36 protein-coding genes are annotated in these 48311 nt (G+C 68.0%); 13 read left to right on the plus strand and 23 right to left on the minus strand.

Annotated elements, in window-relative coordinates:
- Both ACFU7D_RS08470 and ACFU7D_RS08475 read left to right on the plus strand, forming a co-directional pair.
- Positions 1–804: endo alpha-1,4 polygalactosaminidase (locus ACFU7D_RS08470; RefSeq protein WP_378865710.1), on the plus strand; the 804-nt coding region annotated here is incomplete at its 5' end.
- Between the two features lie 99 nt (positions 805–903).
- Entirely contained in the window at positions 904–1446 is a 543-nt protein-coding gene (locus ACFU7D_RS08475) for a hypothetical protein (RefSeq protein WP_378865713.1), read from the plus strand.
- Between the two features lie 82 nt (positions 1447–1528).
- Here the strand turns inward: ACFU7D_RS08475 and ACFU7D_RS08480 are convergent, their stop codons facing one another.
- From ACFU7D_RS08480 to ACFU7D_RS08500, 5 genes are all read right to left on the minus strand, one after another.
- Entirely contained in the window at positions 1529–1894 is a 366-nt protein-coding gene (locus tag ACFU7D_RS08480; protein WP_378865716.1) for a hypothetical protein, read from the minus strand.
- A gap of 11 nt (positions 1895–1905) precedes the next feature.
- Positions 1906–2241 (minus strand): hypothetical protein, encoded by a 336-nt coding sequence (locus ACFU7D_RS08485; protein WP_378865719.1) that lies wholly within the window; start codon positions 2239–2241, stop codon positions 1906–1908.
- Between the two features lie 146 nt (positions 2242–2387).
- Entirely contained in the window at positions 2388–3998 is a 1611-nt protein-coding gene (locus ACFU7D_RS08490; protein WP_378865722.1) for a hypothetical protein, read from the minus strand.
- A gap of 2 nt (positions 3999–4000) precedes the next feature.
- On the minus strand, positions 4001–4450 hold the full coding sequence (locus ACFU7D_RS08495) for a hypothetical protein (RefSeq protein ID WP_378865725.1): 450 nt from the start codon (positions 4448–4450) through the stop codon (positions 4001–4003).
- 423 nt (positions 4451–4873) lie between these two features.
- Positions 4874–6232: a hypothetical protein gene (locus tag ACFU7D_RS08500; protein ID WP_378865728.1), complete on the minus strand. Its 1359-nt coding sequence runs from the start codon at positions 6230–6232 to the stop codon at positions 4874–4876.
- A gap of 112 nt (positions 6233–6344) precedes the next feature.
- On the opposite strand from ACFU7D_RS08500, the gene ACFU7D_RS08505 reads away from it, so the two are divergent.
- Complete coding sequence (locus ACFU7D_RS08505; protein ID WP_378865731.1) at positions 6345–6956, plus strand: hypothetical protein; 612 nt, start codon at positions 6345–6347, stop codon at positions 6954–6956.
- A gap of 16 nt (positions 6957–6972) precedes the next feature.
- On the opposite strand, the gene ACFU7D_RS08510 is transcribed toward ACFU7D_RS08505, so the two are convergent.
- The 3 genes from ACFU7D_RS08510 to ACFU7D_RS08520 form a co-directional block, all read right to left on the minus strand.
- Positions 6973–7356: a hypothetical protein gene (locus ACFU7D_RS08510; protein ID WP_378865734.1), complete on the minus strand. Its 384-nt coding sequence runs from the start codon at positions 7354–7356 to the stop codon at positions 6973–6975.
- A 68-nt stretch (positions 7357–7424) separates the two neighbouring features.
- Positions 7425–8699, minus strand: a complete 1275-nt coding sequence (locus ACFU7D_RS08515) for a cytochrome P450 (protein ID WP_378865737.1) — start codon at positions 8697–8699, stop codon at positions 7425–7427.
- Positions 8686–8991, minus strand: a complete 306-nt coding sequence (locus ACFU7D_RS08520; protein WP_378728712.1) for a hypothetical protein — start codon at positions 8989–8991, stop codon at positions 8686–8688. Before ACFU7D_RS08520 ends, ACFU7D_RS08515 begins: the two co-directional genes overlap by 14 nt.
- 165 nt (positions 8992–9156) lie before the next feature.
- Here ACFU7D_RS08520 and ACFU7D_RS08525 point away from each other — a divergent pair, with 165 nt between their 5' ends.
- Positions 9157–10359 (plus strand): sensor histidine kinase, encoded by a 1203-nt coding sequence (locus ACFU7D_RS08525; RefSeq protein ID WP_378865740.1) that lies wholly within the window; start codon positions 9157–9159, stop codon positions 10357–10359.
- Positions 10356–11051, plus strand: a complete 696-nt coding sequence (locus tag ACFU7D_RS08530) for a response regulator (RefSeq protein WP_378865743.1) — start codon at positions 10356–10358, stop codon at positions 11049–11051. The genes ACFU7D_RS08525 and ACFU7D_RS08530 overlap by 4 nt, the downstream gene beginning before the upstream one ends.
- Before the next feature lie 57 nt (positions 11052–11108).
- Here ACFU7D_RS08530 and ACFU7D_RS08535 read toward each other — a convergent pair whose 3' ends face one another.
- The 5 genes from ACFU7D_RS08535 to ACFU7D_RS08555 all read right to left on the minus strand — a co-directional run bounded on the left by ACFU7D_RS08535 (position 11109) and on the right by ACFU7D_RS08555 (position 22620).
- Positions 11109–14456, minus strand: coding sequence for a carboxypeptidase regulatory-like domain-containing protein (locus ACFU7D_RS08535; RefSeq protein ID WP_378865752.1), 3348 nt, complete (start codon positions 14454–14456; stop codon positions 11109–11111).
- Positions 14457–14692: 236 nt separating this feature from the next.
- The gene (locus tag ACFU7D_RS08540) at positions 14693–16777 is read right to left on the minus strand and encodes a DEAD/DEAH box helicase (protein WP_378865755.1); all 2085 of its coding nucleotides are present in this window, start codon (positions 16775–16777) and stop codon (positions 14693–14695) included.
- A 13-nt stretch (positions 16778–16790) separates the two neighbouring features.
- Positions 16791–18431 carry an ABC-F family ATP-binding cassette domain-containing protein gene (locus ACFU7D_RS08545; RefSeq protein WP_378865758.1) on the minus strand — a complete coding sequence of 547 codons (1641 nt, stop codon included), beginning with the start codon at positions 18429–18431 and terminating at the stop codon, positions 16791–16793.
- Between the two features lie 403 nt (positions 18432–18834).
- Positions 18835–20505, minus strand: a complete 1671-nt coding sequence (locus ACFU7D_RS08550) for a M4 family metallopeptidase (RefSeq protein WP_378865761.1) — start codon at positions 20503–20505, stop codon at positions 18835–18837.
- A 162-nt stretch (positions 20506–20667) separates the two neighbouring features.
- Complete coding sequence (locus tag ACFU7D_RS08555; RefSeq protein ID WP_378865764.1) at positions 20668–22620, minus strand: M13 family metallopeptidase; 1953 nt, start codon at positions 22618–22620, stop codon at positions 20668–20670.
- Positions 22621–22815: 195 nt separating this feature from the next.
- On the opposite strand from ACFU7D_RS08555, the gene ACFU7D_RS08560 reads away from it, so the two are divergent.
- The gene (locus ACFU7D_RS08560; protein WP_378865766.1) at positions 22816–23748 is read left to right on the plus strand and encodes a DUF559 domain-containing protein; all 933 of its coding nucleotides are present in this window, start codon (positions 22816–22818) and stop codon (positions 23746–23748) included.
- A 108-nt stretch (positions 23749–23856) separates the two neighbouring features.
- Here ACFU7D_RS08560 and ACFU7D_RS08565 read toward each other — a convergent pair whose 3' ends face one another.
- Positions 23857–25059 carry a M15 family metallopeptidase gene (locus ACFU7D_RS08565; RefSeq protein ID WP_378865769.1) on the minus strand — a complete coding sequence of 401 codons (1203 nt, stop codon included), beginning with the start codon at positions 25057–25059 and terminating at the stop codon, positions 23857–23859.
- 75 nt (positions 25060–25134) lie between these two features.
- Complete coding sequence (locus tag ACFU7D_RS08570; protein WP_378728721.1) at positions 25135–25707, minus strand: TetR family transcriptional regulator; 573 nt, start codon at positions 25705–25707, stop codon at positions 25135–25137.
- A 112-nt stretch (positions 25708–25819) separates the two neighbouring features.
- On the opposite strand from ACFU7D_RS08570, the gene ACFU7D_RS08575 reads away from it, so the two are divergent.
- Together ACFU7D_RS08575 and ACFU7D_RS08580 are read left to right on the plus strand one after the other, a co-directional pair.
- Entirely contained in the window at positions 25820–26383 is a 564-nt protein-coding gene (locus tag ACFU7D_RS08575) for a TetR/AcrR family transcriptional regulator (protein WP_378728722.1), read from the plus strand.
- 21 nt (positions 26384–26404) lie between these two features.
- The gene (locus tag ACFU7D_RS08580) at positions 26405–28747 is read left to right on the plus strand and encodes an MMPL family transporter (protein WP_378865772.1); all 2343 of its coding nucleotides are present in this window, start codon (positions 26405–26407) and stop codon (positions 28745–28747) included.
- 66 nt (positions 28748–28813) lie between these two features.
- Here the strand turns inward: ACFU7D_RS08580 and ACFU7D_RS08585 are convergent, their stop codons facing one another.
- On the minus strand, positions 28814–30232 hold the full coding sequence (locus ACFU7D_RS08585; protein ID WP_378865775.1) for a fatty acid desaturase: 1419 nt from the start codon (positions 30230–30232) through the stop codon (positions 28814–28816).
- Positions 30233–30309: 77 nt separating this feature from the next.
- On the opposite strand from ACFU7D_RS08585, the gene ppgK reads away from it, so the two are divergent.
- Positions 30310–31065 carry a polyphosphate--glucose phosphotransferase gene (gene ppgK / locus ACFU7D_RS08590; RefSeq protein ID WP_378728726.1) on the plus strand — a complete coding sequence of 252 codons (756 nt, stop codon included), beginning with the start codon at positions 30310–30312 and terminating at the stop codon, positions 31063–31065.
- A 2175-nt stretch (positions 31066–33240) separates the two neighbouring features.
- Here the strand turns inward: ppgK and ACFU7D_RS08595 are convergent.
- The 4 genes from ACFU7D_RS08595 to ACFU7D_RS08610 form a co-directional block, all read right to left on the minus strand.
- The gene (locus ACFU7D_RS08595; RefSeq protein WP_378865779.1) at positions 33241–33855 is read right to left on the minus strand and encodes a nitroreductase family protein; all 615 of its coding nucleotides are present in this window, start codon (positions 33853–33855) and stop codon (positions 33241–33243) included.
- 132 nt (positions 33856–33987) lie between these two features.
- Positions 33988–35388 (minus strand): Re/Si-specific NAD(P)(+) transhydrogenase subunit beta, encoded by a 1401-nt coding sequence (pntB, locus tag ACFU7D_RS08600; RefSeq protein ID WP_378865782.1) that lies wholly within the window; start codon positions 35386–35388, stop codon positions 33988–33990.
- Between the two features lie 2 nt (positions 35389–35390).
- Entirely contained in the window at positions 35391–36920 is a 1530-nt protein-coding gene (locus tag ACFU7D_RS08605; protein WP_378728729.1) for a Re/Si-specific NAD(P)(+) transhydrogenase subunit alpha, read from the minus strand.
- 338 nt (positions 36921–37258) lie between these two features.
- Complete coding sequence (locus ACFU7D_RS08610; protein ID WP_378865786.1) at positions 37259–38242, minus strand: DUF2332 domain-containing protein; 984 nt, start codon at positions 38240–38242, stop codon at positions 37259–37261.
- 117 nt (positions 38243–38359) lie between these two features.
- Here ACFU7D_RS08610 and ACFU7D_RS08615 point away from each other — a divergent pair, with 117 nt between their 5' ends.
- The gene (locus ACFU7D_RS08615) at positions 38360–39436 is read left to right on the plus strand and encodes a citrate synthase (RefSeq protein WP_378865789.1); all 1077 of its coding nucleotides are present in this window, start codon (positions 38360–38362) and stop codon (positions 39434–39436) included.
- Between the two features lie 7 nt (positions 39437–39443).
- On the opposite strand, the gene ACFU7D_RS08620 is transcribed toward ACFU7D_RS08615, so the two are convergent.
- Positions 39444–40460, minus strand: coding sequence for an aldo/keto reductase (locus tag ACFU7D_RS08620; protein ID WP_378865792.1), 1017 nt, complete (start codon positions 40458–40460; stop codon positions 39444–39446).
- A gap of 102 nt (positions 40461–40562) precedes the next feature.
- On the opposite strand from ACFU7D_RS08620, the gene ACFU7D_RS08625 reads away from it, so the two are divergent.
- Entirely contained in the window at positions 40563–41417 is an 855-nt protein-coding gene (locus tag ACFU7D_RS08625) for a helix-turn-helix transcriptional regulator (RefSeq protein WP_378865795.1), read from the plus strand.
- Here ACFU7D_RS08625 and ACFU7D_RS08630 read toward each other — a convergent pair.
- Both ACFU7D_RS08630 and ACFU7D_RS08635 read right to left on the minus strand, forming a co-directional pair.
- The gene (locus ACFU7D_RS08630) at positions 41389–42588 is read right to left on the minus strand and encodes a glycosyltransferase (RefSeq protein ID WP_378865797.1); all 1200 of its coding nucleotides are present in this window, start codon (positions 42586–42588) and stop codon (positions 41389–41391) included. The genes ACFU7D_RS08625 and ACFU7D_RS08630 overlap by 29 nt on opposite strands.
- Positions 42585–44507, minus strand: coding sequence for an ArnT family glycosyltransferase (locus ACFU7D_RS08635; RefSeq protein ID WP_378865800.1), 1923 nt, complete (start codon positions 44505–44507; stop codon positions 42585–42587). Before ACFU7D_RS08635 ends, ACFU7D_RS08630 begins: the two co-directional genes overlap by 4 nt.
- 636 nt (positions 44508–45143) lie before the next feature.
- Between ACFU7D_RS08635 and ACFU7D_RS08640 the strand changes: the two genes are divergently transcribed.
- Entirely contained in the window at positions 45144–46418 is a 1275-nt protein-coding gene (locus ACFU7D_RS08640; protein WP_378865803.1) for a DUF222 domain-containing protein, read from the plus strand.
- Between the two features lie 517 nt (positions 46419–46935).
- Entirely contained in the window at positions 46936–48279 is a 1344-nt protein-coding gene (locus tag ACFU7D_RS08645; RefSeq protein ID WP_378728737.1) for an FAD-dependent oxidoreductase, read from the plus strand.
- Positions 48280–48311: the final 32 nt, after the last annotated feature.

Genomic DNA, 48311 nt, shown 5'->3' on the forward strand with positions numbered 1-48311 from the left:
CTCATCTGCCTGTTCGCCTTGGGGGCGTGCGGTTCGTCCGCTTCGCCACCTGCCGCCGACACAGCGCCCGATCTCCCACCGACCGACGGCGTCTTCGACTACCAGCTCGGCGGCACCGCCGATGAGCTGTCCGACGGGACCCGGATCGATGTGGTCGCCCGCGACGCCACCGCCGCGCCCCTCGACGGTGCCTACAACGTCTGCTACGTCAACGGCTTCCAGACCCAGCCCGGCGCCGACTGGTCCGACCGCCCATCCGCGGTGCTGCGTGACGCCTCCGGCGACCCCGTACGCGACCCCGACTGGCCCGACGAGCTCATCCTCGACCCCTCCACCGCCTCGGCTCGTGAGGCGATCCTCGAGGTCATCGCCCCGGTCATCTCGGATTGCGCTGAGGCCGGCTTCGACGCCGTCGAGATCGACAACCTCGACACCTGGACCCGCTTCGACTCGATCTCCCAGGAGGGCGCCTTCGCCCTGGCCCAGGCATACGTCTCCACAGCCCACGATCGCGGCCTAGCGATCGCCCAGAAGAACGCCGCCGAAGCCGCCCGCCCCGCCCACGACGACCTCGGCTTCGACTTCGCCGTCGTCGAAGAGTGCGGCGCCTACTCCGAGTGCGCCGCCTACACCGACGTCTACGGCCCGCACGTACTCCAGATCGAATACCCCGACTCCCTAGCCGAAGCCGATCTCTCCTTCGAAGCCGCCTGCGCCGACCCCGCCCGCGCCCCGCTCACCATCCTCCGCGACCGCGACCTCGTCGGACAGGACGAACCGGCGTACGTCTACGACGCCTGTTGACCGCAGCGAGGATCACGCAGAGGGCGTGCCCCAAGCGCAAGTCCGCCGGACGTGAAACGATGCCCATGTTTGTTCGCGACGTTCACTCGAGGAGACGTCATGTCAGATCAGCAACGCTTCGACCAAGCCCCGTCGACAAGCGCCCAGCCGGCGGTCAATATGCCCAAGCGACCGCTGACCATCAGGCTGGCCGTCGCGGGCATGTGTATCGGCGCCGCATTGGCAGGGCTTGGCATCATCGTCGCGTACGTGGAGAAGATCGCTGCGAACCAGGTTATTTATGCGGACTACGGAGACAACGAGGCCCTCATGGACCGCCTCGTTCAGACAGGTGTCTGGCAAACCGTCGGCATTTCCGCCGCCCTTGCCATCCTCGAGGTCGCGTTGTGGCTAACAATGGCGGTTGCGAACTGGCACGGCAAGAAATGGGCAAGGGTGGTTGCTACATCCCTAGGAGTCGTTGGTCTCCTGCTCGGCGTCGGCGACCTCGTGACGTCGGTCATCTATGAACAGGTAATTGTTGCGTCGGTTGTCCACAGCATAGTCACGCAGATGGTCTCGGTAGCCGTCCTCGTACTGCTATGGCTGCCGAAATCATCTTCTTATTACCGGTCACGGGTTTCCGATACAGATCGCCCATAGCGGCGATCGCGGCATCACGTCTACACCCATGTACGACCCGCCTCCAACTGAGGTTTGAAGACACTGCGACCAGTTTGTGCCCTCAGAGCTCGGGCTTCGTCTTAAGGCCCTCGTGCGGATTCGTCGGACCATCAGACCCGCAGTTGGTCTTGGTCTGAGCGTGCTGCGCGGGATCGTCAGGGTCGACACATACGATAAAGGTGCTCCCCACATCCATGCTACGGCTCTGAATAGAAGTGCTGCTATAAAATGTCTCGCCGTCGTACACATACTTGTAAACGACGTTGTAGGCGCTTCCCGTATCCAGCAATTCGAGGACCTCTGCGCTTTGGACTTCCGTGAGATGGCTCGTGTCCGGACCCTCACGACTGAACAAGAACCAAACCACCCCGATAAAAAGCGCGACCATGGCAACAAACAACCCAACGGCGCCCAGAATCCATTTCAACACTAGCTTTCCTAACCATCAAGTCGAAGGCTCGCTGCCACCGACGAGGCTTGTTCATGGCCGATCTGCGTACCCGGCACCAGGACGTGAAGGAAATAGGTCCGCTCGTGCGTCGTGGCAACCGTCACGAGGTTGCGGACAGGCACGCCCTCGCGGATACCGTCGACGTGCGCGACAAACGCAGCCCTCGCTCCAGAGACAATAGCGATCTCGGCTCGAACAGTTTCATCCTCGCAAGTCGGCGAAATCGGCTTACTGGTCCGTTCGACCTCGGCCAGCAGTCGATGACGGGCGCCCGTAGTTGACTCTTCGCCGCCGTAGCGAGCCACGAGCAGCAGGCTGTACAAGCGGCGTCCGTCTCCAATCCACTGCCACATCTCCCCGTACGTGCCCTGGGTATGGCTCGGCGGTCCGAGCGGAGCCGTGAGGACGGCTCGTCCAACATCGACTGTTGCCGCCGACAATGGCCTTTCCGGACCCGAAGCACCCGCAGTCATCGCCTGGCCGCACTGTTGTCTGCGGCCGGACGCGTGTTATCTGGGTCGAAGCTCACAAACTCATTCGTGTTGGGCGGGCGCATCCAGGTGTGCTGCGAGGATGTTCGTTCGACACCGCCTTCGATCGAACTGATGTCCTGGTCGTTGGTCGTCACGCTGGTAGCTCGCACGACGACTGACCCGTGGTCCATGGCGATTTCTGTGGCCCGGGACATGTCACCTTTCCCCAGCGCCTCGTTCATTTCGTGCCACATGACGTTGTCGCTGTCCATCTTGAGTTCGACGTCACCGCCGCCACCGGCTCCCACCCCAGGCAGGTTAAGACCAAACTTGCTGTTCGCCATCTCACCTGTCACGGCGCCCTTCAGAGTGAGCTCTTTTGGCGTGCCCTGGCCGTCGGTCTTTACCTCACCGGAGAAGTCCATAGATCCTCCGCTCTTGACCCCCGAATCGCCGGCCGCGACGTTGGCATTCAGCGATGCCTCAACCTTGATCCCGAACTCACCACCGTTCTTCTTTCCGTCGTACCAACCCTCAGCCCGCCCGCTGCTTCCTCCGTCAGCATATGGGGTTTCGAAGCCGATCTCGCCCTTGCCATATACGCCTACCTTGGCGCTGGTCACATCGTGCTCATTGATGTACGCAAGGACTGCTGCTTGGCGGGCGCCTTGGCCGCCTAAGAGCCCGTTGATGGCAGCGTCGTCGAGACCGTCCAGGAATTTCTCTGCTTCCTCCTGAGACTTGAACGTGATCTCGTATTCGGTGAACGCACCGGCACCAAGCTTTCCCTCTACGCCCTTGCTGTCCTCCCCGAGACCGAGGCCAACCGCAGTCTTCAGTGACATCTTCACGTCGCCGTTCTGCATCACGCTGTACTGGGCCTCCCCACCGAAGTCGAGGTTGATCGCCTTGTAGATCGGGACACCAATCTCGAGTTGAGCCAGCATCGTGTCAATAGCGATCTCGTTGCCAAATTTCTCGGCGATCTCTTGCGGGGTCATGCCGTCGAGCGACGGCGGCAACTGTGATGCAGAAGCTTCTTGGAGGCTACCCGAGCCACCACGAGTCTCATTATTGGCGACATCCGCCATGGACTTTGCCAGTCCGACATCGGCGGTCTCGGCTCGCTTGAGCGCCTTCTCGATGAGGTCGACGAGCTCCGCTTTCCGGACTTGTTGCTCCGCCAGCGCCTTCTCATGGAGGCGTTGATCTTCCTCGAGTTGAGGAGACGGTCGCATCGGATCCCCTGACGGCTCGAGGTCCGGCGGTTTAACCTCGCCGGTTTGGTGATTCACCTCGTAGTCCTCCCTTGACGCCTGGTCCAGGACGGCGTGCAGATCCTTCTGCGCACCCTCAGTCTCGTTGCTCGCCTCCTTCGCAGCGAGGGCAAGATCGGAGAGTTGAGCAGCAAGGTCATTGAGGAGACGCCGCTTGTCCTCGTAGGCTTTCAACGCGTCAACACGCGCGGGCGCAACCCAGGATTCAGGCGGCTTCGCATCGTTGATCTCGTCTTGAAGCCTAACCACGATCGTCCGCTTGTCGTAGAGATACTCGGCAAGGCTGTCGATGACACTTGGCTTCCATGCCAACACTTCAGCGATAGTCACCATCAGAGGTCACGACCGCTCATACGCTTGTCTAGGTTTGCAATGCGCTCACTGGGCGCTGCGCTTGAGTCGAAAACCGCCGGGCCGCGGCTGACCGTGATCTCTGGCGGGCGATTCCCGAATCCATGACCGATAACCGACTCCTGCCTTCGGCCCTCGTCGGCGCTTTGCTGGTCCGCGGTCACGTACTCCCTTGTCACCTTCCGCAACGCCTCGCCCTGTCCGGCTGCCCCGTCGCACCAGACCTTGACGCGATCGTTGAGCGCCGTCACAAGCGCGGACACCTGCCGGGCTGCAGCCCCACCCTGCAGGGCGGTCGCAATCTCCGGAACTCGATCCGCGGGATTCGCGTTCTCAACCTGATCTCTCGCCTCGTCCCACGCCGCCGCCGCGGATCTCATGTCCGACGGCGTCACCTTGATCAACGCTGCCGGATTGCTGTCGATCAGCATGGCTTGCCCCCAGGCGCGACATCTGAGGCCTCAGCGCTGGCAACTTTCATACCGTTGCCGGCGTTCTCTAGGACCGTCGCCTCCGCGCGGACGCTCACGAGCGGCCTCCGGAATCACCAGTCGGCTCAACTAGCCCCGATACGAACGTCGTTCTGGCCTTGGTGCGCATAGAACCCCCGAGATTTAGCCGCACTTACACCTGGGTCTTACCCCGCATCCGAGAGTCTAAACGCAAAATTTCAACATCGTCAGAGTCAGACTGTCATCCGGTCGAGGGTGTGCGACCGCGGCAGGGACCTTGCAGGTGTTGCCACTTGTCACCGATATCGACATGTCACCCAGCCGTGCCGCAAAGCGGTGATGCGGCCCGCCGGGACATCCCCGATGAGATGCCCCAGCATCGGGCCAGCGAGACTCTGCGTACTAGTTGCGGCGGCTCTTGCCGTCTTCGGAATCTTCAGTCTGAGGGGAGTTCGGAGCCCAGCCTCGGGATGCGTTGGGGTCCAGGACGTCGCTTGCGGTCTCGGTCCAGTCGTCGGTGTAGTCGGCTTCCCACTCTTGGTTCTGGCTGCCGTTCTGGTCCCTCTTCTTGCCACCGCGGCCGCCAGCGCCACCGGCTCCGCCGCGGCCGGCAGCGCTACCCCGACCGGCTCCACGTCCTCCAGCACCGGTGCCGCGTGCGCCCGCTCCAGTGCCACGAGCACCAGCACCACGAGCACCTGCACCAGAACCTGCTCCGGCGCGGGCACCGGCAGTGCCGGCCTTGGCGGCTGCGGACCGGGCAGCGGCAGACCTCGGCGCAGCGCCGGCGGTTGCTGCCTTCGCGGACGCACCGGCGGAGAGCTTGCTGGCGATCGCCTTGGCCACTCCAGCACCGAGCAGGGCTCCGCCGCCGGCGATCGCCAGGGCGGACATGCCGCCGGTGCCGCCGGCGAGCGGCGCCAGGCCGTCTGTGGTCTCGACCATCGCATATGACGTCGAGGGCGCGGAGGTGCCGTCGGCGTTGATCCACTCGGTGCCGTTCCACTCAGGCCTGTTCTCGGCCTTGTGCGCCTCGATGTTGGCTTTCTCCTGAGCGATCAACTCATGGCCCCAGCCGTCGGGGTACAGGGTTCCGGAGTTGTACTTCGCTGTACGCGCCTGTGCTGCTGCAACCTGACTCGCCGAGCCCGGCTTTGACGCAGTGCCTGGGGGCAGCGCGTTGGAGTCGCTGCCGTCGTCGTACAGCGCGCGTACCTTTGGCTCGGCCTCCTCGACAGAGACATCGACGGCCTGAACCCTCTGCGCAGCTTCGCGCTCGGCATCAGCGATCGCCGCCTCATTCTTGGCGTAGTTCTGCTTCGCGTCTGCGTACTTCTGCTGGTTCGCCGTCGCTTCGGCGGCCGACGTGCCACCACCAGGTTTCGTGTTGAAGGACGACTCCGGCGCCACCGGGTTGTGAGAGGCGGGCAACGTTGCTTCGAGCGCCTTGTGGGCTTCCTGAGCGTCTTTCATCCGGTCACGGACAATCCACAGCGCCGCAGTGGCCTCCTCGAGAACCTTACGCTTCTTATTGGTTTCCTTGCCCGACGTCTCCATGTCACGTCTTGCGGCAGCGCCCGACAACGACGTGTCCGAGAACCCGTCCTCAACCCGTGGAGCGTTGCTGATCATGGCGTTGCCGGCAGCATCAAACCGGTCGGTGGCACGTTCCCAACTTCTGACCATCGCCTCGATCGCCCCCGGATCGCTCCCCCGCACGTAGTCGCCGAGGCGTTGCATCCATGGACCCTTGACCGTCATCGTCCCTCCCGAGGACTCAGTTGGAGCACCGAACGGCCCCTTTACCAAGGTAGACGATATGGGCCGCATGCGGCGCCAGTCCCACCCGTTCGGTTGCTCTAGAGTCTTCCCCATGACGACCTCTCGGACGATCGCGGTCACAGCGTTGATTCTGACCACGACCCTCACCGGAACCAGTTGCGCGTCGTCCGCCGGAAGCGGCACGGAGTCTCCGAGCGCCCCAAACGGTAGCGCCACTGCCAGCGAATCACCGACGTCTCCTTCCGTTCCCAGCGACTGGCAAGAAGTGTCGGTCGACGCCGCTCAACTCCACGTTCCGCCGGATTGGACCGTCGAGCCCGGTGGGGCTGAGACCGTCTCGATGGTCGCCCCTAAAGACGACCTCGGCTACTCGCCGGGATTCGGCAACCTTCTTGCGAGCAATCTTGGGGGTGGTGGCGACGTGGCGACCAACGTCGAGACCATCGCGGGATACGAGAAGGATCGACTGACGACAGGTGGCGCCGCACATCTCAAGCGACTCCCTGACGCCACCTTCAATGGGGCGCTCTTTTACCACTTCCAGTACGAAAAGGATCGGACCTGGAACGACAGCTACGCCACCGTGACCGAGGATGGCCAGCAGCAGATCACGATCAACTGGGACTTCAACAAGAGCGACATCGACAGGAAGGGCGCTGACGCCCTGATCGCCAAGGTGATGCCGACCTTTGAACTGCTCTGAGATCTGACAATCGCGGTCAGACTGCCAGGTACTTTCCAGGCCCTGCTTTGTCGAAGATCACGAGGGGATTGCTCATCAAGGCAACGGCCGAAGCGAACTTCTGCGCGGTGACCGCAGCATCGACGTCCGCGCCCTCGAGCGCGACCATTGCTTCGTGAATGCCGTCGCTGGTCGACTTCAGCCCTTCCGCGGTCTCGCCGAGCGATCGGTCGATGTTCTGATGGCCTTTCACAACAACACCAGCGAGCCACTCGCCGCGGGCCGACCCTCCGAACATTCCGGCAATCGGATCGATGAGCGCCTTTCGCTCTGAGATCACGAGTTCACGCTCGTCGTTCAGAGCCTTCCGTGCGTTGTCCAACCTGACTGCGTCAACGCTTACCTGACCGTTGTCACCCATGGTCCGCCCTCCCGAGGCTTCCGTACGCACCCCCGGCGGGTGCCTCAGTAGGAGTAGTACACCACGCCTCACAGAGCGACGGGCAGGGATGCGTAGCCGCGGAGGATGCGGGTGGGGCGGCGTACGGCTTCGCCTGTGACGTGCAGATCGGGATGACGCTCGAACAAGAGACGGAGGCCTACGCGGGCTTCGAGGCGGGCGAGGCTGGCGCCGAGGCAGAAGTGAGCGCCGGCGGAGAAGGAGAGGTGCTGGTCGGCGTTGGCCCGCGTGATGTCGTACGTGTCGGGGTCCTCGAACACTGAAGGATCCCGGTTGGCGCCGCCGAGGACCACGGCGACAGCAGTGCCTCTCCCGACATCCACACCACCGACGCGAGTCGCCGCGTAGGCCTCGCGGACGGTGGCCATGACGGGCGGGTCCCAACGCAGGGTCTCTTCGATGACACCGTCGACCAGGGATGGATCAGAGAGCAGGAGCGCGCGCTGGGCAGGATGCGCGTCGAGAGCGGCGACCGCGTTGCCGAGCAGGTTGACGGTGGTCTCGAAACCGGCCGCCAGCAACAACAGCCCGAGGGCGTGGAGCTCGATGTCGTCGAGGTCGCCGGCGATCACCAGGGCGCTGAGGAGGTCGTCGCCGGGGTCGGAGCGGAGGCGGCGTACGTGGTCCTCGAACCAGTGGTGCAGGGACCGCATCGCGGACTCGACCTGGGAGTAGTCCCGCCACGACAGCCCCGGATCGAGGATGGCGGCGGCCTGGTCACCCCAACGAAGGATGTCGGCACGATCCGCGGCAGGGACCCCCAACAGCTCGGCGATGACGGCGATCGGGAGCTTCGCGGCGTACTCCTCGATGATGTCGACCCGCCCCTCGCGCGGGTCGATCTCGTCGAGCAGGTCGCCGGCGACCGCGGTGACCATCTCGGCCATCGAGCTGATCCGGCGGGCGGTGAACGCCTTCGAGACGTGCTTGCGGTAGCGGGTGTGCAGGGGCGGGTCGACGGCGAGCATCGACGGCGGGTCGACCGGTCCCAGCGCGTCGGGCGCGCTCACCTTGCCGAGCAGCCAGCGCAGCAGCACGGGCAGCTCGCCCTGACCGTCACCGACGCCGAAGTCGCTGCTGCGCAGGATCTCGTTGGCGGCGGCGTACGAGACCGTGCCGGCCATGAACGGGTTCATGTGAATCGGCCCGCGCGCCCGCAGGCGCCGGTAGTCCGGCACCTCCTGCGACCACATCAGCTCGGCGAGCGGGTCGCCGCGCCTCGACGCGAAGCTCAGCACCGCACGGTTGATGCCCTGGGAGAGGGCCCAGCGGGCGTACGACCTCGGCAGCTCACGCCGACGCATCGGCCAGCTCCTCGCTGAACTCGTGGGTGCCGATCCGGCCCATGAGCGGCACGAGGTCGGCCAGCAGGTCGGCGAAGGTCGCCTCGTAGTCCTCCTGTGAGAGCGCCGGGTCGAGCTGCGCCTGGAAGCGGATCCGCCACCGGTGGCGCAGGGCCTGGGCCAGCCTCTCGGGAGTGCCGAACGCCTCGGCATAGGCCGGCGACCAAGGCAGCCGGCGGGCGAAACCGGCGCGCAGCTCGGCCTCCGCCTCGTTCAGCAGCCGGTAGCGCTCATGGGTCTGGCTCCACGTCATCGTCCTCACCGTCTCCGTTGTCGTCGGGGTGGGATCGACGCTACGGACCGACCACGCCCGGGCACATCGGACGCTGGCAGGCACCTGTGTTCCTACCCTGGTAGGAGGCCGGCCGCCTGCCACGGTCGGATGCGACCCGGGTCACGCCTTCCTAGACTGAAGGGCATGAGTGTCCAGAGCCTCGCTCGCGATGTGCGCGACTTTCTGGACCGTCGCGTACGCAGCAAGGACCTCGACATCCCCTGGTGGGCGCCGCTGCTGTCCGCCGCCGCGCTCGTCGGAGTGGTCACGGTGGCGGTGCTCCAGCGCGAGGCCTCGGGACCGATGGTCCTGGCCGGCCTGGTCATCGTGGTCCCGTCGCTGAGCATCTTCTTCGTCCCGACCTCGGGCGAGTGGCTCAAGCACAACATGTGGGTCGTCGACGCGGTGCCGACGCTGGCCGGATCCGCGTGGCTGATGTCCCAGCCGGCGAGCTCGTTCTGGCCGCAGCACGACTTCGCACCGGCCGTGCTGGTCCCGCTCACCCTCGAGATGGTCATCCGCGAAGGTCTTCGCACCGGGACCATCTACGGGATCGCCTCGGGTGTGGTGATGTGGGTCTTCGCCGCGGATACGCCGAGCGGGGTCGGCGTGCACTTCCTGCTGCTCTTCGTCGGCTGGGTGTGCGGGCTGATGATGCTCGCCCAGATGCGCGCGCTGCGCGCCGAACGGCTCGCCCGCTCGCAGGAGCACGCGCGCGCGACCGAGGCCGAGCGCACCCGGATCGCTCGCGAGATACACGACCTGGTCGGCCACTCGCTCTCGATCACACTGCTGCACCTGACCGCGGCGAGGCGTGCCGTCGCCGAGGGGGACGACCCCGACGAAGCCGTGTCCGCGCTCACCGAGGCGGAGGCGGTCGGGCGCCGGGCGATGGCCGAGATCCGTCGCACGATGGGCGTGCTGTCGACCTCCGGCGCCGGGACGGCGCCGCTCCCCGGAGCCGCGGACGTGGTCCGGCTCGTGGAGGAGGGACGCAGCGCGGGGCAGTCGATCACCTTCACGTCGTCCGGGGATCTCTCCCGCATCGACGCCGGCGTCGGGCTGGGCATCTACCGGATCCTGCAGGAGTCGCTGGCCAACGCCATCCGGCATGCTCCCGGGGCGCCGGTCTCGGTCTCGTTGGCGGTCGCCGACGGCGTACGCCTCTCCGTGCAGAACCCGCTCGTCGGCAGCCGGCGAGGGGTCGGCGAGGGGTCCGGGCTGGCCGGCATGGCGGCCCGGGCCGAGCAGCTCCGCGGCCGGCTGTCCGCGGGAGCCGAGGAGTCGATGTGGAAGGTTGACCTGGTGATCCCACCGCACTGTCTCGTACGCAGGGCCCTGGCATGACGCCGGTCAACCCCGCCGCCAGTAGCACAGCGTCGCCGATCCGGGTGATCGTGGTCGACGACCAGGAGCTCGTACGCAGCGGCCTGCGCCGCATACTGCGACGGCGCGACGGGCTGGAGATCGTCGCCGAGTGCGCCGACGGCTCCGAGGTCGTCGCGGCACTCGAGGCCAACCCGGCCGACGTCGTCGTCATGGATCTGCGGATGCGGCAGGTCGACGGGATCACCGCGACCGGTCTCCTGCGGGCACTCCCGGACGCACCGCCGGTGCTGGTGCTGACCACGTTCGACGAGGACGAGCTCGTCTCCGGCGCCCTCCGCGCCGGGGCCGCTGGCTTCATGCTCAAGGACTCGCCCGCCGAGGAGCTGGTCATGGCCGTACGCTCGGTCGCTCTCGGCGACGCCTGGCTCGACCCCGCCATCACCGGCCGCGTCCTGGCCACCTACCGCTCCGCCGTCGAGCCGTCGGCGTCGAGCACGGTCGAGGTCTCCGAGCTCACCGACCGCGAGCTCGAGGTCCTCCGCGGTCTCGCCTCTGGCTGGACCAACTCCGAGATCGCCGAACGCCTCGTCATCTCCGAGCTCACCGTCAAGTCCCACATCGGCCGGATCTTCGCCAAGCTCGACCTCCGCGACCGCGCCGCCGCCATCGTCTTCGCGTACGACCACGGCATCGTCCGGCCAGCGATCTGACGAAATGGCGTGATGCCAGGAGTGCGCGAGCGCATTCCTGGCATCACAGGACGGGCGTCAGTGCAATGGGTCCTCGACCAGCACTACATAGGTGGCCGTGGTGTAACCCGGCTTGGTGAGCGTCACCACCAGCCGAAGGGAAACGTTCTTCCACTCGCCGATCAGCTCGAGGGACTGCTCGGAGCCGACCTCCTCGTAGACCGGCGTGCTCTGGCCGGTCTCCTTCTTGCGGATCTGCCACGAGTACGACACGTTCGCGCCTGCCGGCGCCGTGAACTCAGCGTGGATGGTCTGGGTGATCCACACATTTCCGCTGATCACCGGCGCGTCGACCGTCGGGAACACCCCCTCGACGACCACACCGGACGGCTCCGAGACGGTCTTGCCCGGCTTCCAGGTGTCCTTGATTGCGGTCACTTCCACGGACATGAGCGCGCCGAGGTCGTCGGCGCCGAGGACGTACGCCTCCTCGGTCGCTCCGGCGACAGGGCTCCCGTCACGCAGCCACTGGTAGGCGAACGAGGCGCCATCGGCACTCCACACACCCGGGTAGGCGGTGAGCTGCTCGCCGACCTGCGGTGTTCCGGTCGCGATCGGCGCCTGCGCGTTCACCAGGGGGCCGTGCGACACGATGTTCGTCGGGTCGGACGTCGCGGCCGCGGAAACGTAGCCCGTCTTCTCCGCCGTCACCCGCACAGCGAGCGCCCGCCCGGCGTCCGCCTCGCCGATGGGGTACGTCGCCTCGACCGCGTCCTTGACCGGCTCGCCGTTACGCAGCCACTGATAGCTCACCGAGACATCGTCGACGTCCCACTCGCCCGGGGTGGTCGTCAACGTGTTCCCGATGAGCGCCTCGCCCGAGACCACCGGGACAGCGACGGAGGTGATTGCCGGAGGCTGCTTCTCCTCGATGACGAGATCGCGGGTCACCGTTCCCGAATCGCCCGCCGCGATGGTGAACTCTTCCGACTGGGCCGGGACGTGCACGTCGTCCCAGAGATCGATGACCACCCGATATGTCCCCGGCTCCAACGCCCGGCTGGTGTAGCGGCCGTCGCTGTCGGTGAAGGCATACGTCACCGTGGCCCACTCGCCACCGGAAGCATCATCAAGGAACTGCTGAATCTGGACCTCGCCCCACTCGATCGGGCTGCCGTCAGCAAGGGTCACCCGGCCCGCGACTGTGGCGCCCGGGGCCAACTCGGCGTCGGCCTTGGTCGTCTCACGGACGTTGACGGTGACGACATCGGCTTCCGCGAACGTCGATTTGCCCGAGAACCATTGGCTGCTGTGTCCCTCACCGCTCGTGAACCGGAGGCGGTAGTTGCCCGCGGGGACACCGCGGACCTTGTAGCTGCCATCGGCGTAGTCGGTGTATCCGCCACGAACGTAGTCCTGGGTGTCGGCCGTGTAGACCTCCACGTATCCGTCGCCGATCGGCTCCCCGTCGGCGCCGGTCATGACACCGCTGATCAGGCCGCCGGTGGATACCTGCAGATCGACCGTGGTCGGTCCATCGTCGACATCGACGTAGCGGTAACGCTCCTCGGTGTAGAGATAGTCGTCCTCGAGGTTGAAGTCGACCTCGTACTGGCCGGCCTTCAGACCGAGGAACGAGTAGGTGCCGTCCTCGCCCGAAGTGGCCGACCCGATCCAGTCCCACGGGTCCGTGCGATAGACATCGACCGACACTCCGGCGACAGGCTGCCCAGCGTCGTCAATGACCGTGCCGGCAATCGACCCGTCACCCGTGCTCGGCGTCAGGATCGCGCTGATCGGAGCCGACTCTCCGGCGACCACGTCGGTCGCGTCCTCGATCGAAGCAGCGTCGGCATAGAACTCTTTGATCCAACCCGTGCCCGTGAATGCGACCCGATAGGTCCCTCCGGGCTTCAAGCCACCGAAGGTGAAGCTCCCGCTGCTGTCGGTGGAGACATCGCTGATGGCACTCCAGTCGCCCGACGACTCGTAGAGGATCACGCGGATGTCGTCGAGCGGGTCTCCGACCTCGTTGGTCACGGTGCCGGAGATGGTCTCGCCCATGCTCATCGCGGCATCGATGCCGCTCACCGTCGCAGAGCCGACCACCACATCGGTCGCTTGCTCACGGGTGGCCGCATCGTCGTAGTACTCACCGAGGAAGCCCTGCTCCGAGGCCTCGAACCCGACCTTGTATGTCCCCTCCGAGACGTTCAGGCGATAGGTCCCGTCAGCGGCCGTGTTGGCACCGCGGGCTCGCTTCCACTCCTGCGACTCGTCGTCGAATGACCAGGCGCTGGCGTACGCGTTCTCGATCGGACTTCCGTCAGCTGCGGTGACCCTGCCGGTGATCTGACCGTAGGCCGACATCACGGCGTCGATGCCGGGCGTCTCGCTCAGTCCCACACTGACCGTTCGGCCGGCATCCACGGTGGCCGCGGCGTCGTAGAAGACCGGCGCGACCGTCGCCGGTTCGGTGCGGTCCTCGTAATCGATCTGCGAGAAACCGAAGCGGTAGTCACCCGCGGGGACATAGAGAAGGTAGTCGCCACTCTGGTCGGTGAGAACTCGATAGGCCGGCCGAGCCCACCAGTACTCGTTGTCCTGCAGGGTGTAGCTGGTCACGGTGATGCCCCCCAAAGGCCCACCGGCGGTGTTCTCGACGTGTCCTGAGACAGTGCCGTGCGGCACCTCGGCGAGCTCTCGATCGACCCCCGTCAGGTTCGAGCCTCGCTCGACGACCTGCTCGACGTACGTCTCCTTCTCCCAACGAACCGCCTCGTTACGGAGGCCGGGGCTGCCCTCTCCGCCGCTGCGGTCGCTGGTGTTGAACACGATGCGATAGGTCTGTGCGGGCACGCGGAGTTCATAGGTGCCATCGGCCCCCGTCTTGCCCACGGCGATGACGTTGTCGAGCCATCCGCCCTGCTCGGAATAGGTCCTGGCCTCGAGCCTGATCCCGGCGAGCGGGCCGACTCCTGCACCGGTCACCGTGCCGGTGATGACGCTGTTGGCCACGAGCTCGAAGTCCGCTGTGACCGCGCCGTCGCTGATGACGATGTCGGTGCCACCGTCATTGGGCCGCTCGGCGTCCGATCCGTAGACGGCTTCGGGGTACTGGCTGTTGGCCGGCCGGACCATGAGGCGGTACGTGCCCGCGTCCAGCGGAAGGTCGTACGAGCCGTCCGCAGCGGTCGTGGCAACGATGTCGTTCCAGTGGTCGTCGTAGCACGGCCCCCAGTCGTCGTCTTCAAGACAGTAGGCCGCCACGGTGGCGTCAGCGATGCCGCCGCCGGTCTCGGCATCGACGACGCGGCCCGTGATCCCAGGGCCATCGAGGGCAGCAGCCGGTGAGGCTCCGCTCACCAAGGCCATCGCGCCGGCGGCCAGCAGCACCACCAGCGCACCGGCGAATGCTCGAAGCATGGTTCTCATCTATGTCTCTCACTACCCACGTCGCGTGCGCGGACAGCAAGCCAAGCGCCGAGACTCAACGGACCTGCCCTCCCGCAGAGGCCGGCCGCGCCGACAGGGCGGGATCAGTGTCGGATAGGTAAAACCACGACAAAGTAAAAGCATCCACTCAACGAGGCAACAGTCCCGCCGGACTGGGCGCTGCGTGACCTATCGACCGGCGCTGGTGACGCCTCGGCGGGGTCGGGTCAGGTGGTGGTGGCGAGGACGAGGGGGTGGACGGTGGCGGCGCCGGCGTCGAGGAGGGCCCGGGCGGCGAGGGTGACGGTCCAGCCGGTCGCGATGCGATCGTCGATGAGGAGTACGTCGGCACCGGGCGGGACATCGGCGTGGAGCGAGAAACGGCGGCCGATGGCGGCGACGCGCTGGGCGGAGTTGGAGGCGCCCTGGCCGGGGCCGACGTCGGGGTCGACGATGGCCCACGAGCCGAGGACGGGGACGCGGAGATAGCGCGAGAGGCCTTCGGCGAAGTCGCGGGTGAGGGTGGGGCGGGTGGCGGACTCGACGTAGACGATGCCACCGACCCGGGGCTGCCAGTCACCCAGGACCTCGACCACCGCCCGCACGAGCGGCACCGGAACCGGGCCGTCCTGGGCGGGTTCGCGGAGGAGGTCGCGCAGCGCCTGGCCGTAGCCGAGGTCGGTCAGCCGCGCGACCGCGCGCCCCTCGAGCGGGCCGTCCTTGATCTTGCCCTTCAGTGAGATGCCGAGCCGGTCGAGGCCGGTGGGCCACATCTTCTTCGGCTCCACGACCACCCCGGGACGAGACAGCCGCGCCGAGGCCTCCTCGACCGCACCCTCGGAGACCGACGACGTCACCGCGAAGCCACCGCAGTTGTCGCACCGCCCGCAGTCCACGGCACCGGGGTCGTCGAGCTGCTCCCGCAGGAACCGCATCCGGCACTGGTCGGTCGAGATGTAGGCGAGCATCGCGTCCTGCTCCCGGCGCCGGGCCTCGGCGACCCGCTCATACCTCTCCGCGTCGTAGTCCCACGAGACACCGGTCGCCTCCCAGCCGCCGCCGACCCGGCGGGCGGCGCCGTCGACGTCGAGCACCTTGAGCATCTGCTCCAGGCGTGACCGCGACAGGTCGACGTACGTCTCCAACGCCTGTGTCGACAGGGCGCGGCCCGCCTCCGACAGGACCCCGAGGGTCTGGCGCACCTGCTCCTCACGCGGGAAGGCGAGGGAGGCGAAGTAGGCCCAGATGTCGCGGTCCTCGATGCCGGGAAGCAGCACGACGGAGGCGTCGGAGGTGCCACGCCCGGCGCGCCCGACCTGCTGGTAGTAGGAGACCGGCGAGGAGGGAGCGCCCATGTTGACCACGAACCCGAGCGTCGCGTCGAAGCCCATCCCGAGCGCCGAGGTCGCCACCAGCGCCTTGACCTTCCCGGCGGCCAGGGACTCCTCCAGGTCGGCCCGCTCGGCCGCCTCCGTGCGCCCCGAGTAGGCGGCCACGTCATGACCGCGCGAGCGCAGATAGTCGGCGATCTCCTCGGTCGCGGCCACGGTCAGGCAGTACACGATGCCCGAGCCGGGCTGCTCGGAAAGGTGGTCGGAGAGCCAGGCGAGCCGCTGCTCGGGGGTCTTCAGCGTGACCACCCCGAGCCGCAGCGACTCCCGGTCCAGCGATCCACGCAGCACCAGAACCCCCGAACCCATCTGCTCGGCGACGTCCGAGGTCACCCGAGAGTTGGCGGTCGCGGTCGTCGCGAGCACCGGGATCCCGTCAGGAAGGTCGGCCAGCAGCGTACGGATCCGGCGGTAGTCGGGCCGGAAGTCGTGCCCCCAGTCGGAGATGCAGTGGGCCTCGTCGACCACCAGCAGGCCGCACTCGGCAGCCAACCGGGGCAGCACCGCGTCGCGGAACTTCGGATTGTTGAGCCGCTCGGGGGAGACCAGCAGGACATCCACCTCACCCGCATGGATGGCCTCCTCGATCGAGATCCAGTCCTCCGGGTTGGTCGAGTTGATCGTCACCGCCCTGATCCCGGCGCGCTGGGCAGCCGCGATCTGGTTGCGCATCAGCGCGAGCAGCGGCGAGACGATCACCGTCGGCCCGAGACCCGCCTCGCGGAGCAGCAGCGTCGCCACGAAGTAGACCGCCGACTTCCCCCACCCGGTCTTCTGCACGACCAGCGCCCGGCGACGCTCGACAGCAAGCGCCGAGATCGCCGACCACTGGTCCTCGCGCAGCGTCGCGTCGTCGCGGCCCACCAGGGCACGCAGATGTGCCTCAGCACGAGAACGTACGTCGCCAGCCGGATCCGTCATGACCACATGTCTATCAGTCACCTCCGACAGAGCCGCCCAGCTCCAGCCGCGGCCAGTCGGCCAGGTCACCGAGCATCTGCCGGTCATGAGTGGCGACGACCACCGCCGCCGAGGTGGCCCGCAGCGCCGCCGTCAGTTCGTCCACCAACCCGGCCGAGAGATGGTTGGTCGGCTCGTCCAGGATCAGCAGATGCGGGAGCGAAGCGAGCCGCATCGCCAGCTCGAGCCGCCGCTGCTGCCCCTGGGACAACCGCGAAGCAGGCGTACGCCACGCCTCCCCGTCCACCAGTCCGGTCGACCGGAGCGAGGGGATCGCCCGCTCCGGCACCATCCCAGCGGTGACCAGCTGCCCACAGTGTCGGTCGTAGACCTCCGCCGCCGTCAGACCCGGCGCCCACTCGGGCTCCTCCTGACCGACGAGCGCGACCCGCACCCCCGACGAGGTCCGGACCGACCCCGCGGCAGGCACGAGCAACCCGCCCAGCACCTGCAGCAACGTCGACTTGCCGGCACCGTTCGGCCCGGTGACCAGGAGCCGGTCACCAGCGGCGATCTCAAGGGAAACGGGCGCGCCCAGACGATCCGGCTCCGATACCTCGTCACACCGCAGCAGCGTGCCGGCCCCCGGCGAGAGCGTCGGGAAGCTGAGCGACATCGGCGGCTCCGGCACAGAGATGCGGTACGCCTCGAGTGCCGCGAGGTCACGGTTGAAGGAGCGCACCACGCCGGGTGCCCGGGTCTGTCGCTGATGTTTGCCGGTGCCCTTCGGCGGGCGCCAGCCGGTGCTCAGCCGGTCCCGCGCCGCCGAGACCGAGTCCAGCAGCCGCCGATGCTCCTCCTGCTGAGCCGCGTAGTCCTGCTCCCAGCGTTCCCGGTCGCGGCGCCGGCCCTCCTGCCAGCCCTGATATCCCCCGGCGTACGTCCGTGCCCGGCCGTCCTCGCTCGGATCCAGGTCGAGGAACTCCTCGCCGACCTCGCGCAGCAGCGCGCGGTCGTGAGAGACGAGCACGACCCCGCCGGTGTGGGTCCGGACCTGCTCGGTCAGGAACGCCAGCCCCGACGCGTCGAGATGGTTGGTCGGCTCGTCGAGCATGAGGAGGTCGTGGTGCGCGCCGAGCAGACAGGCCAGCCGCACCCGGTAGCGCTGGCCGACCGACAACGTCACCAGCTCGCGTTCAGGGTCGGTGCACGCGCCCAGCGCTTCGAGCGCGATCTGCACCCGGCGCTCGGCGTCCCAGGCGTCCAGCGTGGTCGCGCGCTCCAGTGCGGCGGCGTACGTCCCGTCCGAGTCCGTCGGATCCGACGACAGCGCCACGGCAGCCTCGTCGAGCGCCCGGAGCGCGTCGTGGGACTCCGCCAGTGCGGCGGAGGTGAGGGTGGCGACGGTGTCCCCAGGACGTACGTCCAGGGCTTGCCGTGCGATCCCGAGACTTCCGTGCCGCTGAACGCGCCCGGAGTCTGGGTCGAGCAGCCCGGCGAGGACATGGAGCAGCGTGGTCTTGCCCCGGCCGTTCTCGCCGACGATGGCCAACCGGGACCGGTGGGCGGCGGAGACGGTCAGGGAGACGCCGCTCAGGACGGGGCGACCGCCCCGGGTGACGGAGATGTCCTCGGCGCGCAGGTGGGCAGAGGTGTGGTGGGTCTGTACAGACACGACAGTGAACTTCCAGCTCGCATACGGGAGCCGGGAGCGCGATGGCAGCTACCCGGCAGATGGCCGGACAGCGGCGGGAGTATGCCTCGAAGCGCCGCCGTCAGGCGACGGGACGCAGGCGCATGTAGGCGATACCGGAGTACATGCCTCCAGGGTAGACAGCGACCACCCGTCCACGCGAACCGTTATTCACCCGAGCGCACAAGACAACACCGAGCCGGTGCTGTTGGTCCTCCCCCACGGGGACCCGCAGAACCGGCCCGGCGTGTCCAGTATGCGTCCTATCGCCGCACCGGCATAACCACACGCCCGAATTCGTACTTTAGTTACCCAAAGCGGTCGACGGCGCCGTCTCCGGTAGGAAACGACGCCGTCGAGCCACTCTGTTGTCAGTGTGGCGAGATCAGCTCACGGAGACCGCGGTCCACGTCGCCTCGACGGCCGCGACCTCGGGGCTGGAGGCACCGTAGAGGTCCGAGGCCGCCTGCACCGTCGCGTCGCGCGCACCGGCGTAGTCGGTGGTCGAGGTGAAGTAGGTCGAGTTGGCACGGAACCAGATCTGCTCCGCCTTGTCGCGACCGATCCCGGCGATGGTCGAGCCGTCACAGGTCGTGCTCGAGTGCTCGACCCCACCGATCGTCTTCGAACCGGAACCCTCGGAGAGCAGGTAGAAGAAGTGGTTGCCGACACCGCTGGAGTAGTGGACGTCGAGGTCACCGGTCGAGGACGACCAGCAGTTGACCGAGTTGCCGTCGAAGGACGGGTTGTCCATCCGGCGCAGCGGGTCGCCGCCGTCGAGGATGAAGGACTCACCGATCAGGTAGTCGCCCTGGTCCTCGGCGCTGTCCGCGTAGAACTCGACCGCCGTCCCGAAGATGTCCGAGGTGGACTCGTTGAGCCCACCGGACTCACCGGAGTACTCCAGGCCCGAGGTGTTCTCGGTGACGCCGTGCGTCATCTCGTGGCCCGCGACGTCCAGCGAGACGAGCGGCCCGTAGCCGACACCGTCGCCGTCGCCGTACGTCATCTTCTCGCCGTCCCAGAAGGCGTTGACGTAGTCGTTGCCGTAGTGGACCCGGTTGTAGGAGCCCGAGCCGTCGCCGAAGATGCCGTCGCGGGCGTGGACGTTCTTGAAGTAGTCCCAGGTGACGTTGGTGCCGTACTGCGCATCGGCCGCCGCGGTCGCCCGGTCGGTGTTGGAGCCTGTGCCGAAGGTCGTGGTCGGGCTCGTGACCACGGTGCCCGCCGCACAGCCGAAGCCGAGGAGCTGGCACAGCAGGCTGTCCTCGGCGTTGTTCATGTCGGTCGTGTAGGTGCCGCCACGGGTCTCGTCGCGCAGCTCGTACTTCGAGCCGTTCTGCTTCACCTGCAGCGGGACGGTGCCGGAGTAGAGGGTGTTGCCCTCGCCGTCGATGGTGTGGATGCCCTCGACCCGGCGCAGCACCTTGCCGCTGTCCGCGTCGACGTACGTCGCGAGGCGGGACGGCGTGCCGTCGGCCTGCTTGCCCTTGGTGGTCACCCGCCACGCCAGCGTCGGCGAGCCCTCGACCGCGTCGACGACCAGCTCGGGAGCGTACTTCTTGTCGGTCTTGAGGCCCGTGATCGTCTTGGTGACGGCGTCCAGGGTCAGCGCGGCCTTCGTGGCCGCGGCCTCGGTGATGGCCGGCTTCACCGAGAGGTCGAGCACCTTGGTCAGCCCCTGGGAGACGGACGTCAGGGCGCCGGACCTGCTCTGGTGGGCGACCAGGTCGCCGCCGACGACCTCGAGGCCCTCGTACGTCCGGTTCATCCGCACGTGGGTGGCACCGTTGGTGTCCTTCAGGGTCACCACGGGCTCGAGCTCCTGGCCCGCGCCGACCTTCCAGGTCGACGGCTTGCTCGTCAGGGCGTTGATGGCCTTGTCCGCGATCGACTCGTCGTCGATCACCTTCTGGGCGGCCAGGGTCTCTGGCGTGATGGTGGAGGCGGAGTCGGCAGGGGTGGCGCCGGCTGGACTTCCGAAGGAGGCGATGAAGGCAGTTCCTGCAACGGCGACGGCGGTGGTGGCACCGGCCGCTCGAACGAATCTACGCATGGGGGTACTCCTCGAGATAAGGACCAGGATCGCCCCGGATCCTGCCACCCGATTCAGGTCCCCGACCGAACAATTTCCTGCAATGCAGCTTTATGAACAGGTCGTGCCGCGTAACTCGTTTACGTTGTTATCAAAGATTAACCAAACGCACCCGGGGGCATATCACCAGATGCGCACCCGGTCCTCCGGATCGAGCCACAGTCCGTCGCCCTGAGCAGTGCCGAAAACCTCGTGGAACTCGTCCAGGTTCCGCGCGATGTTGGCACGGAACTCCGGCGGGCTGTGCGGGTCGATAGTGAGGTACTGCTGCGCCTGCTCCTTGCGTCGCACCGTACGCCACACGTAGGCCCAGTTGAGGAAGAGCCGCTGCCGGTCGCCGACCCCGGCCGAGCCGCCGGTCGCGAGCATGTAGGCGGTGTGCGCGATCGTCAGGCCACCCAGGTCACCGATGTTCTCGCCGACGGTCAGCGCGCCGTTGACGAACTCTCCCGGCAGGTCCCGCGGCGACAGCTTGGAGTACTGCTCGATGAGCGCCTTCGTCTTCACCTCGAAGGCCGCCTTGTCCTCCGGCGACCACCAGTCCTGCATGTTGCCGTCGCCGTCGAACTGGGCACCCTGGTCATCGAAGCCGTGCCCGACCTCGTGGCCGATGACCGCGCCGATGCCGCCGTAGTTCTCCGCCGGGTGGGCGTCCTTGTCGAAGAAGGGACGCTGCAGGATGCCGGCCGGGAAGCAGATCTCGTTGGTGCCGGGGTTGTAGTAGGCGTTGACCGTCTGCGGCAGCATGAACCACTCGTCGCGGTCCACCGGTCCGCCGAGCTTGCCGAGCTGCCGGTCGGTCTCGAAGACGCTCGCCGCGGAGACGTTGCCGATCAGGTCGTCCTTGCTGATCTGCAGCGCCGAATAGTCCCGCCACTTCGACGGGTAGCCGATCTTCGGCGTGAACTTGTCGAGCTTCTCGTAGGCCTTCTCCTTGGTCTCCTCACCCATCCAGTCGAGCTCGGAGATCGACTTGCGGTAGGCCTCCAGGAGGTTGCGGACCAGCTCGTCCATCTGCGCCTTCGCCTCGGGCGGGAAGTGGCGCGCGGCGTACTCCTTGCCGACCGCCTCCCCGATCGCACCCTCGACGATCGCGACCCCGCGCTTCCAGCGTTCGCGCAGCTCAGGGGTGCCGTTGAGGGTGCGGCCGTAGAAGTCGAAGTTGGTCTCGACGAAGTCGTCGGTCAGGTAGGGCGCCGCCCAGCGCAGCACGTGGAAGTAGAGCCACGACTTCCAGTCGTCGATGTCGACCTCGCCGAGCACGGTCGAGAGATGGGCGAAGAACGACGGCTGCCGCACGACCACCTCGCCGAGCACCGCCTCGGTGGTCAGCTTCGAGCCGGAGAGGTTGCGGACGTACGCATCCCAGTTGAAGTTGGGGGCCAGCTCGCGCAGCTCGGCGAGGGTCAGCAGGTTGTAGGTCTTCTGCTTGTCGCGGGTCTCCTCGCGCGCCCAGTGTCCCTCGGCCAGGCGGGTGTCGATCCGGATGATCGTCTCGGCAGCCGCTCGCGGGTCGGGGTGCTCGGCGAGCTCGTAGAGGCGGGTCAGGTAGTCGGCGTACTTCGCCAGCACCTCGGCGAACTTCTCGTCGAAGTAGTAGTCCTTGTCGGGCAGCCCGAGGCCGCCCTGGAGCAGGTTGAAGATGTAGCGGTCGGAGGCCTTGTCGTCGTTGTCGACGTAGGAACCGAACAGCCCGTGACCGCCGATCCGCTCGACCTCGCCCAGGAACGCCGCCAGGTCGTCCGCGTCGCGGAGCCCGTCCACGGCAGCCCTCAGACCATCAAGAGGACGTACGCCGCGCGCGGCCACCCCCTCCTCGTCCATGAAGCTCGCGAAGAGGTCACCGATCTTCTGGGCGTCGCTGCCCGGCGCGCCGCCGGAGGTCGCGAGCTCCTCGATGATCGCGCGCACGTCCTTCTCGGCCTGGTCGGCGAGCATCACGAACGGCCCCCAGCTGGACCGGTCGGACGGAATCTCGACCTCCCGGAGCCAGGTGCCGTTGACGAACCCGAACAGGTCGTCCTGCGGCCGAATGCTGTCGTCCATGCCCGGGCGGGCGTCATCGAGGATCGTCACGCCCCCAGCGTAGATGCGGGGTCCCAAGCAGGTCTGCAACAACCCCGCATATGTGGGGTTGTTGCGCTGGATTGGTGAAGATCCGACGCGAGAATCCCGCACGTGCACGGTTCTGTTCGAGGTTGGAACAGGAGTTATCCACAGGGCTGCGGATTGAGGGCGACAGGCGGCACGTCGCGGACGACCGTTGCCTCCATGACAGTTGATCAGGCCTCCGAGGCCCCGTTCGACCCGATGCGGCCGTTCCTGCGTGCATCTGCGGCCGCGACCGGGAGCGTGAAGGAGCTGCGTACGCCTGCCTACAGGCGTCTGCTGCACGGCATCTACGTCTTGGCGACCGTCGAGGTGACACCGACCTTGATCGCTGAGGCCGCGCTGCTGCCGTTCGGGGAGGAGGCATGGGCGAGCCACGCCACCGCCGCCCGCGTGCTGAACCTGCCGATCCCGGCCCTGCCCGGCGAGCACGTCACCGTCGTCGACCGCCGCCGGCGTCGCGGTCGCAAGGACGTGACCTGCCACCTCGGCCGGAAGGGCTGGATCAACGTGATCTCGGGCGTCCGCGTCTCCGCCCCGCAGCAGGTCTTCGTCGAGCTGGCGACCCAGCTGAGCCTGGTCGACCTGGTGATCGTCGGTGACCACATGGTGCGCAAAGGACTCGTCGACCTCGCGACGCTGCAGAGGTTCTGCGCCGACTCCTCCGGCCCCGGCGCTGCGCTCGCGCGCGCGGCCGCCGGCTACGTACGCGGTGGGGTGGACTCTCCGATGGAGACCCGGCTCCGGATGTTGATCGTCCTCGCCGGGCTTCCTGAACCCGAGGTCAACCTGCTGGTCGGCGACGAGGTCGAGCGCCGGAAGTACGACCTCTCCTACCGTCGTTCGAAGACGATCCTCGAATACGACGGCCGCCAGCACGTCGAGCGCGTCGAGCAGTGGGAGGCCGATCTCGAGCGGCGCGAGGCGATCGACGACGACCAGTGGCGCATCATGGTCTTCGTCGCGAAGGACATCTACAGGTCGCCCGGCCGGACCCTGGAGCGGATCCAGCGCGCCTTGCTCCTGCGCGGTGAGCCCGGTGTGCCGACATCACTCACCGACACCTGGCGCGCCCACTTCCCCGGCTGGTCCTGAAAAGCGCGCACGCAAGAATCGCGCATGTGTGGAGTTTTCACCCCCACTGCCACCCCAGCCCCTGCAACTTCCATGCATATGCGGGAAAGTTGCCGGCACCGCACAGGATCAGCCCGGTTTGACGATGCGGTTCATCTCGAAGTGCATGGGGTCGGTCCACTTCCAGTTGCCGCCCCAGGTGAAGCCCCAGCGCTCGAAGATGGCGACGACGGTGCGGTCCATCTCCCCGACGGTGCCGCGCTGGTTGCCGGCGGTGTTGAGGTCGACGGCGGTGCCGAAGGCGTGGTTGGAGAGCTGGGTGGTGTTGGCGATGAAGCGGGGGTAGTAGCAGCCCGCGTACTGCTTCGGGTCGATCGTCTTGGCCAGGCCGCGGTCGACGACCTCCTGCAGCGCGGCGCGCAGCTGCGGGATCATCACCTTGTTGCAGGTCACCGACCCGAGGATCGGCACCTGGGCGGTCACGATGTGGGAGCTCACCCAGCTCGAGGCGGGGGTGATGGTGCCGTCGCCGTTGGCCCGGTAGGTGTAGTTGCCGACGGCTTCGGCGACGGTGCCGACGACGTACGCCTTCTGGGGAGCGTTGGGGTCGAGACCCGCGCGGGCGACGACGTCGAGGCGCTGAACCGAGGCGTCCGAGCCGACGACCTTCTGGATCGGCTTGACGACCCGGTTGGGGGCGATGGCGGCGGTGGAGACGATGAGCGCGTTGCCCTTCTCCATGCCCATCTCCTCGCCCCACTTGTGGTTGACGACAGCGGCGGCGAGGCCCGGCGGCTGGGGGGCGTACGCGCCGACGTGGACCGAGGTCGCATCCTTCTTCGACCCGAGGCGAACGAAGCCGTCCTTGTCGGCCGGGAGGTCCTCCTGGCGCTCGGGGTCGATCGCCACCTCGCCGCCGGCGACGCGCTGCCAGACCTCGTCGGAGTCGGCGCTCTGGAACGGGGCGAAGTTGCGGTAGGTCGACGGGTCGACGGCGACCACCTTCACCAGCCGTCCCTCGACACTGACCTGGGCCATCGAGATCTGCTCGACACCGGAGACGCCGTCGAGTCCCCGGATCTTCTTGACGTCGCCGGAGGAGAGGGTGTCCTCGGAGAGGATCAGCAGGTCGGTGGAGTGCAGCGTGCCCTCGCGCTTGCCGGGGATGTCGACGGCGTGCGACGGGTCGGCGACGGGGCTCTCGTCCTTCGCGGGCCCGCCGCTGGCGCTGGGGCTGCTGCTCGGCGAGCCCGAGCCGGGCTTCGACGGCTCGCCCGCACAGGCTGCCAGGGTCACCACGAGGACCGCGCCGATCGCCGCGGTCGCGCTCAACGAGACCCTTCGCATCCTTTACCTCCCCGCAGGAAGGTTAGGCGAGGGCTGGTGAGCACCCAACTCACGGGTAACTCAGGCGAGGACGCGCGACAGCAGCCAGGCGATGTCGTCGGCAGTCTCGTCGGGCGACTTGGTGGGCTGCATAACGTGGCTGAGCACGACCCGCACGACCGTCTCGATGGCGACATCCGCCTGGTGGTCGCTCAGCCCGTGGTCGAACCTCTCGATGTGCTCGTGGATGATCTCGGTCGCGTAGCCGAGGAGCCCCTCGCTGTGACTGGTCAGATAGGGCAGCAGCTCGGTGTCGGCGCCGTGGGTCGCCGAGACCACCGCATGCAGCAGCTTGTTGTCCTGGGCACGGTCGAGGACGGCGTACGTCGCCTGGCGGATCGCCGGGAGGAAGTCGTCCTCCTGGTCGAAGGCCGCGCTCACGACGGCGAGGAACTGCTCGAGCTCACGCAGGATCAGCGACTTCGCCAGCGCCGGCTTGGCGCCGATGTCGTTGTAGACCGTCTGCCGGCTGACCCCGCACCGCTCAGCGATGCGCGACATCGTCACGCTCGCCCATCCCGTCTCGGTGGTCATCTCGACGGCAGCGTCGAGGATCCGCTGACGAGTGGTCGTCCCAGGTCTGCCGTCCCCCATGGGCGCCAAGTCTAGTAGCCGTCCGGCGCGGCCACGTGAACCAGCCCACATTGTTTTGCACCCAATACCCCCAGGGTGCAAGAATGCACTCTATGAGTGAAAGTGCAACGTCGTGAAGCGGCTCGAGGGGACCCCCAAGGCGATCCACCGCGCCGCGCTCGAGCTCACCGAGGAGTTCGGGTACGACGGGTGGACCATGGACCATCTCGCCGACCGCGTCGGCGTCTCGCGGCGTACGTTGTTCAACCACGTCCCGAGCAAGATGGACGCCGTCCTCGGCCCCGATCACGACCCGGACCCGGCGCTGGTCGCGACGTTCGTGGAGGGCGGGCCGACGGGCGAGCTGCGCGCCGACCTCTGCGCCCTGGTCCGCACGCTGCTCGAGGCCGACCACATCGACGGCGAGGAGCTCCGGCTCGTTCGGCACGTCCTCGTCCGCAACCCCCAGGTGCACGAGGCGGCGCACGGCCGTTTCGAGAAGGGCACCCACCACTTCGCCGAGATCCTCTCCGCGCGCGAGGGCAACAGCATGTCTCCGGAGCTCGCCGGAGTCCTCCTCAAGCTCGTGATCGTCGTCTTCGACGCCGCGCTCGACCGCTATCTCGAGAACCCGTCGGACGGCACCGTCGCCGACCACTTCACCCGGATCTTCGACGACCTCGTCGATCTCTTCTGACCTACCTAGGGAGAACCCCTGATGGCCAAGCTGCTCTATCGACTCGGAAAGACCGCCTACCGGCGATGGCCGGTGTTCATCGCCGCCTGGCTGGTCGTGATCATCGGCATCGGCGCGGTGGCGACCACGATGTCCAAGCCGATGTCCACCACCTTCACCATGCCCGGCCTCGAGTCGGTCGAGGCCGCCGAGGAACTGCCCGAGATCATGGGCACCGAAGGCGGTTCGGTGCTCGACGCCGCCTCGATCGAGGTGGTCGTCGCCGCTCCCGAGGGCGAGACCCTCACGACCCCTGAGAACCAGGCGGCCGTGAACGACCTCGTGACGAAGCTCGCCGCGCTCGACGACGTACCGGACCAGATCTCCTACATCTGGACCCCGGAGATGGCCGAGGCCGCTGCCCCGGCGACCGCGAAGGCCATGTCGGCCGAGAGCGGTCAGGAGGTGACGACGCAGCAGGCGCTGCAGATGCTGCTCGGTCAGCTCCAGGCCCAGCCGACACTGTCCGAGAACGGCCGGATCGGCCTCATCTCGACCGAGTTCGAGGACCTCGAGGCGACCGACGTGACTCCCGAGATGCAGAAGGAGGTCACCGACGTCATCGAAGACGCCGCCGAGGCCTCCGGCCTGCAGATCGAGGTGCGCGGCCAGGGCATGCAGGTCATGGAGATCGGCAGCGCCAGCTCGGAGCTGTTCGGCATCATCATCGCCCTGTTCATCCTGCTGATCACCTTCGGCTCGTTCGTGGCCGCCGGCCTCCCGATCATCACCGCGGGCGTCGGCGTCGGCATCGGCACGATGGGCATCACCGCCCTGACCGCCTTCACCGGCGTCTCCTCGACCACCCCGATGCTCGCCACGATGATCGGCCTGGCGGTCGGGATCGACTACGCCCTCTTCATCCTGTCGCGCTACCGCAGCGAGCTCGATCACACCGACGACCGTGAGGAAGCGATCGGCATCGCGGTCGGCACCGCCGGCTCCGCGGTCGTCTTCGCCGGCCTGACCGTCGTCATCGCCCTCGCCGCGCTCAGCGTCGTCGGCATCCCGTTCCTGACCGCGATGGGTCTCGGCGCCGCCGTCACCGTCGTGGTCGCGGTCCTGGTCGCGCTGACCTTGCTGCCCGCGATCCTCGGTCTGTTCAAGTCGAAGGCCTTCGGCCTGACCGTACGCCGCTACAACCCGAAGCGTGAGGCCGACGGCCACATCCTCAACAACGGCGTACGTTGGGCCCGGTTCATCGGCAAGGCGCCGATCGTGTGGGTGCTGATCGCCGTCGTCGGCCTCGGTTCGCTGGCCATCCCGTTCAAGGACCTGCACCTGGGCATGCCGGGCGACGGCACCGCTCCGGCGGACAGCTCGCGCCGCCAGGCGGTCGAGCTGGTCGAGGAGGGCTTCGGCCCGGGCCGCCTCGACCCGATGATGCTCGTGGTCGACGCCCGCGACATGTCCGGCGACACGGCCGCGAAGCAGAAGGCGTACGCCGAGGTCGCCGACTGGGCCGCCTCGCTGGACGGCGTCGCCAAGGTGGTCCCGCCCTCGGGCAACGACAACGGCGCGGTCATCCTGATCGAGCCGGAGACCGCCCCGGAGGACGAGGCGACCGAGGATCTGCTCGCCGACCTGCGTGACGGCGAGGGCGCGATCGAGGAGGCGACCGGCACGGATCTCGCGGTCACCGGCACCTCGGCGATCATGTCCGACATCTCCGAGAAGCTCAACGACGCGCTGCTGCCCTACCTCGCGATCGTGATCGGCCTGGCGTTCATCCTGCTGATGCTCGTCTTCCGCTCGATCCTGGTGCCGCTGACCGCGACGCTTGGCTTCCTGCTCTCGGTCCTGGCCACGCTCGGGGCCACGGTCGCGATCTTCCAGGAGGGCGCCTTCGGCATCTTCGAGGGCCAGCCGATCGTCAGCTTCATCCCGATCTTCCTGATCGGGTTGGTCTTCGGGCTGGCGATGGACTACCAGGTCTTCCTGGTGACCCGGATCCGCGAGGCCCACGTCCACGGCGCCTCCTACCGCGAGGCGGTGGTCGACGGGTTCCGCAACTCGGCACGCGTCGTCACCGCCGCGGCGCTGATCATGACCGCGGTGTTCTCCGGCTTCATCCTGATGGATGACCCGATCATCAAGTCGATGGGCTTCGCGCTCTCGGCGGCGGTCCTCTTCGACGCCTTCGTGGTCCGGATGCTCCTCATCCCGACCCTGATGTACCTGATGAAGGAGAAGGCCTGGTGGCTGCCGAAGTGGCTCGACCGGATCCTCCCCAACGTCGATGTCGAGGGCGAGAGCCTGGAGCGGCACTACCTCTCCGACCGCTACGCCGACGAGCAGCGTGAACCGGAGCTCTCCAAGAGCTGACGTCCGCTGACGAAGGACAGCCCCCGATCTCGTACGAGGCCGGGGGCTGTCTCCTGTCCGAGGAGGCTACGGAACGGAGTCCGAGGCGAGAGGCACGAAGTCGACCTTCTCGCGCACGCCACAGTCCGGGCAGCACCAGTCGTCCGGCACGTCCCCCCACGAGGTGCCGGCGGCGAACCCTTCTGCCTCGTTGCCCTCCTCCACTCGGTAGGTGTAGCCGCACCCGGGACAGCGGGCCGCCAGCACCTCCTGACCGATGACCTGCGCGACGGTGTCGTCGCCGGCCTCGGCCTGGTCGGCCGCGGGCGGCGGATACTTCGTCAGGATCTTGTCCCGCTTGCGCGGCAGGATGTTGGCGCGCGAGATGTCGCCGTCGAAGTGCGCCAGCACCCTGGGGTCCATCACCCGGCGCCAGACCGGCGGCAGGATCGCGATCAGGATCATCCCGGCATAGCCCGTCGGGAGCACCGGGGACTCCTTGTAGTCGCGCAGGGTCTGGTAGCGGCGTACGGGGTTGGCGTGGTGGTCGCTGTGGCGCTGCAGGTGGTAGAGCAGCACGTTGGTGGCGATGTTGTTGGAGTTCCAGGAGTGGCTGGGGTCGACCCGCTCGTAGCGCCGGCCCACGCGTCGTCGCAGCATCCCGTAGTGCTCCATGTAGTTGATCACCTCCAGCAGCGAGAACCCGACGACGGCCTGGATCAGCAGGAACGGGATCACCACCGGCCCGAGCCACACGATCAGCGCGCCCCAGAGCATCGCGGACATCAGCCAGGCGTTGAGGACGTCGTTGCCGATCCGGAAGGGATGCTGGTCACGGCGGGCGTACCTCTTCTTCTCCAGGCGCCACGCGCTCTTCAGCGACCCCGAGACCGTGCGGGGCCAGAAGGCGTAGAAGGACTCGCCGACCTTGGCCGAGGCCGGGTCCTCGGGGGTCGCGACGCGGACGTGGTGGCCGCGGTTGTGCTCGATGTAGAAGTGGCCGTAGAAGCTCTGCGCGAGCGCGATCTTGGAGAGCCAGCGCTCGACGTCCTCGCGCTTGTGGCCGAGCTCGTGGGCGGTGTTGATGCCGATCCCGCCGATGCAGCCGACCGAGATCGCCAGCCCGACCCGGTCGATGATGCTCAGCGTGTGGCCGTCCAGGGCGCCGTGGGCGGCGATCGCCATGCCCCCGATGAAGACGGCGTACTGCAGCGGGAGGTAGGAGTAGACGATCCAGCGGTAGTAGCGGTCGTTCTCCAGCGCCTCGATCATGTCGTCGGGCGGGTTGGACTGGTCGAGCCCCGCGAAGAGGTCGATCGCCGGGACGACGATGAGGATGATGATCGGCCCGGTCCACAGGAACGCGCCGATGTCGGTGAGATGCCAGCCGCCGATCGCGATGAAGCCGAGGATGGGGACCACCAGCCCCAGCAGCCACAGGTAGCGCTTCTTGTCACGCCAGCGATCGGTCGAGCCGTCGGGCACGGTGCTGTTCGCGATCTCCATCGACGTCTCCCTTGACAAATCAGGATGATCTGTCAAGTGTCGTACGTCACGTCACCGGTTGTAAATAGGATGGGCCCATGACGACGAGCCTGCCCTTCGGCATCGACTTCGGCGGCACGGGCATCAAGGGTGCCCCGATCGATCTCGCGACCGGCGAGTTCGCCGAGGAACGCGTACGCATCCCGACACCCGAACGCTCCACCCCCGACGCCATCGCCGAAATCTTCGTGGACCTGCTCTCCCAGTTCCCGGACTACGACGGGAAGGTCGGTGTGACCGTCCCGGGCGTCGTACGTCACGGGGTCGTCCACTCCGCGGCCAACATCGACAAGTCCTGGATCGGCGCCGACGCGGACGCGATCTTCACCGCGGCCACCGGGCGAGACGTGCACGTGGTCAACGACGCCGACGCGGCCGGCCTGGCCGAAGTCCGCTACGGCGCCGCGCAGGGTCGCCGCGGGCTGGTCATCATGACCACCCTCGGCACCGGTATCGGCTCGGCACTCCTCTACGACGGCATGCTCGTGCCCAACACCGAGCTCGGCCACCTCGAGCTCGACGGCCACGACGCCGAGACCCGCGCCTCCAACATCGCCCGCAAGCGCGAGGAGCTCTCCTGGAAGCACTGGGCCAAGCGGCTGGAGAAGTACTACCGGCACCTGGAGATGCTCTTCTCGCCCGACCTATTCCTTGTCGGCGGAGGGGTCTCGAAGGAGGCGGCGGAATTCCTGCCGCTGCTCGACCTGGACACCGAGATCATTCCGGCGAAGCTGCTCAACACCGCCGGGGCCGTAGGGGCCGCGTTGTACGCCGAAGAGCTCGCCACCGACTGATCCCGGCGGCGGCTGTGGACCTGGCGGGCCCGGGTGCATCGGCGGCATCGGGGGCATCGGCTGCATCGGCGGGGCCGGGCGATCCCACGGCGCGCCCGCCTTCTTCGTCTCCTTGACCTGGGCGAGGAACGCCTTGCGGTTCGCCCGCCGCAGCCGGCGGGCCTCGCGTCGGCGCCGTGACCACGGGCTGCGCAGCACCCGGAACGCTGCGTACGCCGCACCGGCGAGCACGAGCAGCGCGACCAGACCGGCGGCCAGCGCCCAGTCGGCCCGGGCGCTCACCCCGGCCGCGGTGGCCGAGGCGTCCTCGAGATGACCGTTGTCCAGGTCTGCGCGGGCGCTGGCCGCGCCCAGGTCGAGGAACAGCACCAGCTCACCGATCTCGGTCAGCGGGTTCTGCATCCCCTCGACCTCGTCCGTCGCTGCACCGACCTCGGTGACCACCTCGGCTGCTCGGGGAAGGGTGGTGGCGAGGTCGCGGTACTCGGCCTCGTCGTTGGCGCCCTCGTAGGCGTTCTTGACCGCGGTCGGCACCGGCAGACCGGCCTCCTCGGCCGCCGCCTGGACCTTGACGGCATCGGCGTTCGCCTCACCGATCTGCCCCACGACACCGTCCACGTCCTCGAAGCTCCACTCGGCCATGACGCCGCGGAGCCCTCGCGGCGGCAGCCACTCGCCGTTGACACGGTCGATCTCGGCGTACGCCTTGCGGGCCTCGGCCCTCGGCTCGAGCTGCTTGGCCTCGGCGCGGGTGAGCACCCAGTTCTTCAGCGGCTTCTCCGGGGAGCCGTCCGTGTCGTACCTCTGCACGATGTCGAGGAAGAAGCGCCAGTCGACCGGGCCGCTGGTGATCTGGTCATCGGGGGCGTCGTAACCGCTGCGGCCGTCGTAGACGTCGTCGACCACACGGGTCAGCTCCTCGTCAGAGAGGTCCGCGAGCATGGCCGAGACGGCTGTGTAGGCAGCCGGATAGCCGTACGCATCCTTCTCCTGGCTCCGCCCGGCGGCATCCCAGGTCAGGAGCGGGAACGCGGCCTTGCCGCGACGCTTCACCTTGCCGTACTTCTGCCCCTTGGCGCCGACCTTCTTCGTCGCGTGCTGGGCGACGACCTCGGTCAGGCCTTCGCTCAGCCAGCGGCCCTCGACGATGTCGGGGTTGATCCAGGCGTGGGTCATCTCGTGGTAGAGGATCGCCGTGTCCAGGTCCTCGGAGACGACGATCTCATCGGCGTCGGAGTCGAACCAGGCGTAGCCGACCGCCTCCGCCGAGCCGTCCTCACGAATCGTCTCCAGCCCGCCGGGCCACTCGTTGCCGGTCAGGCCCTCCAGCACGGGCATGCCCTCGGTGACTCGCTTCTCGGCGAAGTCGAGCCACTCCTCGTCCTTAGGGAAGCTCTGCAGCGACAGCTTCGTGTCGCCGACCTCGATCTTCTTCTCGTCGAAGGCCTTCGGATCGCGGGCCGAGACGCCGGCGTCGACGAAGTCGCCTTCGGAGTGCCAGGTCGTCTTGTTGCCCTTGGTCCGCTTGTCGAAGTCGCCCGAGGAGGCGGTGAACGTCATCGACTTCGGGAGCACGACGTCGACAGTCACCTCCCCATCGTCACCGAGGCCGATCACGGGGAAGACGGCGTACCCCTCGCCGATCCGGATGTGATTCTTCTTCGCCCGGATCGGGGCACCCTTCAGCTCGTACGTCCAGGTGATGGTGCGCGACTTGCCGTAGTAGAGGTTCGGGAAGGACACCGTCACCACCTCGAGCCCGGTGCCATCGATCTTCTCGGTGCTCACCGGCAGCTTCGCCCCGTTGCTGGTCGCTCTGACCTTCTTCGCGCCGGCCGGGATCGGGATCGCGTGGCCGGTCAGGAAGTAGTAGGTCGTGGCCGTGCTCGGCTGCTGGTTGGTGACCGTGACCTCGGCCTTGACCTTGACGGTGCGGGCCTTCTCGTCGAGCACGTAGCGGGTGCGCGAGGACTCGCCGACACCGTCGTTGGGCGCCGCGACGGCTGCCGGCGCGGTCGTCACCAGCCCAGCACCGAGCACCCCCAGCACGAAAATTCCTGCCGCTGCGCGCCGGAGTCGACCTGCTCCCTGACCGTTCTTCACCTGGGCACCTTAGTCCGATGCCCCGCCGGGTACGTCTTCTTTATCCCGTTCCCGGGACGTACGTCCGGGGCATCACGCCCATGGCGTGCCCCACTTGTCGGCGAAAGCCGTCTCCTCGAGCGGCCGCCGGACACGCTCGCGCTGCTCCCGCTCGGCGTCGAGCGGGTCGACCTGCGTCGGGTCGCCGTGGAGACCGACCGCGATCCCGGTCATCACCTTCCACCAGTCCGGTACGCCGAAGGCCGCTGCCACGGCATCGTGGTCGAACCCGGCGAACTGGTGGGAGGAGAGGCCGAGCGAGGCGGCCTGGACGGTCAGGTGCGCCGCCGCCTGGCCGAGGTCGTAGTGGGAGTAGTCGGACCACTTCGGGCCGTTGCCGTCCGGCCCGACGCCGATCTGGGAGATGGCGACGAAGATCGCCGAGGCCCTCGGCACCCAGCCGGAGTTGCCGCGGGAGAGGTGGGACACGAAGGTCTCGTGGCCGGCCGATCCACGGGGCAGGACCAGGAACGACCAGGGCTGGCTGTTGCCGGCGCTCGGCGCCCACCGGGCCGCTTCGAGGAGCAGCCTGATCTCGGCGTCATCGAGCTCGTGGGCCGGGTCGAAGACACTCACCGACCAGCGGTCACGCAGGTGCTCGGTCAGATCCTCGGCGCCGGCCTGGGGCGCGCGCTTCGCGGCAGTCATGCCCCTATTCTGCAATGTCTACCGACTTGGACGACAAACTGTCTCAGAGCGCGTCCGGCTCTACGAGCGAGCAGAAAATGACGGCGGGCTGGTGACGTACAGGATCCTGTAGGTCACCAGCCCGCCGATCGGTCAGGCAGGGACTCGCGCGAGGGCGGAGACGATCTCGTCGACCTTGGTCTTGGCGTCACCGAAGAGCATCTGCGTGTTCTCCCGGAAGAAGAGCGGGTTCTGCACACCGGCATAGCCCGCGGCCATCGACCGCTTGAAGACGACCACGTTCTTGGCCTCCCAGACCTTGAGCACCGGCATGCCCGCGATCGGGCTGCTCGGGTCCTCGGCGGCGGCCGGGTTCACGGTGTCGTTGGCACCGATGACCAGGACGACGTCGGTCTCGGCCAGGTCGTCGTTGATCTCGTCCATCTCCAGGACGATGTCGTAGGGCACCTTGGCCTCGGCCAGCAGCACGTTCATGTGGCCGGGGAGACGGCCGGCGACGGGGTGGATGCCGAAACGTACGTTCACGCCCTTGTCCCGCAGGATGCGGGTGAGCTCGGCGACCGGGTACTGCGCCTGGGCGACGGCCATGCCGTAGCCCGGGGTGATCACGACGGAGGATGCGCCGGCGAGGAGCTCGGCGGTGTCCTCGGCGTTGATCTCGCGGTGCTCGCCGTAGTCGACGTCACCGGACGGCCCGGCCTCGATGCCGAACCCGCCGGCGATGACCGAGATGAACGAGCGGTTCATCGCCTTGCACATGATGTAGGAGAGGTAGGCACCCGAGGAGCCGACCAGGGCACCGGTGACGATCAGCAGGTCGTTGCTCAGGAGGAAGCCCGAGGCGGCCGCGGCCCATCCGGAGTAGCTGTTGAGCATCGAGACCACGACCGGCATGTCACCGCCACCGATGGAGGCGACCAGGTGCCAGCCGAGCGCCAGCGCCACGACGGTGACCGCGATCAGCAGCGGGAGCGTCGGGTTGATGACGTAGACGACCGTCAGGATCACGAAGACGACCAGGGCGCCGATGTTGATGACGTTCTTGCCGGGCAGCATCAGCGGGGCCGAGGAGATCCGCGCGGAGAGCTTGAGGAAGGCGACGATCGAGCCGGTGAAGGTGACCGCACCGATGAAGACACCGATGAAGACCTCGGCCGAGTGGATGGCTCCGCCGTGAACGTGGCCAGCGGCGGCCTCGAGGTGGCCGTTCCAGCCGATCAGGACGGCGGCCAGACCGACGAACGAGTGCAGCAGCGCGATCAGCTCGGGCATGCCGGTCATCTCGACGACCTTGGCACGCCACAGGCCGATGACGGCGCCGATGGAGACGGCGGCGACCAGGACGATCACCGCGGTGGCGGTGCCGCCGTCGACGACCTGGATGACGGTCGCGACCAGCGCCAGCGTCATGCCGAGGACACCGTAGAGCCAGCCCTGCGAGGCGGTCTCGTGCTTGGACAGCCCCGCCAGGGACAGGATGAAGAGGAGGGCGGCGACGAGGTAGGCCGCACCGGCGATCGAGAAGATATCCATGATCAGGCCTTCCGGAACATCGAGAGCATGCGGCGGGTCACGGCGAAGCCACCGAAGATGTTGATGCTCGCCAGCAGCGTGGCGATGCCCGCGAGCACGAGCACGACGTTGTCAGCGACGGTGAGCTGCAGCAGGGCGCCCACCACGACGATGCCGGAGATCGCGTTGGTCACCGACATCAGCGGGGTGTGCAGCGCGTGGTGCACATGGCCGATCACGTAGAACCCGATCACCACCGACAGCGTCAGCACCGTGAAGTGCCGGGTGATCTCGGCCGGAGCGACAGCGTTGAGCAGGAAGAGCGCGAGCGCACCGGTGCCGACCAGGGCGAGCTTCGCTCCGGCGGAGAGCGGCTTCTTCTCCTCCTTGACCGCGACCTCGGCGGGCGCGGCCACCGCGGGAGCGGCGGACACCTGGACCGGCGGAGGCGGCCAGAGCACGCCACCGTCGTGCACGACGGTCAGGCCGCGCTGGACCTGGTCCTCGAGATCGAGGGCGAGTACGCCGTCCTTCTCGGGCGTCACCAGCTTCATCAGGTTCACCAGGTTGGTGCCGTAGAGCTGGCTGGACTGCGCGGGCAGGCGCGCGGGCAGGTCGGTGTAGCCGATGATCGTGACGCCGTTGGGCGTGGTGACGACCTCGTCCTTGACGGTGCCTTCCACGTTGCCGCCCATCGCGGCCGCCATGTCGACGATGACCGAGCCGGACTTCATGCTCGCCACGTCGGCCGCCGTGATCAGGCGCGGCGCCGGGCGGCCCGGGATCAGCGCGGTCGTCACGATGATGTCGACGTCCTCGGCCTGCTCGGAGTAGATCTCCGCGGCGCGCTGGTCGTAGGCCTCCGAGGTCGCCTTCGCGTAGCCGTCGGTCGACTTCTCGACCTCGACCTCCACCTTCAGGTATTCACCACCGAGCGACTTGACCTGGTCGGCGACCTCCGGACGAGGGTCGGTCGCCCGCACGATCGCGCCCAGCGAGCTCGCCGCACCGATGGCGGCCAGACCGGCCACACCGGCACCGGCCACCAGCACCTTCGCCGGCGGCACCTTGCCCGCCGCGGTCACCTGGCCGGTGAAGAAGCGGCCGAAGCGGTGGGCCGCCTCGACGACGGCGCGGTAGCCCGCGATGTTGGCCTGGCTGGAGAGGATGTCCATGGACTGGGCGCGCGAGATGCGCGGCACCGCGTCCATCGCGAAGGCGTCGACCTTGCGGGCGGCCAGGGCGTCGAGGAGCTCGGCGCTCTGCGCCGGCGCCAGCGGCGCGACCAGGGTGGCGCCGCTCTTCAGCAGCTCGACCTCGCCGACGGAGGGCGCATTGACCCGGAAGACCAGGTCGGCACCCCACGCGTCGGAGGCCGTGCCGATGCGGGCGCCTGCCTCGGCGTACGCCTCGTCCTTGAAGCTGGACGCCTCGCCGGCTCCACCCTCGATGACGACGTCATAGCCCAGACCGGTCAGTTGTTTGACGGTCGCGGGGGTGGCCGCCACCCGGGTCTCCCCAGGCTTCGTCTCTCGGGTCACTCCGATGAGCATCCTCGACTCCTTGGTCTGCTACGCGCGGTGTCTTCAGTCTCCAGCATGGCGGGGTTCCGGTCAGGCGATCTGCGTGTGACCGATGGTTGACCGGCACCGACCGGAACCCCACCGTGCTGGTTACTGGCCGGTAACGGTAGGGCAGATCAGCAGGTGGACACCAGGGTTGTCCGGTTGTATCGGTCCAAGACCTGTGGTCTTCCTCACGTCCTCACAGCCGGCCGATACGGCGCCTTCGGGGTAGTCCGGGAGCGAACTGCCCATTTACCGGCAAGTAATAGGCAGTTCGCTACCGGACTACCCCGAAATCAGCGCCTGGAAGCCAGAGAGACCCGGATCTACAGCCAGCTGAGACTCGCGCCGTGGGCCTGGAACCAGCCCACCGCGCGCCCGTCGACGGCGAGACAGAAGTGATGATCCGAGTCGGGCCGGCTGGGTGCGTCGGCGGCGAGCGACGGGATCACGCTCGGACCCTCCAGGCTGATCCAGTGGCAGCGGCCGGCGGCCACGAGAGTACGCATCCGATCCTCCAGTTCGGCGCGGTCGTGTTCGTCCAGGTACGCCGCGGCGGCGCTGTGATGGACCACCGGCGTGCCGCCCGAGGCGGCGGCGATCTCGAGCGCGCTCTCCAGCCGGTCGAGCATGTCGCCGGCGAGGAGGCGGGGTGGCTCGGCCCTGGTCACCTCGATCGCAGCGGCGAGGCGGTCACGGCGCTCGTCGTGGCCCGGCCAGATCAGCGTGAGCAACCAGCTCATGTCCTCCTCGTCGGTGACGTCGAGCGGGTTGAGGTCGACACCGACGCGAGCGGTGATGCGGGGAAAGGCCGCCGGAACAGGGACCGGCCCGACCGCCGGGATCCGAAGGGTCGGCCCACCCGAACCGCGGAGCTCGCCCGCACCGTCCCAGAGATAGTCGTAGCGGTCCGGGTAGAGGCACAGACCTGCGCTGGCGCCGAGCTCCACGAGTGCGAACGGCCCGTCTCCGAGCATCCCCAGCGCCGGGGTCAGCGCCGCCAGCCGGGCGACCTCGTTGGTCTGCGTACGCCGCGCAAGGATCGTCCGGCGCACAGCCGGCCACTCGGGTCCGAGGAGCAGGGCCCGCAGGTCGTCGTACGGCCCCGGCTCCAGCCCGTGCCGGCGGGCCGCGGCGAAGACCAGGTTGGCCTGCTGCTTCAGCGTCGGCAGGTCGCTCAGCACCCCGAGCACTTCCGGGTCATCCGCGACACCCATCGCCCAGGCGCTGTAGCAGGGCGAGGTGGCCATCTCGGACGAGTGGTGTCGGTAGCTCTCTCGGATGTCGGTCAGGTCGTTCAACGGCAGCATGGCGTCTCCTCCGTAGCGAGCGGGTCGAGAGCTCACCGTGCCGCCGCGAGGCCTGCCGCCGCGATGTCGATCGAGTCGACATGGCACCGGAACCGGTCCATGGGCGAGAGTGGCGTCGTGACGGAGTGGATCACGACGCGGGAGGCCGCCCAACGCCTCGGGGTGAAGCGCACGACGCTCTACACCTATGTCAGCCGACGACTGCTCACCCGGCGCCGCAGCGGCGCCGAGAGCCTGTTCGACCGCGCCGAGATCGACGCGCTGGCCAGCACCCGTCACCATCCCGGCTCCCCGCTCGGCGTGCTGCCGATGCGTTCGGTCCGGTCGAGCGTGAGCGAGGTACGCGAGGGGGAGCTGTTCCTGCGCGGCGTACCGCTGGCCGACCTGGCCGATGAGCCGTGGGACGAGGTGGTCGATCTCGTCCTGGGGACGGCTCCCGGGTTCGCCGTCGACGTGCCGGAGCACCTGACCGCGCTGCCGCTCAACCGCCGGCTCCCCGCGCTCGCCCAGTGGGCGGGGTCCCGCGGCGGGGTCGAGCCCGCTGCCGCTGCCGGCGTCGGCAAGGGACTGCTCGGCGCCGTCGCGGTCGCGCTCGGCGGCCCGGCAGAGCCGGGCCGGCCGGTCCCCGACGCGGTCTTCGCCGCCGTCGCCGGACGCCCGGGAAGCCCCCGGGAGATCGCCACGCTCAACACCGCGTTGGTCGCACTGGTCGACCATGGTCTGGCGGCCTCGGTGGTCGCGGCCAGGGTCGCGGCCTCGGCCCGGGCCTCGGCGTACGACTGCCTGGTCGCCGGGTACGCCGCGCTCTCCGGGCAGCTGCACGGTGGCATCGGCCCGTCCGCGCTCGCGGTGCTGCGGGACGGCCCGCCCGCCGACCCGAGCCGCCCGGTGACCGGCTTCGGACACTGGCGCCACCCCGACGGCGACCCGCGGGCCGACGCGATCCTCGCTCGTCTCGCGCTCGTCGACGGCTCCGCGCCCGTCCTGGCCCGTCTGGACGAGATCGCCGCCCGCACCGACCGCCTGCCGAGCATCGACGGGGCGCTCGCGGCATTCACCGTCACCTGCGAGCTGCCCGATGCCGCCGCGGAGGTGTTCTTCCAGGTCGGTCGTACGGTCGGCCTCGCGGCGCACATCGTCGAGGAGTCCGAGGAGGATCCGCTGCGCTGGCGCGCGACGGATCCTGCCGACTGACAACCCGTCACCCGGCGGCCGGTCGCTCGCTGTCGAGCTGCCCCATGAACTGGGTCGGGTAGCGGTCGCCGCGGGCGGCGCCGACGGGCACGGCGGCGTCGATGCGGGCGAGGTCGGCCTTGTCGAGGGTGACGGCGTTGGCACCGACCATCGACTCGACCTGGCTGACCCGGCGCGCGCCGATGACGGGGACGATGTGCTCGCTCTGGGCGGCGACCCAGGCGATCGCGAGCTGGGCCAGGGTGATGCCCTTGGCCGTGGCGATCTCCTCGAGGGTGGCGAGCAGCGCGCGGTTGTGGTCGAGGTTGTCGCCCTGGAAGCGCGGCATCATCGCGAGCGAGCCGCCGAGGGCACCGCTTCCACCGATCAGGCCACGGCCGAGAACGCTGTACGCGGTGATGCCGATGCCCAGCTCGCGGCAGGTGTCGAGGATGCCGTTGGTCTCGATCCCCCGGCTGAGCAGGGAGTACTCGATCTGCAGGTCGCTGATCGAGGCCACCGCGGTGGCCCGCCGGATGGTGTCGGCGCTGACCTCGCTGAGTCCGATGTGGCGTACGTATCCCGCCTCCACCAGCTCCTGGACCGCGCCGACGGTCTCCTCGATCGGGACCTGTGGGTCGACGCGGGCGGGGCGGTAGATGTCGATGTGGTCGGTGCCGAGCCGCTGGAGGGAGTAGGTCAGGAAGGACCTGACCGCCTCGGGGCGGCCGTCGAAGCCGACCGGCATCCCGGCAGGCGTGATCAGGGCGCCGAACTTCACCGAGAGCACCGCGTCGTCGCGGCTGCGCTCGCGCAGCGCCCGGGCGATCAGCATCTCGTTGTGGCCGGCGCCGTAGAAGTCGCCGGTGTCGATCAGGGTGCCGCCGGCGTCGAGGTAGGCGTGGATGACGCGTACGCCCTCGTCGTCGTCGACAGCGCCGTAGGCGCCGGAGAGGCTCATGCCGCCCAGCGCGGGCGAGGTGACGGTGGGGCCGGTCTTGCCGAGCTGTCGGCTGCTGAACTGAGTCTTGTCGGAAGTCGTCATGCCATCCAGCGTGCGGCGCTCGACCGACGCGCGGCAGGCACGGCACATCCAGGGAGAGGCTCTCCCTGGATAACCGGTCACGACCGACGGAGGATGGAGCGTGTGATCGACCGCCATGAGCTCGCCGACTTCCTGCGTCGGCGCCGGGAGCTGCTCCGGCCCTCCGACGTCGGCCTCCCGGACGGGTTGCGGCGGCGTACTCCGGGGTTGCGGCGGGAGGAAGTGGCCTCGCTCGCCGGGATCTCGACCGACCACTACACCCGGCTGGAGCAGGCGCGTGGGTCCGCGCCGTCGGAGTCCGTGCTCTCCGCGATCGCGCGAGCGCTGCAGTGCGATCTCGACGAACGCGACCACCTCTACTACCTCGCCGGGATGACACCGGCTCCTCGTCGCGCCGGTGGCTACGTACGTCCTGGGCTGATCGCGCTCGCCCGGCGGCTGACCGACATCCCCGTCATGATCTGCACCGACATCGGCGAGATCGCCTGGCGCAACGAGCTCGCCACCGCACTGACCCCGCCTCTGCCCGAGCGGCCCGGCCGCGACCGCAACATCTACTGGCGCTGGTTCATGAAGCCCGAGCTGCGGCCGGCGCCGCCGGATGACTGGGACCGGCTCTCCGCCAACCATGTGATGGACCTGCGCGCGACGTACGCCCGCAGGGCCGGCGAACCGGACATCACCTCGCTCGTGCACGACCTCCTCGGGGCGAGCGAGGAGTTCCGCGGGCTCTGGGAGCGGCACCAGGTGGCAGTGCGGCGTGCCGACGTGAAGACGTTCGTCCACCCCGAGGTCGGCGCGGTCTCCGTACGCTGTGAGGTCCTGCTCACCGAGGAGGCCGACGTGAAGCTGCTCGCCTACTTCCCGCTCGAGGGCACCGATGCCGCGGAGAAGCTCGAGCTGCTCCGCGTCATCGGCACCCAACGGCTCACGAGCGAGGGCTCATCACCCACCTGAGCGCGATGAAGCGGATCAGCGTGGCTGCGGCGTTGGCGGCCACGAGCACGACGATCTCGACCGCCCGCGCAGGTGTCGGCGCGGCCAGGTGGAGGAGCGCGAGCGATCCGGAGGTCAGGGTCAGCCCGACCCCGAAGGCGGCCAGCCCGGCGACGTGATGCTTGACCGCGCCCTGTCGCACGGTGATCCCGAAGGTCAGCCGGCGGTTGGCCGCGGTGTTGGCGACCGCGGTCACCAGGAGCGCGACCAGGTTCGCCGCCTGCGCGCCGACGGCGGTGCGGAGGAGGACGTAGAGGAGCAGGTACGCCAGCGTGCTCAGCACGCCAATCGCGCCGAACCGGATCACCTGAGCCGCCAGGCTCGGGCTCCGGACGGGCCCGGGAGGACGTACGCCGCTGAGGTCGATCCGGCCGCTGACCAGCCCGAACAGCAGTCTCCTGATCCCGGCCAGGTCCTCCTTGACGGTTTTGACGATGTCCACGCGCGAGTCCGGGTCGTCAACCCAGTCCACCGGCACCTCGTGCACCCGCAGCCCGGCCTCGGAGGCCAGGACGAGCAGCTCGGTGTCGAAGAACCAGTTGTCGTCCTCGACCAGCGGCAGCAGCTTCTCGGCCACGTCGCGGCGGATCGCCTTGAAGCCGCACTGCGCGTCGGTGAACTCCGCGGAGAGGACCCCGCGCAGCAGCAGGTTGTAGCCCTTGGACAGGAAGTCCCGCTTCGGGCCACGCTCGATCCGGCTGCCACGGGCCAGCCGCGACCCGATCGCGACGTCGGAGTGGCCCGAGAGCAGCGGGGCGAGCAGTGGTGGCAGGGCCCGCAGGTCGGTGGAGAGATCGACGTCCATGTAGCCGACCACCTCCGCCCGTGACGTGGACCAGGCCGCCTTGAGTGCTCGTCCCCGGCCCTTCTCGTCGAGATGGATCGCGCGGACCCGGGTGATCTCGGTCGCGAGCCGCTCCGCGATGTCCCACGTGGCGTCGGTGCTGGCGTTGTCGGCGATCGTGATCGTCGTGGAGTAGGGCAGGGTGCGCAGGTAGCCGTCGAGGTGGCGTACGGACTCCTCCAGGCCCTTCTCCTCGTTGTGGACCGGGATCACCAGGTCGATCGCCGTCAGCAGCCGCTTCTCGTCGACCACCCACATCCCGCTGGAGAGCGCCGTTCCCGCGGTCACGAGGCGTCCTCGGTCAGGTCGTAGACGGTGGTGCTGCCGATCGTGGTCTGGGTGAAGTTCGCCTCGACCCAGGCGCTGATGAGCGAGGCGCTGGAGGTCTCGTCGCTGCTGCCGCCTCTCGCGCCGCCCATCCCGCCGCCGGCGATGAAGTAGTGGATCTCGCCGTTGGCGACGTACTCCTGGAACTGCTCGAGCGTGATGCTGTTCGAGGTGCCGTTGAAGCCGCCGATCGCCATCACGGCCTCACCGGTCTCGAGCTGGAGGCCGGCCGCGGTCTGGGAGCCGATCGTCGCGGCCACCCAGGTGTAGTTGCCGGCGTTGGTGCTCACCGCCTGAGCGAGCTCCTCGTCGACGTTGCTGCCGCCCATCATTCCGCCGCCGCCGGGCATACCGCCGCCACCGCCGCCGGGCATGCCGCCGCCGTTGGTGCCGGGCATCTGCTGGGTTCCGGTGCCGCCGGGCGCGCCGTTGGGCGGGGTGCCGTTGGGCGGGGTGCCGTTGGTCTGGCCGCCGGGGCCACCGCCACCGCCGGGCATGCCGCGACCTCCGCCGCCCATGCCACCCATCCCGCCGCCCTCGTACGGACCGGCCGTCGCGATCGAGCCGGTGTGAGCGGTGCCGATCGTCTGGATCGCGTACGCAGCAGGCCCGACGCCGAGGGTGACGGCCGCCGTCGCGAGGACCGCCGCCGCAGCCCGGCGGGTGAGCCTGTCCGCGAAGACGAAGGCGGCAGCAACACCGAGGCCGATGATCAGGACGGGCCAGCGCAGCGCGTCGTACGGCTGCTCACCCGACTGCCCGAGCAGCACCCAGCCCCACACGGAGCTGCCGGCCATCGCGACCGCCAGGGTGATCCGGGCGAAGAGGTTGTCGCGGTCGCGCCACATGATCACCGCGCCGACGACCGCGGTGATCGCGATCCACGGGGCCAGCGCGACCACGTAGTAGTCGTGGTAGATGCCCTCCATGAAGGAGAAGACCAGGCCGGTGACGAGCATCGTGGCACCGCTGAGCATCAGGGCGGCACGGGTCAGGTCCATACGCGGCGCCTTGCGCAGCGCGATCAGGCCGGTGACGAGGAAGAGCAGCGCCGCGGGGAGCAGCCAGGAGACCATCCCGCCGGAGACGCCCTGGAAGAGGCGCAGGATCCCGGCCGCGCTGGAGAAGCCGGCGTTGCCGAGGCCGCCGTAGTCACCGCCGTTGAGCCGACCGACGCCGTTGTAGCCGAGGGTCAGCTCGAGGAGCGAGTTGCCGGTCGAGCCGTCGATGTAGGGGCGCCACGACTCCGGGATGAGCTCGACGATCGCTATGTACCAGCCGGCGCTCGCGACCATGGCGGCGAAGCAGGCGATGCCGTGGGTCATCCTCCTGCCCAGCGAGCCCTTGCCCGCGATCAGGTAGACGACCGCGATCGCCGGGATGATCAGGAACGCCTGCAGCATCTTCGTCAGGAAGCCGAAGCCGAGCAGCGCACCGGCCAGCACCATCCACCTGCCCTTGCCGGTCTCGATCGCCTTGAGCGTCGAGAACCCGGCACCCACCAGCAGCAGGAGCAGCAGCGCGTCCGGGTTGTTGAACCGGAACATCAGTGCCGCCGCCGGGGTCAGCGCGGTGAACGCTCCCGCCGCGATCGCCGCCTGCCACGGTGCGACCTTCTTGACGAGTCCGTGGACGAGCCCGACCGTGGCTACGCCCATCAGGGCCTGCGGGACCAGGATGCTCCACGAGGACAGCCCGAAGAGGCGTACGGACAGGCCCATCACCCACAGCGACGCCGGCGGCTTGTCGACCGTGATCGAGCTGCTCGCATCGAGCGCTCCGAAGAACCACGCCTTCCAGCTCTCACCGCCGGCTTGTGCGGCGGCGGAGTAATACTGGTTGGCGTATCCGGACTCGGACAGTGTCCACAGGTACGCCACGGCTGTGAGAGTCAGCAGAATGATGAGCGACGCGCGCTCGGGGCGCCATCGCGGTTTCGCCGGCGGTGTCTGCTCTGGCGCCGATCTCGCCGTGGGTGGGTCGAAGAGTTGGGTCATGATGACCACGGTCGGACGCGGGTCTGTGGGAGTCTTTCGGCGAGGCTGTGAGCGTCCTATGTGGTTCGCTTCACATCTCGCTGCCCCCTGCTGGTCGAGCCGCGAGCGCCAGCGAGCATGTCGAGACCAACACGGTCGCTTTTGGGGCTGGTTCTTCTTGGGACCGTGGGCCGCCGACCCTTGCTTTGAGGGTCTTCTCGACGGGCCCCGGAGTAAAGGACGGCCTTCGGCCGCCGGCTTCGCCGGCCGCTATCGCGGTCCTTGACACCGGGGTCCGTCGAGAAAGATTTGGCTGGCTATCGGGGCGGCGGCCCGGGTGTGGCGCAGCGCATTGACTCCTGCGGCAGATGGTGTCGATGGGGTGTGAGTGGTGGCCCTTCGGGCCACTTACCATCCACAGCAGCGACGCCGTTCGCCGACGGCGAAAACATCGTTTGACCTGCACCTATGGGTGGTTAGATATCCGTTAGAGGCGTAGAATCAGACCCATCACAACACACCTCTGAAGGAGGATATCCGATGAGTCTCGGCCGCGACATCGACCACTGGGGCACCAACCCCGGTGACGCGATCGACGCCGCCCTCAAGGCCATCGAAACCGCCCTCCACGACCTCCTCGCGAGCGACCCTGCCTATTGGCGCACCGGGCAGAAGAAGGACCTGCTGGAACGGCTGGAGAAACTCCAGGCCCAGCAGGCCGCTCTGAAGCTCCGCGTGCTGGCTACGGCTGGCGATATCGCGGAGGAGACCGGCGCGAAGGATGCGTCGGCCTGGATGCGGGCAGAGTTGTTGGTCGACAAGGGTGCGGCGCGCTCGCAGATCAAACTGGCGACCAGGGTCGCCAAGTACGACCTGGTGGCTGCCGGCCTGGCCGAGGGGGTGGTGTCTTTGGACAAAGCCCGCGTCATCACCCAGGCGTTGGACAAGATCAAGACGGACCCGGTCACCAGCGGCGAGGACCTGGCCCTGGCCGAAAAGCTCCTAGTGGATTACGCGACCCAATTGACGGCGAACGAGCTCCGGATCGTCGGCCGGAAGATCCTGACCGAGGTCGACCCCGCCCGGTTCGAAGACGCCGAAGCCAAGGCCCTGCTCGCCGAGGAAGAACGCGCCCAGCAGAAGACCGCCCTGCGGGTCTGGGACAACCATGACGGAACCGTCGGGTTCGAGGGCGTGCTGCCGACCTCGATCGGGATGCGGTTCAAGCGACTGGTCGAGGCCTACGCCCAGCCCCGCAAACAGCAGCTCGTCGCCAAGGGCGCGGCCTTGCCGCCGTGGGAACGACTCATGGGACAGGGGTTCACCCGGCTCCTGGAGACCATCGACCCCGCAGCCCTGCCCCGGCACGGGGGCGATGCGACCACCGTGAACGTCGTGATCTCGCTGGAGGAGCTCCGCAAGGACCTCGGCACCGCCACCCTGGGCTACGACGAGACCAACGGGACCACGATCAGCGCCGCCGAGGCCCGCAAGCTGGCGTGCAACGCGACCATCATCCCCTGGGTGCTGGGCGGTGATGGTGAGGTCCTCGACGCCGGACGGGCCAGCAGGTTCTTCCAACCGATCCAACGCAAGGCACTCCGGTTGCAGCAGAAGTGCTGCCAAGCCGAAGGGTGTGACATGCCACCCGAATGGTGCGATGCCCACCATCTAGATCCGTGGGCTGCGGGAGGGAAGACCGACCTGAAGGACGGGGCCTTGTTGTGTCCCCATCATCACCGGCTGGCGCACGCCCCGGCATACATCCATGAGCGACTACCGGATGGCACCATCCGATTCACCCGCCGCCCCTGAGACCCGCCAGGGTTCGCGCCCACACGACGAGCGTCCCCGGACATCAGCTACAGCCCCAAGCCCGTGCCCAACTGAGTCCGCTGCGCCACACCCTCGCCGCCGACCCCGATACAGGCGAAATCTTTCTCGATCGGGCGCCGGGTCAAGGATGGCCGCAGGCCACCGCGACGCGGCGGGCGAAGCCCGTCCTTGACGCGGTGCGTGATCGAGAAACAATCGAAGCAAGGGTCGGCGGCGAACACCGACACGAGACCACGGCCACCTCAGCGCGCCAACCCCAGACCAAGCCAGGACTCGACAGAGCTCAGCCACCGACCCAGCACCCAGAAAAACCGGGCGCGACGCGCCGTACGTGTCCGAGATCACGTTCCCAGACATACCCAAAACAAGAACACGTTCTAGAATTGAGCGTCAAACCCACGTACGCCCACATAACCACCTGGTGGAACGGATTCGGAGGGTTACACGACCCCCTTTAGGCTTGCCTTAGTACATCCACGGAAGGTTGAACTCCCTTATGCGTGACATCCGCGTTGCGATCGTCGGTGCCGGCCCGGCCGGCATCTACGCTGCCGACATCCTCACGAAGGAGCACCCTGGTGCGCGCGTCGACGTCATCGAGCGCCTGCCTGCTCCCTACGGCCTGGTTCGCTACGGCGTGGCTCCTGACCACCCGCGAATCAAGGAGATCATCAAGGCTCTGAAGCGCGTCCTGAACCAGGACAGCATCCGCTTCATCGGCAACGTCGACTTCGGCACCGACCTCAAGCTCGACGACCTGCACCGGTTCTACGACGCCGTCATCTTCGCCACCGGCGCGATGGCCGACCGCGAGCTCGACATTCCGGGGATCGACCTGCCCCAGTCCTACGGCGCGGCCGACTTCGTCAGCTGGTACGCCGGGCACCCCGACGTCTCCCGCGAGTGGCCCCTCGACGCCGAGGAGGTCGCCGTCCTCGGCGCCGGTAACGTCGCCCTCGACGTCGCCCGCATGCTGGCCAAGCCCGCCGACGAGCAGCTGGTCACCGAGGTGTCTGACAACGTCTACCAGGGCCTGAAGAAGAACCCGGCCAAGACGATCCACGTCTACGCCCGCCGCGGCCCGGCGCACATCAAGTTCAGCCCGATGGAGCTGCGCGAGCTCTCGCACTCGCCCTCGGTCGACGTCGTCGTCGAGGAAGAGGGCTTCGAGATCGACGAGGCCGGCGAGAAGGCGATCCAGAGCCACAAGGCGACCAAGCTCGTGGCCGACATCCTCCTGAAGTACATGGAGGCGCCCGCCGGCGACAAGCCCCACAAGATCGTCATCCACATGATGCAGAACCCCGTCGAGATCCTCGGCGAGGACGGTCAGGTGGTCGCGCTGCGCAGCGAGAAGACCGAATACAACGGCGACGGCACCGTCACCGGCACCGGCGAGTTCACCGACACCCCGGTCCAGGCCGTCTACCGTGCCGTCGGCTACCTGTCCGAGTCGCTCCCCGACGTGCCCTTCGACGGCGAGAACGGGGTCATCCCCAACGCCGGCGGCCGGGTCCTCGACCTCAACGGCGAGCACATCAACGGGACGTACGTCACCGGGTGGGTCAAGCGCGGACCGGTCGGCCTCATCGGCCACACCAAGTCGGACGCCAAGGAGACCATCGACAACCTCCTGCACGACCTGGACAAGCTCACCCCCGCCGAGCACGGCTCGCCCGCGGCGGTCCTCGAGCACCTGTCCGGCAAGGGCGTCGACTTCACCACCATCGAGGGCTGGGAGAAGCTCGACAACCACGAGCGCTCCCTCGGTGAGGCCCAGGGCCGCGAGCGGATCAAGGTCGTCCCGCGCGACGAGATGATCCAGATCTCCAACGCCTGACACACCACGTACGCAGCGGGTCGGCCATCCAC

Source organism: Nocardioides sp. NPDC057577, assembly GCF_042801335.1.
Classification (GTDB): Bacteria; Actinomycetota; Actinomycetes; order Propionibacteriales; family Nocardioidaceae; genus Nocardioides.

What these genes read in the sequence shown, in the direction of transcription:
- ACFU7D_RS08475 (WP_378865713.1), top strand. Translation starts at nt 904, where the DNA reads ATGTCAGATCAGCAACGCTTCGACCAAGCCCCGTCGACAAGCGCCCAG.
- ACFU7D_RS08495 (WP_378865725.1), bottom strand. Translation starts at nt 4,450, where the DNA reads ATGCTGATCGACAGCAATCCGGCAGCGTTGATCAAGGTGACGCCGTCG.
- ACFU7D_RS08500 (WP_378865728.1), bottom strand. Translation starts at nt 6,232, where the DNA reads ATGACGGTCAAGGGTCCATGGATGCAACGCCTCGGCGACTACGTGCGG.
- ACFU7D_RS08505 (WP_378865731.1), top strand. Translation starts at nt 6,345, where the DNA reads ATGACGACCTCTCGGACGATCGCGGTCACAGCGTTGATTCTGACCACG.
- ACFU7D_RS08510 (WP_378865734.1), bottom strand. Translation starts at nt 7,356, where the DNA reads ATGGGTGACAACGGTCAGGTAAGCGTTGACGCAGTCAGGTTGGACAAC.
- ACFU7D_RS08515 (WP_378865737.1), bottom strand. Translation starts at nt 8,699, where the DNA reads ATGCGTCGGCGTGAGCTGCCGAGGTCGTACGCCCGCTGGGCCCTCTCC.
- ACFU7D_RS08520 (WP_378728712.1), bottom strand. Translation starts at nt 8,991, where the DNA reads ATGACGTGGAGCCAGACCCATGAGCGCTACCGGCTGCTGAACGAGGCG.
- ACFU7D_RS08525 (WP_378865740.1), top strand. Translation starts at nt 9,157, where the DNA reads ATGAGTGTCCAGAGCCTCGCTCGCGATGTGCGCGACTTTCTGGACCGT.
- ACFU7D_RS08530 (WP_378865743.1), top strand. Translation starts at nt 10,356, where the DNA reads ATGACGCCGGTCAACCCCGCCGCCAGTAGCACAGCGTCGCCGATCCGG.
- ACFU7D_RS08535 (WP_378865752.1), bottom strand. Translation starts at nt 14,456, where the DNA reads ATGCTTCGAGCATTCGCCGGTGCGCTGGTGGTGCTGCTGGCCGCCGGC.
- ACFU7D_RS08540 (WP_378865755.1), bottom strand. Translation starts at nt 16,777, where the DNA reads ATGACGGATCCGGCTGGCGACGTACGTTCTCGTGCTGAGGCACATCTG.
- ACFU7D_RS08550 (WP_378865761.1), bottom strand. Translation starts at nt 20,505, where the DNA reads ATGCGTAGATTCGTTCGAGCGGCCGGTGCCACCACCGCCGTCGCCGTT.
- ACFU7D_RS08560 (WP_378865766.1), top strand. Translation starts at nt 22,816, where the DNA reads ATGACAGTTGATCAGGCCTCCGAGGCCCCGTTCGACCCGATGCGGCCG.
- ACFU7D_RS08570 (WP_378728721.1), bottom strand. Translation starts at nt 25,707, where the DNA reads ATGGGGGACGGCAGACCTGGGACGACCACTCGTCAGCGGATCCTCGAC.
- ACFU7D_RS08580 (WP_378865772.1), top strand. Translation starts at nt 26,405, where the DNA reads ATGGCCAAGCTGCTCTATCGACTCGGAAAGACCGCCTACCGGCGATGG.
- ACFU7D_RS08585 (WP_378865775.1), bottom strand. Translation starts at nt 30,232, where the DNA reads ATGGAGATCGCGAACAGCACCGTGCCCGACGGCTCGACCGATCGCTGG.
- ppgK (WP_378728726.1), top strand. Translation starts at nt 30,310, where the DNA reads ATGACGACGAGCCTGCCCTTCGGCATCGACTTCGGCGGCACGGGCATC.
- ACFU7D_RS08595 (WP_378865779.1), bottom strand. Translation starts at nt 33,855, where the DNA reads ATGACTGCCGCGAAGCGCGCGCCCCAGGCCGGCGCCGAGGATCTGACC.
- pntB (WP_378865782.1), bottom strand. Translation starts at nt 35,388, where the DNA reads ATGGATATCTTCTCGATCGCCGGTGCGGCCTACCTCGTCGCCGCCCTC.
- ACFU7D_RS08605 (WP_378728729.1), bottom strand. Translation starts at nt 36,920, where the DNA reads ATGCTCATCGGAGTGACCCGAGAGACGAAGCCTGGGGAGACCCGGGTG.
- ACFU7D_RS08610 (WP_378865786.1), bottom strand. Translation starts at nt 38,242, where the DNA reads ATGCTGCCGTTGAACGACCTGACCGACATCCGAGAGAGCTACCGACAC.
- ACFU7D_RS08620 (WP_378865792.1), bottom strand. Translation starts at nt 40,460, where the DNA reads ATGACGACTTCCGACAAGACTCAGTTCAGCAGCCGACAGCTCGGCAAG.
- ACFU7D_RS08640 (WP_378865803.1), top strand. Translation starts at nt 45,144, where the DNA reads ATGAGTCTCGGCCGCGACATCGACCACTGGGGCACCAACCCCGGTGAC.
- ACFU7D_RS08645 (WP_378728737.1), top strand. Translation starts at nt 46,936, where the DNA reads ATGCGTGACATCCGCGTTGCGATCGTCGGTGCCGGCCCGGCCGGCATC.